This window comes from Leptolyngbya sp. BL0902 (assembly GCF_016403105.1).
In the GTDB taxonomy this organism is placed as follows: domain Bacteria; phylum Cyanobacteriota; class Cyanobacteriia; order Phormidesmidales; family Phormidesmidaceae; genus Nodosilinea.
Map to the genome: position 1 here is coordinate 456164 of NZ_CP046155.1, position 55454 is coordinate 511617.

58 protein-coding genes, 1 tRNA gene and 1 pseudogene (1 of these 60 cut by a window edge) are annotated in these 55454 nt (G+C 57.2%); 34 read left to right on the forward strand and 26 right to left on the reverse strand.

Going from position 1 to position 55454, the window contains the following annotated elements:
- The 11 genes and pseudogenes from GFS31_RS02070 to GFS31_RS02120 all read left to right on the forward strand — a co-directional run.
- Positions 1 to 40, forward strand: partial view of a hypothetical protein gene (locus tag GFS31_RS02070; protein ID WP_198806651.1) — the final stretch only. Its footprint begins 167 nt before the window's first position; only the last 40 of its 207 coding nucleotides appear in the window; its start codon lies beyond the left edge, outside the window; the stop codon is at positions 38 to 40.
- A 93-nt stretch (positions 41 to 133) separates the two neighbouring features.
- Positions 134 to 361 (forward strand): hypothetical protein, encoded by a 228-nt coding sequence (locus tag GFS31_RS02075; RefSeq protein WP_198806652.1) that lies wholly within the window; start codon positions 134 to 136, stop codon positions 359 to 361.
- Positions 351 to 740, forward strand: a complete 390-nt coding sequence (locus tag GFS31_RS02080; RefSeq protein WP_198806653.1) for a type II toxin-antitoxin system VapC family toxin — start codon at positions 351 to 353, stop codon at positions 738 to 740. Before GFS31_RS02075 ends, GFS31_RS02080 begins: the two co-directional genes overlap by 11 nt.
- A gap of 186 nt (positions 741 to 926) precedes the next feature.
- Positions 927 to 1166, forward strand: a complete 240-nt coding sequence (locus GFS31_RS02085) for an AbrB/MazE/SpoVT family DNA-binding domain-containing protein (RefSeq protein WP_198806654.1) — start codon at positions 927 to 929, stop codon at positions 1164 to 1166.
- A 9-nt stretch (positions 1167 to 1175) separates the two neighbouring features.
- Complete coding sequence (locus GFS31_RS02090) at positions 1176 to 1577, forward strand: type II toxin-antitoxin system VapC family toxin (protein ID WP_198806655.1); 402 nt, start codon at positions 1176 to 1178, stop codon at positions 1575 to 1577.
- Positions 1578 to 1691: 114 nt separating this feature from the next.
- Positions 1692 to 2111, forward strand: coding sequence for a XisH family protein (locus GFS31_RS02095; protein ID WP_198806656.1), 420 nt, complete (start codon positions 1692 to 1694; stop codon positions 2109 to 2111).
- Entirely contained in the window at positions 2096 to 2407 is a 312-nt protein-coding gene (locus tag GFS31_RS02100) for an element excision factor XisI family protein (protein ID WP_198806657.1), read from the forward strand. The genes GFS31_RS02095 and GFS31_RS02100 overlap by 16 nt, the downstream gene beginning before the upstream one ends.
- Positions 2408 to 2570: 163 nt before the next feature.
- The gene (locus tag GFS31_RS02105) at positions 2571 to 2870 is read left to right on the forward strand and encodes a DUF2281 domain-containing protein (protein WP_198806658.1); all 300 of its coding nucleotides are present in this window, start codon (positions 2571 to 2573) and stop codon (positions 2868 to 2870) included.
- Positions 2857 to 3216 (forward strand): type II toxin-antitoxin system PemK/MazF family toxin, encoded by a 360-nt coding sequence (locus GFS31_RS02110; protein WP_198806659.1) that lies wholly within the window; start codon positions 2857 to 2859, stop codon positions 3214 to 3216. The genes GFS31_RS02105 and GFS31_RS02110 overlap by 14 nt, the downstream gene beginning before the upstream one ends.
- A 162-nt stretch (positions 3217 to 3378) precedes the next feature.
- Positions 3379 to 3591 (forward strand): Uma2 family endonuclease, encoded by a 213-nt coding sequence (locus tag GFS31_RS02115; RefSeq protein ID WP_198806660.1) that lies wholly within the window; start codon positions 3379 to 3381, stop codon positions 3589 to 3591.
- Positions 3590 to 3802, forward strand: a pseudogene (locus tag GFS31_RS02120) (IS1 family transposase); the annotation flags it as partial. The gene GFS31_RS02115 and the pseudogene GFS31_RS02120, both read left to right, overlap by 2 nt.
- Positions 3803 to 3904: 102 nt before the next feature.
- On the opposite strand, the gene GFS31_RS02125 reads toward GFS31_RS02120, so the two are convergent.
- Positions 3905 to 4813 carry a phosphodiester glycosidase family protein gene (locus GFS31_RS02125; RefSeq protein WP_225907534.1) on the reverse strand — a complete coding sequence of 303 codons (909 nt, stop codon included), beginning with the start codon at positions 4811 to 4813 and terminating at the stop codon, positions 3905 to 3907.
- A gap of 205 nt (positions 4814 to 5018) precedes the next feature.
- Here GFS31_RS02125 and GFS31_RS02130 point away from each other — a divergent pair, with 205 nt between their 5' ends.
- Positions 5019 to 5435, forward strand: a complete 417-nt coding sequence (locus tag GFS31_RS02130) for a hypothetical protein (RefSeq protein ID WP_198806661.1) — start codon at positions 5019 to 5021, stop codon at positions 5433 to 5435.
- A 120-nt stretch (positions 5436 to 5555) separates the two neighbouring features.
- Here the strand turns inward: GFS31_RS02130 and GFS31_RS02135 are convergent, their stop codons facing one another.
- Complete coding sequence (locus GFS31_RS02135; protein WP_198806662.1) at positions 5556 to 8054, reverse strand: ATP-dependent Clp protease ATP-binding subunit; 2499 nt, start codon at positions 8052 to 8054, stop codon at positions 5556 to 5558.
- A 646-nt stretch (positions 8055 to 8700) separates the two neighbouring features.
- Here GFS31_RS02135 and GFS31_RS02140 point away from each other — a divergent pair.
- Positions 8701 to 8988, forward strand: coding sequence for a Nif11-like leader peptide family natural product precursor (locus GFS31_RS02140; RefSeq protein ID WP_198806663.1), 288 nt, complete (start codon positions 8701 to 8703; stop codon positions 8986 to 8988).
- Positions 8989 to 9165: 177 nt separating this feature from the next.
- Here GFS31_RS02140 and GFS31_RS02145 read toward each other — a convergent pair whose 3' ends face one another.
- Positions 9166 to 9444 (reverse strand): DUF4090 family protein, encoded by a 279-nt coding sequence (locus GFS31_RS02145; protein WP_198806664.1) that lies wholly within the window; start codon positions 9442 to 9444, stop codon positions 9166 to 9168.
- A 238-nt stretch (positions 9445 to 9682) separates the two neighbouring features.
- Here GFS31_RS02145 and GFS31_RS02150 point away from each other — a divergent pair, with 238 nt between their 5' ends.
- The gene (locus GFS31_RS02150) at positions 9683 to 10555 is read left to right on the forward strand and encodes an inositol monophosphatase family protein (protein WP_198806665.1); all 873 of its coding nucleotides are present in this window, start codon (positions 9683 to 9685) and stop codon (positions 10553 to 10555) included.
- Here the strand turns inward: GFS31_RS02150 and GFS31_RS02155 are convergent.
- The 8 genes from GFS31_RS02155 to psbZ all read right to left on the reverse strand — a co-directional run bounded on the left by GFS31_RS02155 (position 10545) and on the right by psbZ (position 15204).
- Positions 10545 to 11294: a DUF4033 domain-containing protein gene (locus GFS31_RS02155; RefSeq protein ID WP_263974882.1), complete on the reverse strand. Its 750-nt coding sequence runs from the start codon at positions 11292 to 11294 to the stop codon at positions 10545 to 10547. The two genes, GFS31_RS02150 and GFS31_RS02155, sit on opposite strands and share 11 nt — an antisense overlap.
- Before the next feature lie 278 nt (positions 11295 to 11572).
- Entirely contained in the window at positions 11573 to 12364 is a 792-nt protein-coding gene (locus GFS31_RS02160) for a TPM domain-containing protein (RefSeq protein WP_317135063.1), read from the reverse strand.
- Positions 12365 to 12542: 178 nt separating this feature from the next.
- Complete coding sequence (locus GFS31_RS02165; RefSeq protein WP_198806666.1) at positions 12543 to 13049, reverse strand: DUF948 domain-containing protein; 507 nt, start codon at positions 13047 to 13049, stop codon at positions 12543 to 12545.
- Positions 13050 to 13202: 153 nt separating this feature from the next.
- Positions 13203 to 13565: a YtxH domain-containing protein gene (locus tag GFS31_RS02170; RefSeq protein WP_198806667.1), complete on the reverse strand. Its 363-nt coding sequence runs from the start codon at positions 13563 to 13565 to the stop codon at positions 13203 to 13205.
- A gap of 62 nt (positions 13566 to 13627) precedes the next feature.
- The gene (locus GFS31_RS02175) at positions 13628 to 13954 is read right to left on the reverse strand and encodes a hypothetical protein (protein ID WP_198806668.1); all 327 of its coding nucleotides are present in this window, start codon (positions 13952 to 13954) and stop codon (positions 13628 to 13630) included.
- Positions 13955 to 14162: 208 nt separating this feature from the next.
- Positions 14163 to 14234: transfer RNA gene (locus GFS31_RS02180), tRNA-Gly, on the reverse strand.
- Positions 14235 to 14382: 148 nt separating this feature from the next.
- On the reverse strand, positions 14383 to 14955 hold the full coding sequence (ribH, locus tag GFS31_RS02185; RefSeq protein WP_225907535.1) for a 6,7-dimethyl-8-ribityllumazine synthase: 573 nt from the start codon (positions 14953 to 14955) through the stop codon (positions 14383 to 14385).
- A gap of 60 nt (positions 14956 to 15015) precedes the next feature.
- Positions 15016 to 15204 (reverse strand): photosystem II reaction center protein PsbZ, encoded by a 189-nt coding sequence (gene psbZ / locus GFS31_RS02190; RefSeq protein ID WP_198806669.1) that lies wholly within the window; start codon positions 15202 to 15204, stop codon positions 15016 to 15018.
- A 299-nt stretch (positions 15205 to 15503) separates the two neighbouring features.
- On the opposite strand from psbZ, the gene GFS31_RS02195 reads away from it, so the two are divergent.
- From GFS31_RS02195 to GFS31_RS02215, 5 genes are all read left to right on the forward strand, one after another.
- Entirely contained in the window at positions 15504 to 18419 is a 2916-nt protein-coding gene (locus GFS31_RS02195; protein WP_198806670.1) for a CBS domain-containing protein, read from the forward strand.
- A gap of 42 nt (positions 18420 to 18461) precedes the next feature.
- A complete protein-coding gene (locus GFS31_RS02200; protein ID WP_198806671.1) occupies positions 18462 to 20048 on the forward strand; it encodes a hypothetical protein in 1587 nt (528 codons plus the stop codon).
- 100 nt (positions 20049 to 20148) lie between these two features.
- Complete coding sequence (locus GFS31_RS02205; RefSeq protein ID WP_317135064.1) at positions 20149 to 20469, forward strand: DUF6825 family protein; 321 nt, start codon at positions 20149 to 20151, stop codon at positions 20467 to 20469.
- Between the two features lie 70 nt (positions 20470 to 20539).
- Positions 20540 to 22435 (forward strand): ABC1 kinase family protein, encoded by a 1896-nt coding sequence (locus GFS31_RS02210; RefSeq protein ID WP_263974883.1) that lies wholly within the window; start codon positions 20540 to 20542, stop codon positions 22433 to 22435.
- A 20-nt stretch (positions 22436 to 22455) separates the two neighbouring features.
- Positions 22456 to 23205: a PP2C family protein-serine/threonine phosphatase gene (locus tag GFS31_RS02215; protein ID WP_225907536.1), complete on the forward strand. Its 750-nt coding sequence runs from the start codon at positions 22456 to 22458 to the stop codon at positions 23203 to 23205.
- A gap of 41 nt (positions 23206 to 23246) precedes the next feature.
- Here GFS31_RS02215 and pgeF read toward each other — a convergent pair whose 3' ends face one another.
- Positions 23247 to 24035 carry a peptidoglycan editing factor PgeF gene (gene pgeF, locus GFS31_RS02220; RefSeq protein WP_198806673.1) on the reverse strand — a complete coding sequence of 263 codons (789 nt, stop codon included), beginning with the start codon at positions 24033 to 24035 and terminating at the stop codon, positions 23247 to 23249.
- 38 nt (positions 24036 to 24073) lie between these two features.
- Positions 24074 to 25066, reverse strand: coding sequence for a DnaJ C-terminal domain-containing protein (locus GFS31_RS02225; RefSeq protein ID WP_198806674.1), 993 nt, complete (start codon positions 25064 to 25066; stop codon positions 24074 to 24076).
- Between the two features lie 373 nt (positions 25067 to 25439).
- On the opposite strand from GFS31_RS02225, the gene GFS31_RS02230 reads away from it, so the two are divergent.
- Positions 25440 to 26624 carry an AI-2E family transporter gene (locus GFS31_RS02230; RefSeq protein ID WP_198806675.1) on the forward strand — a complete coding sequence of 395 codons (1185 nt, stop codon included), beginning with the start codon at positions 25440 to 25442 and terminating at the stop codon, positions 26622 to 26624.
- Between the two features lie 140 nt (positions 26625 to 26764).
- Here GFS31_RS02230 and GFS31_RS02235 read toward each other — a convergent pair whose 3' ends face one another.
- Positions 26765 to 27229, reverse strand: a complete 465-nt coding sequence (locus GFS31_RS02235; protein WP_198806676.1) for a hypothetical protein — start codon at positions 27227 to 27229, stop codon at positions 26765 to 26767.
- A 511-nt stretch (positions 27230 to 27740) separates the two neighbouring features.
- Between GFS31_RS02235 and rpsU the strand changes: the two genes are divergently transcribed.
- On the forward strand, positions 27741 to 27917 hold the full coding sequence (gene rpsU / locus GFS31_RS02240) for a 30S ribosomal protein S21 (RefSeq protein ID WP_035985692.1): 177 nt from the start codon (positions 27741 to 27743) through the stop codon (positions 27915 to 27917).
- Positions 27918 to 28086: 169 nt separating this feature from the next.
- On the opposite strand, the gene murI is transcribed toward rpsU, so the two are convergent.
- The 4 genes from murI to GFS31_RS02260 form a co-directional block, all read right to left on the reverse strand.
- Positions 28087 to 28953 (reverse strand): glutamate racemase, encoded by an 867-nt coding sequence (gene murI, locus GFS31_RS02245; RefSeq protein ID WP_198806677.1) that lies wholly within the window; start codon positions 28951 to 28953, stop codon positions 28087 to 28089.
- 152 nt (positions 28954 to 29105) lie between these two features.
- On the reverse strand, positions 29106 to 30500 hold the full coding sequence (locus tag GFS31_RS02250) for a cation:proton antiporter (RefSeq protein WP_198807993.1): 1395 nt from the start codon (positions 30498 to 30500) through the stop codon (positions 29106 to 29108).
- 360 nt (positions 30501 to 30860) lie between these two features.
- Complete coding sequence (locus GFS31_RS02255) at positions 30861 to 31673, reverse strand: carbon-nitrogen hydrolase family protein (RefSeq protein ID WP_198806678.1); 813 nt, start codon at positions 31671 to 31673, stop codon at positions 30861 to 30863.
- 127 nt (positions 31674 to 31800) lie between these two features.
- Positions 31801 to 32910, reverse strand: coding sequence for a YheT family hydrolase (locus GFS31_RS02260; RefSeq protein ID WP_198806679.1), 1110 nt, complete (start codon positions 32908 to 32910; stop codon positions 31801 to 31803).
- Between the two features lie 120 nt (positions 32911 to 33030).
- Between GFS31_RS02260 and GFS31_RS02265 the strand changes: the two genes are divergently transcribed.
- Entirely contained in the window at positions 33031 to 34203 is a 1173-nt protein-coding gene (locus tag GFS31_RS02265) for a 5-(carboxyamino)imidazole ribonucleotide synthase (RefSeq protein WP_198806680.1), read from the forward strand.
- Between the two features lie 60 nt (positions 34204 to 34263).
- On the opposite strand, the gene GFS31_RS02270 is transcribed toward GFS31_RS02265, so the two are convergent.
- Positions 34264 to 34794 (reverse strand): DUF937 domain-containing protein, encoded by a 531-nt coding sequence (locus GFS31_RS02270; protein WP_198806681.1) that lies wholly within the window; start codon positions 34792 to 34794, stop codon positions 34264 to 34266.
- 162 nt (positions 34795 to 34956) lie between these two features.
- Positions 34957 to 36294 (reverse strand): DUF4912 domain-containing protein, encoded by a 1338-nt coding sequence (locus GFS31_RS02275; protein WP_198806682.1) that lies wholly within the window; start codon positions 36292 to 36294, stop codon positions 34957 to 34959.
- 585 nt (positions 36295 to 36879) lie between these two features.
- Here GFS31_RS02275 and aqpZ point away from each other — a divergent pair.
- A complete protein-coding gene (gene aqpZ / locus GFS31_RS02280) occupies positions 36880 to 37623 on the forward strand; it encodes an aquaporin Z (protein ID WP_198806683.1) in 744 nt (247 codons plus the stop codon).
- A gap of 147 nt (positions 37624 to 37770) precedes the next feature.
- Here the strand turns inward: aqpZ and GFS31_RS02285 are convergent, their stop codons facing one another.
- Positions 37771 to 38496, reverse strand: a complete 726-nt coding sequence (locus GFS31_RS02285) for a succinate dehydrogenase cytochrome b subunit (RefSeq protein ID WP_198806684.1) — start codon at positions 38494 to 38496, stop codon at positions 37771 to 37773.
- A 244-nt stretch (positions 38497 to 38740) separates the two neighbouring features.
- Positions 38741 to 39244, reverse strand: coding sequence for an HNH endonuclease (locus GFS31_RS02290; RefSeq protein WP_198806685.1), 504 nt, complete (start codon positions 39242 to 39244; stop codon positions 38741 to 38743).
- A 636-nt stretch (positions 39245 to 39880) separates the two neighbouring features.
- On the opposite strand from GFS31_RS02290, the gene GFS31_RS02295 reads away from it, so the two are divergent.
- The 6 genes from GFS31_RS02295 (at position 39881) to GFS31_RS02320 (ending at position 46777) form a co-directional block, all read left to right on the forward strand.
- A complete protein-coding gene (locus tag GFS31_RS02295) occupies positions 39881 to 40768 on the forward strand; it encodes a hypothetical protein (protein WP_198806686.1) in 888 nt (295 codons plus the stop codon).
- A 280-nt stretch (positions 40769 to 41048) separates the two neighbouring features.
- Entirely contained in the window at positions 41049 to 44048 is a 3000-nt protein-coding gene (gene pruA / locus GFS31_RS02300; protein ID WP_198806687.1) for an L-glutamate gamma-semialdehyde dehydrogenase, read from the forward strand.
- Positions 44049 to 44353: 305 nt separating this feature from the next.
- The gene (locus tag GFS31_RS02305) at positions 44354 to 45103 is read left to right on the forward strand and encodes a helix-turn-helix domain-containing protein (protein WP_198806688.1); all 750 of its coding nucleotides are present in this window, start codon (positions 44354 to 44356) and stop codon (positions 45101 to 45103) included.
- Between the two features lie 306 nt (positions 45104 to 45409).
- The gene (locus GFS31_RS02310; protein WP_198806689.1) at positions 45410 to 45550 is read left to right on the forward strand and encodes a hypothetical protein; all 141 of its coding nucleotides are present in this window, start codon (positions 45410 to 45412) and stop codon (positions 45548 to 45550) included.
- A 175-nt stretch (positions 45551 to 45725) separates the two neighbouring features.
- The gene (locus GFS31_RS02315) at positions 45726 to 46004 is read left to right on the forward strand and encodes an aldehyde dehydrogenase family protein (RefSeq protein WP_198806690.1); all 279 of its coding nucleotides are present in this window, start codon (positions 45726 to 45728) and stop codon (positions 46002 to 46004) included.
- A gap of 137 nt (positions 46005 to 46141) precedes the next feature.
- Positions 46142 to 46777: a peroxiredoxin gene (locus tag GFS31_RS02320; protein WP_198806691.1), complete on the forward strand. Its 636-nt coding sequence runs from the start codon at positions 46142 to 46144 to the stop codon at positions 46775 to 46777.
- Between the two features lie 233 nt (positions 46778 to 47010).
- Here the strand turns inward: GFS31_RS02320 and GFS31_RS02325 are convergent, their stop codons facing one another.
- The 4 genes from GFS31_RS02325 to GFS31_RS02340 all read right to left on the reverse strand — a co-directional run bounded on the left by GFS31_RS02325 (position 47011) and on the right by GFS31_RS02340 (position 50635).
- Positions 47011 to 47196: a hypothetical protein gene (locus GFS31_RS02325; protein ID WP_198806692.1), complete on the reverse strand. Its 186-nt coding sequence runs from the start codon at positions 47194 to 47196 to the stop codon at positions 47011 to 47013.
- Positions 47197 to 47563: 367 nt separating this feature from the next.
- The gene (gene codB, locus GFS31_RS02330) at positions 47564 to 48862 is read right to left on the reverse strand and encodes a cytosine permease (RefSeq protein ID WP_198806693.1); all 1299 of its coding nucleotides are present in this window, start codon (positions 48860 to 48862) and stop codon (positions 47564 to 47566) included.
- Positions 48863 to 48959: 97 nt separating this feature from the next.
- On the reverse strand, positions 48960 to 50057 hold the full coding sequence (locus tag GFS31_RS02335) for a thiamine phosphate synthase (protein ID WP_263974884.1): 1098 nt from the start codon (positions 50055 to 50057) through the stop codon (positions 48960 to 48962).
- A 110-nt stretch (positions 50058 to 50167) separates the two neighbouring features.
- Positions 50168 to 50635 (reverse strand): DUF3124 domain-containing protein, encoded by a 468-nt coding sequence (locus GFS31_RS02340; RefSeq protein ID WP_225907537.1) that lies wholly within the window; start codon positions 50633 to 50635, stop codon positions 50168 to 50170.
- A gap of 310 nt (positions 50636 to 50945) precedes the next feature.
- On the opposite strand from GFS31_RS02340, the gene GFS31_RS02345 reads away from it, so the two are divergent.
- The 5 genes from GFS31_RS02345 to GFS31_RS02365 all read left to right on the forward strand — a co-directional run bounded on the left by GFS31_RS02345 (position 50946) and on the right by GFS31_RS02365 (position 55285).
- Positions 50946 to 51719 (forward strand): MBL fold metallo-hydrolase, encoded by a 774-nt coding sequence (locus GFS31_RS02345; protein WP_198806695.1) that lies wholly within the window; start codon positions 50946 to 50948, stop codon positions 51717 to 51719.
- 302 nt (positions 51720 to 52021) lie between these two features.
- Positions 52022 to 53329: an aminopeptidase P N-terminal domain-containing protein gene (locus GFS31_RS02350; protein ID WP_198806696.1), complete on the forward strand. Its 1308-nt coding sequence runs from the start codon at positions 52022 to 52024 to the stop codon at positions 53327 to 53329.
- Between the two features lie 35 nt (positions 53330 to 53364).
- A complete protein-coding gene (locus tag GFS31_RS02355; RefSeq protein ID WP_225907538.1) occupies positions 53365 to 53835 on the forward strand; it encodes an ATP-binding protein in 471 nt (156 codons plus the stop codon).
- 12 nt (positions 53836 to 53847) lie between these two features.
- Positions 53848 to 54633 carry a TIGR00297 family protein gene (locus tag GFS31_RS02360; protein ID WP_198806697.1) on the forward strand — a complete coding sequence of 262 codons (786 nt, stop codon included), beginning with the start codon at positions 53848 to 53850 and terminating at the stop codon, positions 54631 to 54633.
- 454 nt (positions 54634 to 55087) lie between these two features.
- The gene (locus GFS31_RS02365; RefSeq protein ID WP_198806698.1) at positions 55088 to 55285 is read left to right on the forward strand and encodes a hypothetical protein; all 198 of its coding nucleotides are present in this window, start codon (positions 55088 to 55090) and stop codon (positions 55283 to 55285) included.
- The last annotated feature ends 169 nt before the right edge of the window (positions 55286 to 55454 follow it).

Genomic DNA, 55454 nt, shown 5'->3' on the forward strand with positions numbered 1-55454 from the left:
TGTGGAAAAAATCCGCCAAGAAAAGCGAAGTAATATCTAGGCGAGACGATTTACATTTTACCCTACACCGCACCCTGGAAAAAGATGGGTGGATAATTACAAGTGATTTAGGATGGTAACTAAGGAGATTAGTATGAGCATTCCTCTCATTGACGAAGTGGTTGAGCAGTTGAAAATCATGCCTCAACCGCTACAAAGACAAGTCCTTGAATTTGTACGATCCCTCGCAAAAGTAGAAATTCGAGGTACACCAGGCCACCAATTATTGCGTTTCGCTGGGGCAATACCTCCTGACGATCTCCAGTTAATGCATGAAGCCATTGAACAAGATTGTGGACAGGTCGATATCGATGAATGGTAAATTTTTGCTCGATACCAATATCGTCATTGCCCTTTTTGCTAACGAGGCAACCATCAAAAGCAATCTTACTCAAGCCAGCGAAGTCTTTATTCCAAGTATTGTCATTGGCGAATTGTATTACGGAGCCAGGAAATCAGGTCGAATTGAAGCAAATTTAGCTAGAATCGACGATTTCGTTGATGGCAGCACGATATTAGCGTGTGATACTGAAACAGCTCGACAATACGGCGAAGTCAAAAATAACTTGAGACTCAAAGGCCGACCATTGCCTGAAAATGACATCTGGATTGCAGCCCTTTCACTACAGCATAATCTAATTTTAGTAACACGAGATGCCCATTTCAAAGAAGTAGAGAATCTACGAAACATAGCATGGTGAACTAAGCAAATACGCCCAACCAGATCGTGATGCATCAAAGGCTAAAACACTATAAATTACCTATAAAATAGGTGTAAAATAGGTGCCATCAAAGAAAGCAAAGTAATGTCTAGACGAGACAATTTACATTTTTCCCTACGCCGCACCCTAGAAAAAGATAGGTGAATCTAAATTGGAGGTTTTCTGATGTCAAACCCAAATCATGCTTTTCTTGTAGCCAGCGGGCAAAATCAAGTACTAACTATTCCCAGCGAATTTACTCTGCCCAGCAGCGAAGTCCTGTTACGCAAAGAAGGAAACCGACTCATCATTGAACCTATCCAACCTGGCTCTTTACTTGCGCTGTTGTCAACATTAGAAGACATAGCCGATCCCTTCCCTGATACAGACGCAGAAACACTATCCCTAGATGATATTATGCTTTAGCCTTGCCAGATGACCTATCAATATCTGCTCGACACTAACATTCTGTCAGACCTAGTAAGACACCCCCAAGGACAGGTCTTTCAGCAAATCACCAAGGTCGGTGAAGAAAGCGTTTGCACCAGCATCGTTGTAGCCTGTGAACTCCGGTTCGGCGCAGTTAAAAGTAGTTCCTCCCGCTTAATTCAGCAAGTAGAACGCATCCTTGATGTTTTACCTATTTTGCCGCTAACCACTCCAATAGATCACCACTATGCTGAAATTCGTCACCATTTAGAGCAACTTGGAATCCCAATCGGGCCAAACGATCTTCTGATTGCAGCCCATACCCTTTCCCTGGAACTTACACTCATCACCGCAAATACTCGCGAATTTGAACGTATACCTAACTTGCAGATCGATAATTGGCTATAAATCAAATCTTGAGCTACACAGTTAGCAAGATGGGTGAGCTTTAGTCACAATACATCACAGACCTAAACACTATAAATTGCCTATGTAATAGGTACAATAAAGGAGAGCGCAGTGATGTCTAGACGAGATGATTTACATTTTGCCCTACGTCGCACCCTAGAAAAAGATGGGTGGATAATCACAGACGACCCATTAATTTTAGTCTTAGAGAAAACCCTGTTAAAAGCCGACCTAGGAGCCGAGAAGTTCTTCACTGCTGAAAAAGCAGGCCGTAAAATAGCCGTTGAAGTCAAAGATTTCGATTCAGCTTCCGTAATTAGCGAACTAGAAAAAACAATGGGCCAGCTTCAGCTCTATCAGTGGGCCTTAGAAGAACAAGAGCCAGAACGAAGATTGTTCCTAGCCGTAAGTCAAGATATCTATATCCGGCATTTTCAGAAGCCGATTTTCCAGCTAGCCGTACAGCGTAATAAAATTAATTTATTAGTTTACGACCCTAACCAGGAGGCCATCCTACAATGGATCAGTCATTAAATTACACAGACATCCTTAAAAAAACCTTGCAAGAGGCCGTAGTAAACCAGCCCCGCCTACAGGCCATCAAACTCTATCCCGTTTGCGATACTGAATCCGGCCACTTCTTAGTACTAGCCACAGGCTGGGACAAACAAACCTGGATGGACACCATCCTATTCCATGCACGATTGGTCGGCCAACAAGTCATCATCGAAGAAGACAACTTTGAGGAAAGCTTAACTCAAACCCTAATCACTAATGGTATTAAGCAGGAAGATATCGTCACCCATTTAGAACCCACATTTGCCGCCTAATAATTTGCTCAGCAGGATATGTTAGTCTGAGCCGCAACGCATACAGAAGTCTAAACACTATTCATTTGGCAAATCCCCTATCCAAGGCAACCTCTCCGGCAACGATATCCCCGCCCAAGGCAAACTGTTTTAAGCTAGACCTATCTCTGCCGAGGTTCCTATCATGCTCAGCGCCGCCCACCTCGAACAAGCCCTCCTCGACCACCTACGCCAACTCCCCACCGAAAAGCAGCAAGAAGTCCTCGACTTTGCCGAATTTCTGAGACAAAAAGTTTCGTCACCTCCGGCACTCCCCGCTAAACCATCCCTGCAACAGTTGGCCCGTCTGCCCCTATCCCAGCGGCACCAGGCGCTAGAACCGTTCGTCACCGAAACCGCTAAAGACTTCAGAGATGATCCCGAACTCACCGAGTTTGCCGCCCTAGATAGCGAAGACTGGGAGTTTCCCGATGATGAACCCTAACTGTGGCGAAATCTGGTTGGTAGACCTCGACCCCACTCGTGGCCAAGAAATTCAGAAAACTCGACCTGTAGTCGTCATCAGCACCGATCTATTTGCCCCGCTTCCCCTTCGCATTATCATCCCTATCACCAGTTGGCAAGATAGATTTGATCACCGCCCCTTCATGGTCAAGTTAATCGCTACTAAAACCAACGGACTCGCTAGAGACTCCGCCGCCAACGTCTTACAAATTCGTAGCTTATCTACCCAGCGCTTCGTCAAATGTCTAGGACAAATAGAGCCAGAGTCCATGACTGAAATCCTCGCCGGATTAGTGATCTGTGTTGATTACGAAGGAAATCCTTAACAGCCGCCATTAGCAGTAGCCCTGCTACCCAAAGTATTTTTTAATTTGTTGATTATTCGATGAATTAGTAGTGATAATTAGGCGGAGCTGTAATGGATTAAAGGATTAAGTGCCTACCCATAAAATAGGCATAATAGAGGAAAGAGAGACCTTAAAAAGAATATGATACAAACACTTGAGCAATGCACCTATACCCATGAAGAATACCTAGAATTTGAACTGGCTTCAGAAGAACGCCATGAGTATGTAAACGGAGAAATTTACCTCATTACTGGAGGTACACCTAACCATAATGAAATAGCCATCAACCTAGCCGCCTTACTGAAATCTGCTTTGCGAGGCAAGCCCTACCGAATTTTCGGAGCCGATCAGTAGTGCCTACCGTCGCCGACAAAACCTCTATGCCAAGACCACCGAGGGCTTGCAGCGAAGTTTGGACGTTCAGCGGTTGATCCATAATTGGGTACGCCCCCACTGGGGACTTCAGGGGAAGACCACTCCTGCGATGGCTATGGGCTTCACACCCCGCCCCATCTCGATGGCTGAGCTTTTGAATTCCAGGGGCTTTGAAACCCTCCTACTTTAACGAACCAGTGCCCGAAAGTAGGCCCAGGAAACGGTAGACGGATTGATTTCAACTTTGGCCATAGCTAAGGCCAAGGGTAGGCAGTGCCTTAGAGCGAATACCCTAGGGCATCACGGCAGGCTGGGAGCTCACCCACAGGATGGATTTCACGGGACGCTGCACCCATTCCCCCGCTGAGTTGAGGCGTCCGTAGTGAGTTATGCCATCAACTCTCAGGGTAGACGAACTACCGCCATCGAGGTTTAGGGCTTGTACAACGCCCCGTTCAGCCATTAGGGTGGCCAAGTCGGGTAAACTCAGCCCCGACGGCGATACTCCTGGCACTTGAGCCACCATCACCAACACGATGGCTCCATCGGCAGTTAACCCTAGGGCGGATCGGGCGTTGGTAGCTTGGCTACCGATGGCATCGCGGCCTGTGGCGGGGTCGAGGAAGCCTTCTGCGATGGCAGTGCTGTGGGGCAGAAGTTGAGGGCCAGCGCCTACAGATTCCGCTAGGAGACAGCCCACTGGTGCAGGATCTTGGTGGAAGCTAATGGCATAGCGAGGCCAGCCATCGCAGGTATAGCGGCGGAATTCTGAGCGGTTGAGGATTTGATCGAGATAGCTGGCTAGGTCTGGGTTGTCCATCAGACGAGGGTTTTGGCGCGGATTGGCCTCTAGCTCGCCGTTGATGACTACGGCGGATGTAGTGAGGCCATTGTTAGGGTCAAAGAAGCCCGCATTGAGGGCCACCGCACAGCCTTCGGTGCCACAGACGCCGTCGGCCATGGCTTCTACAGGGGTGAGGGTGTCGGCCACGGCTACCCTCACCGGATAGCGCACCGGGTCGGGAATTGTGACCCAATGCACGGTGGCCGAGGGTAGGGCTAGGGTTTCGTAGATTGGAGGCTGGGGGAGGGATGGCGGCGCAGGCAAAGATGCGTCCGTTGACCCCGCTGTGGGGATCGGGCTACAGGCGACGCATCCCCAGGCAGCAAGGCCAAAGCTCCATGGTTGGATTCTCATCATCGCTGTTCCTCAATCGTCGCATCTACTGTCCCACGCTAGCCTCAGTTGTTGATAGATTCAATAGCCCGTGCCCTGTGCAGCCCCAGTCCTAGATTGTGCTGAATCTAAAAAAACAACGGGAAGACGGTGAGCTTCTGCGGCTATCTTGGGAACACTGAGGGAAATGCCTTCGGGGCATTATCTTCAATCCATCATGTGGCAACCGTTGAGAAACTTTGTTAGCAGCATCACCACCTATGGGCTGCTCAGTCCAGATCAGGCGATGCGGGAGCAAGTCAACCAATGGCTCTCCTCGCGCCCCTGCCTGACCTGTGAAGACTGGTTCTGCCGTCACTGGGCTAGCCCATCTCTCGGTACGCCAAAAGCGTTGGTCGAATTCATCTATGATCGTTTGTCTGCCTACAGCGGCCTCTGCGTGGGCCGGATTCATCCCACGGATCGCCTGTTGGAAGATCTCCACTTCCCGGCGGTCTGCTGGTTTGATTGGGGCCTCACCCTCTGCGACGATTTCTATCACGCCTTTGACGTTGACATCCTCGACTACTTCGACGAAACCCAGCTAGTAACCTGTGGGGATCTGGTCGCCTTCCTCCAGGGCTACCTTACCCCCCACCCCACCTAACCTGCGGCACCATCGCTCCGTCCCCGCCCACCACGGGGTGAGAACAGACAACACTAAAAATGAGGACACAGGGGAGATCACCCACCCGTGCCCTCATTCAATTTGCGGTTCGGGCGCTGTCTAGTGATTGGAGCCCACTAGAGCGGCCTGTTGGGCAGGCGTGACCACGGGGTTGCCCTCGCTGTCCACATCCAGCAGTACCTTGTCGCCTTCCTCCAGGGTTCCAGCCAGGATCGCTTCGGCCAGGGTGTCTTCCACTAGGCGGGCGATGGCGCGGCGCATGGGACGAGCCCCGTAGCGCTGGTCGTAACCCGACTGGGCCAGTTTTTCCCGGAAAGCATCGGACAGTGTCACCTGCATTTGGCGGTCGGCGAGGCGCTTGTTCACCTGATCCAGCATCAGATCGGCGATTTGGTTCACCTCGTCGCGGCTGAGCTGGCGGAAGACGATGATCTCGTCGAGGCGGTTCAGCAGTTCCGGGCGGAAGTACTGCTTCATTTCCTCATTCACCAGGTTGCGGATGTTGTTGTACTGGCTGTTGGCGGCGTCGGTGGCCATATCGAAACCGAGGCTGCTGCCGCCCTTTTCGATCACCTGGGAGCCGATGTTGGAGGTGAGGATGATCAGGGTGTTTTTGAAGCTGACGGTGCGGCCCTTGGCGTCGGACAGAATGCCGTCATCGAGCACCTGCAACAACAGGTTGAACACGTCGGGGTGCGCTTTCTCGATTTCGTCCATCAGGATGACGGTGTAGGGCTTGCGGCGCACGGCTTCGGTGAGTTGGCCCCCTTCGTCGTAGCCCACAAAGCCCGGAGGAGAGCCGATCAGCTTGGAGACCGTGTGGCTTTCCATGTATTCCGACATATCCAGGCGGATCATCGCCTCTTCGGAGCCAAACAGGGCCACGGCGAGGGCTTTGGAGAGTTCGGTTTTGCCGACCCCGGTTGGCCCCGCAAACACCAGGCTGGCGATGGGACGGTCGGCACTGGACAGCCCAGACCGCGCCCGACGGATGGCCTTGGCGGCGGCAACCACCGCTTCGTGCTGGCCCACCACCCGCTCGTGGAGGATGTCTTCCATGTGGATCAGGCGCACCGCTTCGGTTTCGGTCATGCGGTTGACGGGGATGCCCGTCCAGGCGGCGACCACGTTGGCGATGCTTTCCTCATCCACCACGGGCAGGGCCGCAGGCATAGTCTGGGACACGGCGGCGGCGGCTTCGGCGTATTCGGGCACCTCGGCCTGGATTTGGGTCAAAAGCTCCTGGCGCTCGGTTTGCAGCGCCTTGGCTTTGCCAAAGTCCTGTAGCTCGATGGCTTCATCTAGGTCTTTGTTCACCTGGCGGAGTTGCTGCTTCAGTTCCTTGGAGGGGTATTTGGGGGCCAGCCGCAGCTTCACCTGGGAGCCCGCTTCATCGATCAGGTCGATGGCCTTGTCGGGCAGGTGACGGTCAGAAATATAGCGGTCGGACAGCTTGGCAGCCGCTTCAATGGCCTCGTCGGTGATGGTGACTTGGTGGAACTGCTCGTAGCGGCTGCGGATGCCCTGGAGGATTTCGATGGTTTCGGGCACCGAGGGCGGGCTGATGGTGACGGGCTGGAAGCGACGCTCTAGGGCCGCATCCCGCTCGATGTATTTGCGGAACTCGTCCAGGGTGGTGGCCCCGATGCACTGCATTTCCCCACGGGCAAGGGCGGGCTTGAGGAGGTTGGCGGCGTCCATGCCCCCTTCTAGGGAACCCGCCCCAATCAGGGTGTGAATTTCGTCGATCACCAGCACCACGTCGGGATCCTGGCGCACTTCTTCCACCAGTTGGGTGAGGCGTTCTTCAAAGTCTCCCCGGAAGCGAGTTCCGGCCACCATGGAGCCCATATCGAGGCTAATGACGCGCTTGGTCAGCAGGGCTTCGGGCACGTCTTGGTTCACGATGCGCTGGGCCAATCCTTCGGCGATGGCGGTTTTGCCCACCCCCGGTTCACCCACCAGGATGGGGTTATTTTTGGTGCGCCGACCGAGGATTTGCACCACCCGCTCAATTTCCTTGGCCCGACCCACCACGGGGTCAATTTTGCCCTGGGCGGCGAGGGCCGTGAGGTCGTTGCCAAATTCCGAGAGAATTTTGCCTTTCTTGCGGTTGTCCTCCCGGTCGCGATCCCGGCCACCCCGGCCCGCAGGCATGGAGGCCACTTCGCCCAGTTCTTGGATCACCCGTGTCCGCACCTTGCCCGGATCCACCCCCAGGTTGCTGATCACCCGATAGGCGACGCTTTCGGTGTTTTGGGTGAGGCTGAGCAGCAGGTGTTCCGGTTCGATGTAGGCGGCATCCATCTTGCGGGCCTCCTGAAAGGCTTGCTCAAAGACCTGCTTGACCTTGGGGGTGAAGGGAATTTCTGGCGGTACGCTGCCGCTGCCCCGACCAATGATGGCTTCGACTTCGGTGCGGGCATCGTCGAGGGTGATGCCAAAGTCGTTCAGCACACGGGCCGAAATCGTGTTCTCTTCCTTAATGAGCCCCAACAAAAGCTGCTCGGTGCCTACAAAGTTGTGGCGCAGGCGACGGGCCTCCTCCTGAGCCTTCATGATGACCGCAATGGCAGTGTTCGTAAAATGTTCAAACATGGCAACCTAGGGATTCAGGGCGGTGAGGAACGGGGAAGGCTGGAGCAGGCAAGGCCACCGAGGGATGGCATCAGCGCCAGCATGGACGACAGCAAGGCAACGGTGAAGCGGGATCAACCCAATGCCTTAGTAATACTTTACGTAACCATACCCTCCAGTGAAGGTGAGGAGAACCGTCGCTCTAGGTGGGTAATTTTCGATACTTACCATAGACCTAGCGTTGGAATGACGCCGAGTAAGGGCGAACTATGGCCATCTACGCAGCGGATCGATCCGGGAAGCCCAAGGCGGATGTTTCGCTCGTTAGCTACGACCGTCGGAGGCTGGGCTTCGGCCACGATGCAAATATTTTTCCTTAGAAATTTATTTACATTGCTTAATACAAGTTTAGCGGGTCATAGACCGTTGTGCAAATCCGCAGAACCCGCTTGAATCAAGGCTAAATTAGGGAAAAAACAGCAAGAATAGAGCGGTATTGGGAGCCTAGCCCGCAAAACAGGGGCAGAGCTAATCCCAGGGTCAATGAACCCGTTTCAAGAAATGCAAGGTTCTGTTGAGGAAGGTGGTTAGATTTGTCAGGGCAGCGTAACACTAGGGGTATAGCGCTCTGCGCTCCACACTCGTTAGGTCATGGAAGTGAAACGGTATGTCCAAAGAAAATGCGCTCTCGTTTCTCCAGCAAGCCGCTGCGGATCCTGAACTCAAAAGCCAGGTGCAAGGGGCCGAACAGGCCAGTGATTTAATCAACCTGGGGGAAACCCAGGGCTATGCGTTTTCGCCGGATCATGTGCGTGAAGCCATCCCCGAACTAAAGGCTCAGCGGAGCTTCTTTGGGGATTTGGTCGAGGCCATTCTGGAGCTGTTCAGCCCCAACCACGATAACTATCCCGCCACCGGAGTACAACCCTTCAGTGGCGATGCCCCACACCGCTAGGGCCAGCGCTGAGGATTAGGCCGTTTGCCCTGCTTGCGGGGGTATAGGGCCGCGATTCAGTCAGCCTTGCTGGCCCAGGAGATTGCCGCCCTTGGCCTAGCCTCAACCATCCCTCCACCGGGCCGTCATCGTGATGGTTCGGTGGAGGATGATCGGGAAGTTTGGGCAGGCAAAGCTCTAGCTACCGTAGAAATAGGCGATTTCCTTGGGCTTGAGGGGCGCAAATTCGGCCTCTTCCAGCATTTGGTTGAGGTCGTCTTGGCTGTAGTGCTTGGCCCCAATCCGCACGATCCGCGACCGCATGGAGTTGATGACGCCGCTGCGTTGGCGCTGGGCTTCCTTGGCCATCACGGTGTTGTAGAGATCCAGTTTGGCGGCGGGGATGGGGCTACCATCGAGATCGATGCCCTGGGCAATGGCGGCATCAACGGCATCAGCTCCGGTGGTTTGAGACATAGCGATAGCGCTCCTTAGGATAATAAAACGACGACACCAAGGCTGGAAAACCTCCGCTGCCCCGGCACCGTCTAGGCTGTCCCTAGATCCTATCAAATCGTGGAACCTCTACAGATTGATGGATTTCTATGGATGGCAACCCACCAGGGCGCAGACGAATGGACTCTAGGCCCAACGAAATGGGGGGCGGCGGCTCAGGCTACACTAGGGGACGCACCGATGATCAGGTTTTGCGGCTATGTCCAGCCATCCCACGCCCCGACAGATCCTAGCCACGCTGTTGCCCTACCTCAAAACGGCGGGGGCCTATGCCCAGCAAATTCAGGCCAAAATTCAAGCCCAGCCGGACAAAGCCGACAAGGGAGACAACTTCTTCGCCTCGGCCCTCAGCGATGCGGATTTGTCGATCCAAACCATGATGGAGGTGGTGCTGTTGGGGCTGTTTCCCCAGGTGCGCTTCTTTGGCGAGGAATACGAGCAAACCTACAACACCAAGTATTTTCGGGCCATTGACCTAGGGGAACCGGGGGACTATCTGATCACCCTTGACCCCATCGACGGCACCCAGTTTTATCTGGATGGCCACTCCAACTATCAGGTCATCCTGGGGATTCTTAACGCGGACGAGTACGAAGCCGCCATTGCCATTACCCCCGGACGGGACTGCTACTACTACGCCCTGCGCGGGGAAGGCACCTTTAAGGGTCGCCTAGCCGACAGCCTAGAGGACTGCCAGCGCATCACCGTGAACAACCCCACCCCAGCGATTTGCCTGGGCTGGCAAATGGGCGATTTGGTGCCCCACCTCAGCGACCGCTACCGCGTCTTTCATACCAAGGCTGATTACTCGAAAACCCAGCCCATCCCCAACTTCAACGGCCTGCTCAGCGGCGATTTAGCTGGAGCGGTGCTGGCCAGGGGGCAATTCATCGACGGTGCCGCCCTCGCCTTTATGGCCCAGGAAATGGGGCACATCGTCACCACCTTTACGGGCGATCCGCCGCCGCCCCTCCATGCCTGCGACCCCTACCAGCGCCCCGGCATGATCGTGGCCGCCAATGCCGCCATTCATGCTGACCTACTGGCGGCGTTGGCCCAACTTAAACCCTAACTTTGGGGCAGGGGCGCGGCTCTGGCGGGGCCAGTTCGCAGCGCTGCACTAGGCAGGGTTGTTGATAGGCGTCCTCGGTTTCTAGGGGTGGGGGCGCTTGGCCAAACACCATCTCGCAGCTAAAGTCTTCAAAATTGGGCGTCATGGTCAGGGGAATGCCGAAATCCTCGGTAAAGAACCGCTGGGTGGGTTGTTTACACAGATTGACGCACAACCCCACGCACTGGCTTTCCTCCAGATAGCGGCATTTTTTGATGTGGACGCCGCTGCGCTGCTGTCGCCGGGTGCCATCCTCTGCCGTAACCTCCACCTCCGTGACCTCGCAGGGGCCAACCAGCCATTCAAACAACTGGGTGGCAAACCAGGCGTTGAGCTCACACACCAGTCGGGTGGGGGAAAACAGCGTGCGAATCAGCCACAGCACCGGAGCTGGCACCAAGGAACGCAGCACCACCGCCACCAAAGCCTGCTGTTCGGCGGCATTGCGCCCCTGCACAATTTGCTTAGAAAGCGACACAAACCCGGCATAGCCCTGGCCCACATCCCGCTGCCCCAGAGCGTTGGCCATCTTGCGCCGAAACAGCCAGATAAACAGGCGATCTAGGCGGCTATCGTGGTAAACCGTCTTCTCGGTGAGGACAGCGTCCGTGGGGCCAAGGCGAGGGGTGGAGGGCGATGGCATAGCAAACCATTGGGCGACTTCATCTAGGGTAATCGCTGATGCCTCGGTAATGGCCAATGTCGCCTAGATTTTCCCTCACCGCCAAACGTTAGGGCTAGGTGGCCTTGACCTGCACAGACTCAGTAGACTACCAACGTTCTCTTTTGATGCGATCCAGCCCTTACCCTAAATCCCTCTCCCAACTTGGGAGCGGGACTTTGAGCCGCTCTAGCTAAAACAAAGCGGTGAATGCCGCACAAGCACTCACCGCTAAGAAGGTTTTAGGAAGGATTAGTGTAGCCAAGCTATTGCGGCTATCGCGGCAGGCCAGGTACCTACTCTACGCAGCCAGAAGCCTAGGTTTCCGAAGTGCTGGAGGGGCTGTTGAAGGAGGGCGTGAGGTAGGCCACCAGGGCACCGATGAAGAAGCCGATGATGTTGCGGCTGAGGGGGAGCCAGTCGCTGGTGCGGGTAACGACGGGGCCAATGCCAAAGGCGAGGAACAAAATGCCCCACAGCGGCGAGAAAATCAGCACCCACTGCCAAGCCAAAATTTGACCGGGCTTGCGGGGATGGGCGGCAAAGCCACAGACCACGCCACCGACGATGGACGTCACCAGGGTCAACACCCATTGCTCTTGGGGCAGACCGGGCACTACATTACAGCCGCCCTGACGCAGGCAGGTTTCGATGGATTCCAGGGCGCTCATGATCGAGTTGTCTTCGCCGTTTTCGCGCACAAAGAACTGGTTGCCGTAGCGGGTTTGCAGTTCAATCCAGAAGGTGCGGGGCAGCAGATCATAGACCGCATCGCCCACGCTGAAGTTCAGCAGGTTGCCGCCGCGAGGATCCGCCACCAGCATCACGCTGCGGTCATCCAAGCCCCAAAAATCTTTTACGGCACGGCCAGGGGTGCGGTCGTACTGGGTGAGCACCCGCAGTTTCCAGCCTGTTTCCGTTTCAAAGTCTGAGATACGAGTGTTCAGGTCTTCCTCTTGGCGGGGGGTCAGCGACTTGGCGAGGTCAATAATCGCGGTCTCTTCCTCCGGCAGTAGCTCTGGGTTGTCGTAGGCATGGGCGGGGGCCATGGGCAACCAAACGCAGAGGCTAACAACGCAAACCAAAAGAACGTTTAAAGCTTGTCTCATAGGAATTCACTCAGGAAGGCTGGAACAAGAGGGACGCTATGGAGTGCCCTTGCCCCGTCCCCATGGCGCACCGAGAGGTGGAACAGGATCACTCGACGATAGGTGCCTGGATCTTAATCTAGACTATAACTTTGTTTACAGTTATTTACACGCCGCTCATCTTTTACTCAGATTTTGGTCAGATTTTGGGGCGATTTTCTGAAGACATGGGATCCCTCGCCCCTTCCCTGGGCCGATTGCCCTGGGCGCTTGAGGGACGCCCCTCGGCCAACGTAGATCGTCGGTGGCCCAGTTTCTTGGGCTTGGGGCGGCGTTGGGAACGGGGATCGGCCCACACCTGCCAAGCGGCTTGCACCCCCACCCACAGGCTGCGGGAGCCACGGTGGAGGGTTGTCACCTGCTGGCGGGTGGAGGCTAAGCCTTCGTCCACCTGTCCAATGATCCGTCCGGCACTCTGCACCCCCTGGTTCAGTTCATCGGTCAATTCCGCCACCTCGTCTCCGGTGCGGCGCAGGGCGTCCAGGGTGGGGGGGAGTTCTCGGTCGAGGGTATCCAGCAGCTTTTCGGCCCGATTGGCGGCGCGGCTCAGTTCCCGCATGGCAGGCACCGCCATCAGCACCACCGCCGTAAAGCTCACGGCGACACAGAACAGCGATAGGGCCAGCCAAAACAGCGGATTAGCCAACAAGGTAAGGCTCCTGGGCAATCAGTCGGAGGGAATCATTCGGGGAGAAAAGAGCGTCGGGTAGGCACCGCCCACCGCCAGAGCGCAAACGAGGCCAGAACACAGCTTAAGGCATTTCCCAACCTAAGCGTTGCCCGTCCTTTATTAGAGGTATTAGAGGTCTTCCAGTGGCGAATCCGCCTCGGCCTCAGCGGTAGCCTTCGTGGCCGTCTTCGCCGAGTGGGTCAACTGTTCATACTCCTTGAGGCTAGCGGCCTGTCCAGCAGCAATGGCGGCCTTCAGCCGGGTCAGCGTGTGCTCCCAGTTCACCAGGGCCGTTTCCGACAGCCGATCCGCCTGAAGATGCACCGACGTAGACAGGTCTTCCACCAATTCCGGTAGCGCGTCGGCGGACTTTTTCAGAATTTTGCGGGTTTCGCGCCCCGTCCGAGGAGCCAACAACAGCCCCGTCACCGCACCAACCGCCGTTCCCAGCAGCAAACCACCCCAAAAACCGCCCGATTGTTTGTCAGCCATGGGCCTACCTCTACCCAACTATCGCCCCAACAATAGCGCAGGGGAGCATTCTTGCCTAGCCGTTAGGTACGGCCCCGCCGCCGGAGTCGCTGGCGTCTCTGAGTTCCCACGCCCGCCAGCAGCTTGAGTCCCTGGCGCAGGTAGGGTAAATAGCCGAGCCACCGTTGAAGGAGGATGTACTGTTGGCGCAAACGCAAAAGTTGCTGACGGGATAGATCGAGATGATCCGCCAGGGCGAGGGTGTCTCGGAGGTCACGCTCCCAGATGGTAAGGTTATCGGCGAGCAGGGATAGCGTCTGCTTCAGCCACCACAGCCGCCACGCCAGATATAGGCCACCTAGGGCCAGCCCCAGATTAATCGCAACAATAACCCCTACAAGACGGTTCACAATCGCGCCCTGACCGTATGGTGTATGGCCCGATCATAGCGGCACTTAGCCCAACGGTTGTGGCATAGCCCAGGAAGACCAAGGCCCTCAAAAAGCACGACTTCCTCGACTTTTATCAGATGATTGACGGTCAAGTTTGCTAGGCCGCTGGGGCAATCCCAACAGACATCAAACGATTGAAAAATACCTTGATTAAAGGTTTTCAGAAAGCGGGTAACGCGATTCGAACGCGCGACATTCACCTTGGCAAGGTGACGCTCTACCACTGAGCTATACCCGCATGTAAAACCGAGGAAAGCCTTAAGAATGTCTTAAGTGTTCGGTTTTGACCTTACCTAGAATCTCAAAAAGGAGATGAAATGTCAACACCTTTTGAGATTTTTTTTGAGATTTTCCCAGACGGCTTGGAGAATCCCCGATTCCGCGACCTACACCGCGTCGGAAATCATGGTGGAACTGGCTTCGACGACGGTGCCCCCATGACTAGGCAGCATGGCTCCAGCCGATCCCGGTGCGCCAGAAACCCGACGAATTTGCTTCATCAGGCTGGCCATTTCTAGGGCGCTCATGGCGTAATCCCAACCGTGGTTGGCCTTGATTCCGGCCCGCTCTAGGGCTTGCTGGAGGGTGTCGGTGGTGAGGACACCAAAGACGATGGGCACCCCGGTTTGGAAGCCCGCCGCCGCAATGCCCTTCGACACCTCGGCAGAAACGTAGTCAAAGTGGGGGGTTTGGCCCCGAATGACGGCCCCTAGGCAGATGATGGCGTCGTAGCGTCCGCTTAAGGCAAGCTGACGGGCGACGAGGGGAATTTCAAAGCTGCCGGGAACCCAGGCATAATCGACCTGGGAGCCTTCGGGGCTGGGATCGACGCCGTGGCGCTTGAGGCAGTCTTGGCACCCCGCTAGCAGTTTGCCCGTTACCAGATCGTTAAATCGCCCAATCACAATGGCGAACCGAAACGAGTCTGCCGCTGCAAAGGTGCCTTCAAATACCGCCATGGAAATCCTTGAACGTGTTTGCTTGAGAGGGTTTAGAACCCGCGAGGCTTAGACCAGGGCTTAGACCACAAAGTAGTTGAGGCCACCGACCAAAACCACCAGGATGCCCCAGAGGATCGAGCCGAACAGAATGAGTTTTTTAGACTGATCCCAGTTTTGAGGGGAGGCGTAGGCCACGGGGACGTACACCACCAGCACGAAGGACATCAGAACCAGGGCGAATAGGGCAAGCTGAAACAGGATGACCATCTAAAATCTCTCTCTTAAACACAGCAGGGGATTTAAGACACCACGCCCTCAAGCCAGCGCCCCTATTTTCCCAGCCAAGCTGGTTTACCCTGGGAAGCGCCTTTAGGGAGGGGTTGAGCGCCATAACGTCCGATGTAGCCTCCAATTTAGCCGTTCGCCCTCGACCAAGCTAAGCGGCGACAGCGAAATCGGAGCAAAGGGATGGGCTGAAACCCTCTAACCTTGAGTAGGGCAAGGCAAATTGCCACAGTGATCTCAATTAGTAAGCTATCAGAAAGCGTGTCCCTTGGGAAACCGATATGGACTTAGTGCTGTGCCACACAACGGCGGATTTTGACACCCTGGGGGCGGCGGTGGGGTTGGCGCGGCTGCAACCGGGGGCGCGGGTGGTGCTGACGGGGGGCTGTCATCCCACGGTTCAGCGGTTTGTGGCCCTGCATCGGGACGAGTATCCGCTGATTGAACGGCGGGCGGTGAACCCCAGCCAAATTCGGTCGATTACGCTGGTAGATGCCCAGCAGGCCCATCGGTTTGGCCCAGCGACGGAGTGGATTGACTTGGCCCTGGCGCGACACATTCCCCTGACGATTTACGACCACCATCCCGCCACGGAGACAGCGGTGCGGGCGGAAAAAACGGTGATTGAAGCGGTGGGATCGACCTGTGCGCTGGTGGCGGAGGCGATGCAGCGGCAGGGCATGGTGCCGACGGTGGCGGAGGCGACGGTGATGGCCCTGGGGGTGCATGTGGATACGGGGTCGCTGCTGTTTGAAACGGCCACGGTGCGGGATGCGGAGGCGTTGGCTTGGCTGATGGCCCAGGGGGCGAGTGTGCCCGTGATTGCGGAGTTTGTGGAACCGGGGCTGACTCCGAATTTGCAGGATTTGCTGGCGGCGGCGATGGAGCAGATGGTCGTTGTCAACATTGAGGGTGATACCTTGGCCTCGGTGCTGCTGGCGGTGGATCGCTATATTCCGGGGCTGTCGGGGGTGGCGGAACGGCTGATTTCCCTGGCGGATGTGGATGCCCTGCTGTTTGGGACGCACTATCCCGGTAAGGAGCTTGGCCCGGATGGGGAAACGCCGCTCCGCAAACTCCTATTAATCGGTCGCGCCCAGGGACGGGTGAGCCTGAAGCGTGAGCAGGGCCATGACCAGGGGCCAGGTATCGGTCAGGAGTCCGGGCAGTCCCTGAGTCAGGATTTGGGACAGGGGTTAGGGCCAGACCTCGGCCAGGGCATTGATTGGGGCGCGTTGCTGGCGACGGTGGGCGGGGGCGGACATCCCACGGCGGCTTCAGCCACGCTGACGACGGATGCGCCGGAACAGGTGATGGCGACGGTGCTGAAGCAGGCCCGCTTGCAGTTCCCTAAACCGCCCACCGCCCGCGATTTGATGTCTTCCCCGGTGCGGACGATTCGGCCCGAAACCACCATTGGCGAGGCCCAGCGCATTTTGCTGCGCTACGGCCATTCGGGGCTGTCGGTGGTGGATGCGGCGGATGCCCTGGTGGGGGTGATTTCGCGGCGGGATTTAGACATTGCCCTGCACCACGGTTTCAGCCATGCCCCGGTGAAGGGTTACATGGCCACCAACCTGAAAACCATTACGCCAGAGACCTCCCTCAGCGACATTGAGGAATTGATGGTGACGTATGATATTGGCCGTTTGCCCGTGTTGCAGGATCAGGCGCTGGTGGGCATCGTCACCCGTACCGATCTATTGCGCCACCTGCATCAAGTCCAACGGATGACGGGATCACCCCGGCCCACCCTTGGTCAACCACAATTGCCCCCGGTGCCGCCCCTTACCGACGTGTTGGCACAACGCCTCACCCCCAATCTGTGGACGATCCTCACCCAAATTGCCACAGCGGCCCAGGATCGGGGCTGGCATCTCTATTTAGTGGGCGGTGCGGTGCGGGATGTGTTGATTCAGCGGGACGATCCGCAAGTTACATCCGGGGTCAGTCTGCCCGATTTAGATTTGGTGGTGGATGGCTTTTTTCAAACCGCCCAGGTGGGGGCTGGCATGGTGCTGGCGGAACACATCAAGGCCCAATTCCCGGAGGTGGATATTCAGGTGCATGGTCGGTTTCAGACGGCCTCCCTAGTGTGGCGTCGGGAGTTGGATCATCCCCTGGCAGGACTGATGATCGACATTGCCACCGCCCGCACCGAGTTCTACCCCTATCCCGCCGCCAACCCCGAAGTGGAGGCCAGTTCCATTCAGCAGGATCTCTATCGCCGCGATTTCACCATCAACGCCATGGCCCTGCGGCTGACGAACCCCGGCCAAGGGCAACTGCTGGATTATTTTGGTGGACTGATTGACCTGCACAATCGCCAGGTGCGGGTGCTGCATCCCAATAGTTTTATCGAAGACCCCACCCGCATTTACCGAGCGGTGCGTTTTGCCGTGCGTCTGGGGTTCAGCCTGGATAGCCAAACCGAGGGGTTTATCCACCACGCCATCGACAGCGGCGTCTATGCCCAGATGCAACGCCAGGTGAAACGGGTGCCCGCCCTGCAAGTGCGCCTGAAAAATGAGTTGAAATACATCCTAGAGGCCCACTACTGGCCAGGAGCCTTGGAACTGCTGGATCACCTACGGGCATTGCGCTGCATCCATAGCGATTTGGCCATGACGCCGACCCTGTGGCACCAGTTGCGCCGAGTCAGTCGTTGGCTAGATCGGTTTGATTGGACGGAACGCTGTAGCCCCTGGCAACTTCGGTTAGAAGTTCTACTAGCGACCCTCCCCCCCGCCCAACGCCGAGACATTGCCGCCGCCCTGCAACTGACGGAAACCAGTATTCGGCGGTTGGCTCACCTCGATGAGGTGGAAACAAGATGGTTGGCCACGGTGATTCCGCCCCTACGCCCCAGCCAGCGATACACCACCTTTGCCCCCGTTGACCTGGCTACTCTGTTACTAGTCAGCGCCCGCCATCCCCGCACCCTTGGCCCGGTGATTTGGCGCTACCTCACCCAAGAACGCACGGTGGAGCCTTTGGTCAACGGCGATACGTTGAAGGCGCTGGGCTATAAACCCGGTCGGCAGTTTCGGCCCATGCTGGATGCCCTGCTGGCGGCTCAGTTGGACGGGGAAATCGCCACGATGGAAGACGCCCAGCAATTCCTCGGCCAACATTATCCACTGTCCCCCACCCCACCCCAGAAGGGCATCGGACAAGCTAAAGTAGCAAAGACTTGACCCGAACTCCGTTCCTTGGGGATATTTCCTCGACCCAACCCTATGACCCTAGCCCTTGGTACATCCCTCCAGCACGGCACCTACGTCATCGATGCCCTCAGTGGCGAGGACAGTATTGGGCCACTTTACCTGGCCACCCATGTACCTAGTGGTCAGTGGGTGTTGGTGCGGGTGTTGGGCAGTCGCCATCCCGAATCGCTGCCGGACGCCTCCCAACGTCGTGCGTTCTATCAGTACCTAGAATCGCTGACGGCTCTAGGTACGGCCTTTGTGCCCAAAAAACTGGCTGGGTTTGAGGAAGACAAAGTCTGCTACCAAGTGTTTGCTGCGCCACCCGGATCGCCCCTGAGCGAAGGTGTGGCACAAACGCCTCGGCCCCTAGCCCCTAGTCTGGCCCTGGTTCGCCAAGTAGCTCAGCACCTTGAAACCCTGCGTTCCGTCGGGTGGGCGGGGCTACGGATTGCCCCCGATCAGGTGTGGCAAGGGCCAGGGGGATCCCTCACCCTGACAGGGTTTGACTTTCCGGCCTCTGGCCAAGCGTCCGGCTCCAGCGAGGCCAATCTGGTGTGGGGGCTGACGGAACTGCTGTACTTTTTGCTGACGGGCCAGCGGGCCTCCCAGGCTCCCCTAGGGGTGGATCTGCGCCATCGTCGCCCAGAATTGCCCACGGGATTGGATGCGGTATTTCAGTGGGCCAACCCCTCCCTCGCCCAAGCCCAGCCCCCCAGCTTGGCGGAATGGCTTGCCCTATTGCCCCATCCCGCCTCCGCCGACCTCAGTTCAGTGGCCCCTAGCCACCCTCAGGCTTCGGAACGGGCCAAGGGCAATTCTTCCATTCCAGCGGCACCCCAAGCCCAACGGACGACGGTTGCTACTGTCTTGGCGGCTCCGGTGGCTCCTCCTCCTACCCACATTGCCCCTGCAATGACAGCCCCCCTTGCCGCTGTCCCCGCCCCCAAACGTGTGCCTTGGAAGGCTTTGGCCTTGCTGACTACGGGGTTTGTCTTTGGCATTGGTGGAGTAGCCTTTGGGCTGCAAGCCCGCCTTCAGCCCTCCAGCCCCGCCGCCCAGACCCGCTTTAACCCCAACCAAGCCTTTCCGCCCCTGCCCAACTGGGATGGCAACGGGCCAGAGTTTGGCAGCCCGACGGTGGAAAACCGCCGTTCTCGCTCCAGTGAACGCCCCGGCAGTCTCAACGAACGCCCCAACGAACGCCCCAGCAACCGCCCCACGCCTGCATCGGAACCCGCCACTCGTTCGGCTCCCTTGGCCCAGCCCAGCGATGACCTGAACCGTGATCCCAGCCCAGCGGGCCAAACCGCTTCTCCCCCTCGGCGCACGACCCCCTCGACGCCTCGGCCTGCGCCCCCCGTGGAGAATGAAGCGCCCACGTTTTCAGGGGATGACAGTACGCCCAGTTTCCCCTCCAGCCCGGATCCGGCCCCGCCCATCCGCGAAGTTGCCCCCGCCCCCGTAGCGCCTCCGGTGGAAATGGCTCCGGCCCCCGTGGCCCCACCGCCTACGGCCCCCGCGCCCGTGGCACCGCCGCCCCCTGTTCCGGCCCCGGTCGCGCCCCCGCCGCCCTTGGTTCCGGCTCCCGAATCCCCGGCCCCCCTGACCTCCAGTTAAGCCGTCCCTCGCGCTAAGGTTTGGGCCTGCGCTGGGGGATAAGAGCGTTATAATTCTAAACAGTTGGGTTTGGTACGAGGTTTTATCGATGAGTAACCCGGTGCTTCACGCATTTTTTCTAGGCCGAGCCGTTGCGGAGGTGATTAACGACCGCACCGAGCGCTTACTCACTGACTCCCTGAGTTGGCTGGGCCAGTTTGACGCCGAACAGCGGGAAGCCCTGCGGCAGTTCACCGAAGAAGTGATGGCCCGCGCCCAACAGGCCGAAGCCACCTACGGTTCAGGAACCTCCAGTTCTTCCGCAAACGGTGCCGCCTCAGCGGATTCCTCGGAAGACCTCCAGGCCACCATCGACAACCTACGGGCCGAAATTGCCCAGGTGAGGGTGGCGCTTCAGCAGTATCGCAGCACCACCGCCTAAGTCGGTTGCCCCGTCCCCTGCTCTGTCACTGCCGTAATGCCTCATTTGGTCTAACCCGATAGGAGCCTGAGTGTCCGCAGTTTTCGATCCATCGGCCCAATCCCCATCGTCTTTGCCCCTTCCTGGCCAAGGCGAGTCAGTGCTATCCTCGGTACCCCAACCGTCAACTTCGGAGCCTGGGGCAAACGATAGTCACCGTTCGGCCCCCTTGGCGATAGCAGGGGAAGTGCCCATCGCCCTCTCCACGCTTCCGGGCAGTCCGGATCCAGAACCAGAGAAAACCTACCGCTTTCAGCAAAAAGCCTACCGCTGGAACCGGGGCCGCTATTCCCGCAATCGGCGATTTGTGGACATTTGGGGCTTTGTGCTGCGGCTGTTGGGGGCACGTTGGCTCTACGGCAAAGCCTGGAGCTACGGCGGCACCATCACCCCCGAAAAACAGGCCGAGCGGCGGCGCAAACTGGCGGTGTGGATCCGCGAAACCCTGCTGGATCTTGGCCCCACCTTTATTAAAGTCGGCCAGCTTTTCTCCACCCGTGCCGACATTTTCCCGATTGAGTTTGTGGAAGAACTGTCGAAACTCCAGGATCGGGTGCCCGCCTTCAGCTACGAGCAAACCCGCGCCATCCTGGAGGACGACCTTGGCAAGCCGATCCAAGAGCTGTACCGCACCTTCGACCCCATCCCCCTAGCGGCGGCCAGTCTGGGCCAAGTCCATCGCGCCCAACTGCATAGCGGCGAAGAAGTGGTGGTGAAGGTGCAGCGACCGGGGCTCAAGTCCCTGTTCACCATCGATCTATCGATTCTGAAGGGCATTGCCCGGTATTTTCAGAACCATCGCACCTGGGGCCGAGGCCGCGACTGGATGGGCATCTACGAAGAATGTTGCCGCATCCTCTGGGAAGAAATCGACTACCTCAACGAAGGCCGCAACGCCGACACCTTCCGCCGCAACTTCCGGGCCATGGACTGGGTGAAGGTGCCCCGCGTTTTCTGGCGCTACACCTCGCCGCGCATCCTCACCCTGGAATATATGCCGGGGATTAAAATCAGCCACTACGAAGCCCTAGAGGCAGCGGGGCTAGATCGCAAGCGGCTGGCCCAGTTGGGTGCCCAAGCCTACCTACACCAGCTCCTCGACGACGGCTTTTTCCACGCCGACCCCCACCCCGGCAACATTGCCGTTAGCCTCAACGGGTCGCTGATTTTCTACGACTTTGGCATGATGGGCCAGGTGCAGCCCCTGACCCGCCAACGCTTGATGGGCACCTTCATGGGCGTGGCCCAGCGCGATGCGAACCAGGTGATGAACTCCCTGGTGGAGCTCGGAGCCCTGGCCCAAGTGGAGGACATGAGCCCCGTGCGGCGCTCGATCCAGTACATCCTCGACAACTTTATGGACAAACCCTTCGAGGAGCAGTCCATCGAGGCGATCAGCGATGACCTCTATGCGGTAGCCTACGATCAGCCCTTTCGGTTTCCGGCCACCTTTACCTTCGTGATGCGGGCCTTTTCTACCCTGGAGGGCGTGGGCAAGGGTCTGGATCCAGACTTTAACTTTATGGAAGCGGCCAAGCCGTTTGCAGCACAGCTTATGACCAGCGGAAATCCTGGCGATGGAGCCAACAGTCTACTCGGAGAACTGAGCCGTCAAGCCGCCCAGGTGAGTACCACCGCCTTCGGGCTCCCCCGACGGATTGAAGACACCCTTGACAAGCTCGAACGGGGTGATATTCGGGTGCGGGTGCGTTCCGTAGAAACCGACCGAGCCCTGCGGCGCATCGGCACCGTCAGCATGGCCAACAACTATGCTATTTTGGTGGGCGCGTTTACCTTGTCCGCTACGGGTCTTCTGATGACGCCTTGGCCGCTGATTGCCATTGCCCCAGGGGTGTTGGCGACGGGCTCTGGGATAGCTTTTCTACGAGCCGTGATCAAGGTAAATCGTGCCGATCGGTTGCCCTAGAAAGTAGCAATGAGCAGGTTATGGTGGAGCACCAATTTTCAGGGCTAACGGATCCGGGTCTTCTGAGGAGTAGTAATCAGGATGACTACTACATGGATCCAGACGGTCGCTTCTTCATTGTGGCGGACGGTATGGGGGGCCACGCTGGAGGCCAAGAGGCCAGTCGTTTAGCCACGGCTACCATCAAAACGTTTTTGAATCAGCATTGGCAGGATACCCAGCCCACCGCCGACCTGCTGCGTCAAGCCCTCGCCCAGGCCAACAACGCCATCCTGCACGACCAATTCCACCATCCCGAACGCTCGGATATGGGAACCACGGTGGTAGTGCTTGCCTTTCGGCAGCAGGATGATCAGCCCTGGTGTGCCCATGTGGGGGATTCGCGCCTCTATCGCCTGCGGGGGCACCAGCTTGATCAAATCACCGAGGATCACACCTGGATTGCCCGCGCCATCCGCGAGGGAGAACTGACCCCCGCCCAGGCCCGCAGCCACCCTTGGCGTCACGTCTTGGCCCAATGTTTGGGGCGAGAAGACCTCACCCAAATCGACGTTCAGCCGATAGAAGTACACCCCGGCGACCGTCTGCTGATGTGCAGCGATGGCCTGACTGAAGAACTGTCCGACCACCTGATTGCCTCTCACCTGAAGTCGATTCGGGCCTGTGAAGCCGTGGCCACTGCCCTCGTCAACTCGGCCAAGCAGCGCGGCGGACGCGACAATATCACGGTCGTTGTGGTGAACCCGCTGCCGACCATGACCACGGCCTAGCCACCGCATAAACCTATCAACCTAAAGGCTCTGGAGTCAGCCTAGGCGGCGGTGCGGCTCACAATCCCCGACCACTGCACCTGCTTTTCTCCGGTGCGGCGATAGGAAAAGAACCGCTCTGGTTCCTGAAAGGTGCAGTGGGGAGCCACCGAAATCTGAGCGAGGCTCAAGCCCAGTTGGGTAAGCTGCCACACGTTCACCTGACGAACGTCTAGCCGCGCCTTACCCGATTCGTCATCGGGCAAAATGGGGGAGTGGGCTAGGGATTGTAAGGCTTCTACTAGGGCTTCGTCGGAGTTGTGATCGCCGGGGGCAATGGTGCGACCGACCTCAGCGGCAACGGTGGTGGCCACCTGGTACACTTCCCCCGCAATGGCTGGGCCAATGGCCACCCGCAAATCCGCCAGCCGACTACCCTGGGCCTGCATTTTAGCCACCGCCTGGGGCACAATTTTCAGCGCCGTTCCCCGCCATCCGGCATGGATCGCCGCCGCCTGTCCGGTGACGCAGTCTCCGATCAGCACCGGGTTGCAGTCCGCCGAGCACACCCACAGCGCTTGGTTGGGGCCATCGCTCATCAGAGCATCGGCCTCCGGGTGGGTGGATTCGGCATCCATCTGGGCCATCTCCGTGGGGGTCAGCACCCGACTGCCGTGAACTTGCTTCACCCGCTGCACCGCCGCCTGGGGGTGGAGGGCTGGAGTCAAGTCCTCCGGCACCTGGGGCCAAAAGTTGCGGGTAAAAAAACCGTGGGGCCAGGAGTTGAGCAGTTTGCAGGTGAGAAAGGCGTGACCCTGGTGGTCGGCCCATTGCCAAGAAGAGGAATGCATAGCGTGGGGGGTGAGATGGGGAATGAGTTGGGTATTGGCTACAGGCGCGTATTCGTGAGGGCTTGGCGGGGGCTGTCTGAACGCAGCGCCCGGATTTTTTCGTAGAGTTGGCGCAGGTCGTCGCTGAGATTGGTCGGGGGAGTGATCACCACCGTCACCAACAGGTCGCCCCGGTTGCCCTTGGGACTGGGCCAGCCCTTGCCGCGCAGCCGCAGGGTTTGGCCAGACTTGATCCCCGCTGGCAGGTTCATGGTTACAGGGCCGTCGGGGGTTGGCACATCAATTTTGCCGCCGAGGACGGCCTCATCGGGGGTGATGGGCAAGTCGCACACCAGGTTGTCACCCTCCAGCTTGAACAGGGCGTGGGCCGCTAGCTGCACCACTAAATACACATCGCCCCGCTGCTTGCTGTAGGGGTTCATCTGTCCCTTGCCCTTGAGTCGCACCTTGCTGCCCTGCTTGGCACCGGGGGGAATGCGTACCTCCACCTCGTTGTTGCCGATGCGGAGGCGCTTTTGGGTGCCGTGGAAAGCTTCGCTAAAGCTGAGGTTGATGTTGGCCTCTTGGTCAAAGGATTGGGAGGCCGTGGTGGGGTCGAACCCAGCCCCAGGCCCGCCAAAGCCGCTGGGGGCACCGTAGGGATAGGTCGTTCGGGCACGGGGGCCACCCGCCGCACCGCCGCCAAATCGACCTAGCAGCTCGTTGATAAATTCGTCGAAACTGCCGTAGTTGCTGAAGTCAAAACCACCGAAGTCGCCCGGAGTGCCATAGCCCGCCCCGGCCCCGGCCCGTTCGGCCTGCTGCCAGTATTGGCCAAACTGGTCGTACTTTTTGCGCTTGTCGGGGTCAGACAGCACCTCGTAGGCTTCGCTGACCTCCTTGAATCGGGCCTCCGCATTTTTGTCGCCCGGATTGACGTCGGGGTGATATTTGCGGGCCAGCTTCCGAAAGGACTGCTTAATCTCATCCACCCCAGCGGTTCTACTGACCCCCAGCACAGCGTAGTAATCTTTGAAGCCAGTAGCCGCCATAGTTGTCCTCCTAACTACCGAATAAACTGCCTACCCCAGGATGCCATTGCCCTGCCCAGGGTGATTCCCCCACAGAATCCCAGAGCCGTGGTTCAACGTCTCTGGATTGATCAACGCGCCCATCCCCCTGGGCCAGACCGGGCCTGCATCAGGGGTGTCATCCCATGCCTTGGGGCCATGCCGAAAAACTGTTGGGCTCAGGGTAGCCCATTACATTAGCTCAAGCCTAACAAACCTGGTGCTTAGGGCAGGTTCGGTTTCCCAGACGACGGCGGTAGGGATTCGTGATGTCCTTGACTAATTATCCTTGGCTTTCCTGGATTCTAAGCGTAGGATAGGTCTGCAATCCTTTGAACGCTTCCCCGTTGCCCCCATGATTCAGACGGATTCCCCCACGGCCACGGCCCAGTCCCCTGAAACCCGGAGTTGGTTAACTCGCTGGTGGAGTCAGCTTAATCCCGTGGCCCAGTCGGCGGCGGTGATGCTGGCTACACCGTTGCTGGTGCTGAATATCTGGGCTATTTCCATCATTTTTGGCTATTTTCGCTCCATTGCGGTGACGGTGCTGATTGCGTCGCTGCTGGCCTTTTTGCTCAGCTATCCCATGGCCAGCCTAGAGCGGGCGGGCCTCAAGCGAGGGCTATCCGCAATTTTGGTGCTGGCCTTTGCCCTGGTGGGGTTTGCCGCCCTCGCGCTGACGGTCGTGCCCTTCGTGATTGATCAAGGTCAGCAGTTGATTGGTCGCTTGCCAGAATGGTTTGATTCGGGCAAGGTGCAGCTCATGGTGCTAGACAGCAAGTTTGCCGAGTGGGGCTGGCCTGTGAACCTAGACGGCATCATTACCCAAACCACGGATCGGCTGCGGCGCGAGATTCAGTCCATCGCCGGAGAAGCCCTCAACCTGACGCTGAACGTCGCCTTCTTCACCGCCAATAAGCTGCTGGATGTGGTGTTGACGGTGGTGCTTACCTTCTACCTGTTGCAGCATGGCGAAGAAGTGTGGGGAAGCCTGGTGGGTCTGTTGCCCACCCCGGTGCAGCGGCCCTTTTCCACCACCCTGCGCTCCAGCTTTCGCAACTACTTTCTGGGTCAGTTAATCGTCGCCAGTTGCCTCGGTGCCGCCCTGACGGTGATCTATAGCCTGCTAAATGTGCCCTTTGGGTCGCTGTTTGGGCTAACTGTGGGCCTGCTAGCGCTGATTCCCTTCGGCGGCACCGTGGGCGTCGTGCTTACCACGCTGCTGGTAGCGCTGCGAGACATTAAGATCGCCATCCCCATGCTAATTGGCTCGGTGATTGTGCAGCAGGTGGTAGAAAACGGCCTCGCCCCCAGGGTGCTGGGCAGCGTCACGGGGCTGAATCCCTTTTGGGTCTTCATCGCTATTTTGTCGGGGGCTAGGGTTGGGGGGCTGCTGGGGGTGATTGTGGCCGTTCCCGCCGCTGTGGTCTTCAAAGAAGCCCTCGATGCCCTACGCAGCAGCCGTATCCAAGCTGAGGCCGAGCGCGTACTGGTCACGGCAGAGGTTGCCCCAGCAGCGGCCAATGACCCAACGGATTAGCCCTACACAACTTAGCCTGACACAACCACGGCGATTACCTTAATGCATCGCCCTAGGCCCATTGTCTCCAGGGTGACGATACCCTCTCCCACTGGGGGCTAATCCAACCGAAGACGCAGGGGGCCGACAGCCCGAATCGGCTAGAGCACCTCATGGGTGTATTTGTGCTGCTTCACATTGTCAGCCTTCGATACCTTATTTTTGGGATTGAGGATGCGCTTGTGAGCTGTGGAATAGTTCAGGTCTTGGCGATGGGTGCCAATGGGAAGATCCGTCGTAGCCTGCGGGCGACTTTGATAGGTGCGGGCCGCAGCAACCAGGCGCTGCTCAAAGTCGGCACAGCGCTGGACGGCGGGGCCTTCGGTGGGTGTCAAGGTCGTTGGATCGCAAGCCAGGGCCGCCTCTAGGTGGGTGCCCCAAATATGACGATAGGCCGTCGGCGTTCCCTGAAGCAGGGTTTCGAGATAGGCCGAAGGAATCGGCTCCATCACTTCTAGTGCCAGGGTTTCGCCCTCCTGACGTAGATAGCAGGTGGCAACCCCCATCACCACGTAGCTATCGGGGGCAAGGTCGGTGGGGATCACCTGGGGCGTCACTAAACTCATGGGGCATCACCGCAATAGGAAGGGTTAAATTCTAGCCCCCTAGCCCCGGCTCCATGGCCCTAGGGGGATGAACTGTCACAAAACACAACCCGTTTTCTGGCCTAGCCTTGTCTTCACCAGGGCCGTGGCTCTCTCAATCTCACACCCAGAATGCTGGAGGGGAAAAGTTCTGTGATAGTCTGGTTAAGGTACAGCTTAGGGACGTCGTGCCCTAGTTTTGCTGTCGGCACAGATCGCCTAGGACTGCGGGAGGTGGCACAGACCGTCCTGAGGCTTATCTAAAAATTTTGCGCTAGCCAAGGCTCCCCTTGGCTACAATTCCTAGGCCGGAGAAAATACTAAAGCGGTCTTTTGATGATGCTTTAGCATGGCTTCACCCCAGGCTCCGCAGAGGCACTGCCAAGGTTAGTTCTTCAGGGCGGCCTGTGGTCTATGGAGCCATCCCAGTCATTTCCGGCGTAGGATCATTTCTGACGTAAGTTCTCATTACAGGAGAAACGGACAAGTTCGTATGACTCAAGTTGTTGTTGGTGAAAACGAAGGGATTGAATCAGCCCTACGTCGTTTTAAGCGACAGGTGTCTAAGGCGGGTATTTTCTCAGAAGTGAAGCGTCGTCGCCACTTTGAAACCCCCCAAGAGAAGCGTAAGCGCAAGGCCGTGGCGCGCCGCAAGAAGCGTTACCGCTAAAGCCAGTCTCCAATAGGGGTTGAGCGATTAGCCCCATAACCAAAGAAGCGAGGTGTCGGATATCCGATGCCTCGCTTTTTGGTTAGCCTTTGATGGGCCTTTGGTGACGAGCCTTATAGTTGACCTTGTGGTGATAAGCCTTTGGTAGTGAATCTCTGATAGCGGCTAGCTACGAATGCACATCCACCGAGGGCACGGGCTGAGGAGCGAGGTCAGGCAAGCGAATTTGCTGAACTTGGGGCTGATGGCCCAGCCATTGCACCGCCAAGCGCCGAAACTCCCTGGCGGAACCGCTGACATAGAACTCTGTGGCCCAGGCGGCAGCGTTGCTGCGAAGGCCGAGGGCATCGAGCTCCTTGGCTGCCGCCGCCACCATCGAAATGGCCGGATCGACATACTGGGTGCTGGGGGGCAGAATGGTCTTCAGCAGCGGGGCCAGGTGGGGGTAGTGGGTGCAGCCATAGATCAGGGTATCGATCTGGGCATCCATCAGGGGGCGCAGATAGTCTTCGGCGGTTTGGCGGGCGTGGGGTTGCTGAATTTGGTTGCCCTCCACAATGGTGACAAACTGAGGACAGGCCACCTGCCACACGGGGGTTTGGGGGGATAGTTCCTGGATAGCGCTGGGGTAGGCGCTGCTGTTGACGGTGGCCTGGGTAGCAATGATGCCAATGCGTTGCCCCACCTGGGCAGCGGCCTGAGCACCGGGACGAATCAAGCCCAAAATGGGGAAGTCGTACTCCGGTTGCACAATATCTAGGGCCAGGGCTGAACTGGTGTTACAGGCCATCATCACCATTTTGACGTTTTGACTGGCCATCCAGTCCAGAATTTGGCGCACAAAGTAGATGATTTCCTCAGGGGAACGGGAACCGTAGGGCAGACGGGCCGTATCACCAAAGTACAGCACCGATTCGTGGGGCAGTTGGCGATAGATTTCCCGCAGCACCGTGAGGCCACCCACGCCGCTATCAAAAATGCCGATGCGGGCAGGGCCAGGGGAGGCGAGATGACGGCGTTGGAACCCGTTGTTCATAAGTACTTATGCCTAGTTAGACATCGGAGGATTCCATAGAGTGTAGCGGGTCTAGGCGGTGGAATCAAACGGGATGAAAAACTCTACCCTGGGTTGGTAGACAAAACGCCCTCCTCCTGGCAGGAGGCGAGCGTTCGGCGGCGGCGGAAAGCCTAGTCCTGTCCAGGGGCTGGGGTGGCCGTGGCGAGGGCTTCGTCTTCCTGGAGGGGCGGTTCGTCGGAGTCTTTTTCCTCAAATACCAGGCGCAGCAGCGGCGGGGCCATGAAGGTGGTCAGAATCACCATCACAATGATGGCGGCATCCAGGGATTCGGACAGCACCCCGCTGGCGGCCCCTACCCCAGCAAAGACGAGGCCCACTTCGCCCCTGGGCACCATGCCAATGCCCACGGCAAGGCGGTTGATGCCCGGTTGGCCAAACACGGCAAAGCCTGTTACGACCTTGCCCACAAAGGCCACTACTACTAGGAAGGAGGCAATAATCAGGCCTGGTCGGTTGTTGGGGTCGAGGGGGTTTAGCACGCTGATGTCGGTTCTGGCCCCCACGGTGATGAAGAAAATCGGCACCAGCATATCGGCGATGGGGCTAATCTGTTCTTCTAGCTCCTTGTGCTTGCTGGTTTCGGCCAAAATTAATCCGGCGGCAAAGGCTCCCAAAATCGCCTCTAGCTGAATGGCTGAGGCAATGTAGGCCAGTACAAAGGCGAAAATCAGGGAGCTAATCAACACCTGGCCACGGGTGCGAAGTTTGTCTACTAGGGCAACAAAATAGGGGCTGAGCAAGCGCCCTAAAAAGATAGACCCCACCAGGAATACAGCGGCCCCAATCACCAGATAGACCACGTTGAGGATTTCGATTTCCCCGGTTTTGGCCAGGCTGGCCACCACGGCTAGAACGATGATCCCTAGCACGTCATCTAGGACGGCGGCTCCGATGATAATTTGGCCTTCTGTGGAACTCAGCTTTTGCAGTTCTGCCAATACCTTGGCTGTAATCCCGATGCTGGTGGCGGTGAGTGCAGCCCCGGCAAACACCGCCGGGATAGTATCTACCCCAAACAGGCCAATCAGCCCCGCTGTGCCTGCGGCGAAGGGCACAACGACCCCAATCACCGCCACCACCGCCGCCTGGGGGCCAACCCGAATCAGCTCCTTGAGGTCAGACTCTAGGCCAATCTCAAACAGGAGGATAATCACCCCTAACTCCGCCAGCACTGAGAGGGCTTCACTTTCGCCTGCAAAGACTCGTGAAAGACCATCTTCAGGGGCGATGCCTGTCACCCACCCAACAAAGTTCATGAGCATGGAGTCAGGATTCGCGCCTGCTTCGGGGAAGACAATCAGGTGCAGGGCCGACACCCCCACAACGACTCCCCCCAACAGTTCGCCCAGTACGGGGGGCAGGTTGACGCGGGCGCACAGTTCACCGCCAATCTTAGCCGCGAGATACACCACAATCAGGCTCAGCAGCACGCTGGCCAACACCAGAGGCTCAATCTCGGCTTCGGCAATCTCCGCCAACCACGGCACCGAGGGCAGCGTAGCCATAGCACCGTGGGGAACCAATTCTTGGGAAGCAAACAGGGGGGCGGTGCCAATTAGGCCGCTGATCCAATCCACCATTCAGGCCGCCAAAACTCAACCTATCCAATGTACATGAGTTTTCTGGTTGCAAAGAGTTCGTCATAAGCGGCAAAAAAGGCCACAATCCGTCGCTGCCCTTGCCCTAAGCCCCTCTGCCCCAGGGAGAAGACCTTTGATTGAAGCCAGTTTCCGACGTCCCTTTCCTCCGAGGAGACGTGGTGGAGGGCAACTTGCTTCCCGCTGCCTGGGCTGGCTTGGGCTACAAGGGCCGATTGGCCATCGGCTGGGCCTAGTCGCCGCCCTAGGACAGCAACAGGAAGCAACCTACACAAACATGCGGTGGGAGAGGGAGGGCATTTGGCGGCGCACCTGGGCAATGCGGTTGGGGTTGATTTCGGCGATGGCCACCCCGGTGGCGGTGCCTGCATCGGCCAAGACCATGCCCCAGGGGTCGATAATCATGGCGTGGCCGTGGGATTGGCGACGGCTGTTGTGGAACCCGGTTTGGGCGGGGGCAATGACGTAGCAGGTATTTTCGATGGCGCGGGCCTGCAAGAGCACCTGCCAGTGGTCTTTTCCGGTGAATTCGGTGAAGGCGGCGGGCACCACCAAAAGCTCAGCTCCCTGCTGGGAGAGGTGGCGGTAGAGTTCGGGGAAGCGCACGTCGTAGCACACCGACAGGCCAATGATGCCGAAGTCCTTAGACGGGAAGACATCGGGCAGCAGGTGGCCAGAAATCACAATGTTGGATTCGCGGTAGGTGTTGCCGTCGGGCAGGTTCACGTCGAACAGGTGAACTTTTTCGTAGCGCAGCAGCTCTTGGCCTTCGGGGGAGACCAGCAGGGCCGTGTTAAACACCTTGCCTTCCTTAGCTGGAACGGGATAACCGCCGCCAATCAGCGTTACCTGGTAGCGCTGGGCCATGGTTTTGAGGAAGGTTTCGCTGGCCTGACAAATCTGCTCGGCCTGGGCAATTTTGGCGTCCTCATCCCCCAAAAAGGAGAAATTCTCCGGCAGTGTGACCAGTTCTGCCCCCTGGCGCACCGCTAAGTCAATTAACTCCTCGGCCTGGGCCAGATTTTTGTCGAGGTCTGGCACACTGGTCATCTGTACGGCGGCTGCCCGGTAGGCTCTCATAGAATCGGCGATTGGGTGTAAGGTTGAACCTCAATTTTATGCGCTAGGGGTACCCTTAACGGGTGGGAATTGATTCTGAGAGAAAAATCCTTGCCGTCCAAAGCGCTAACCTATCCAAGGCACGAGCCTAACTGTCTTGGCGTGAGGCCATCGCCCCAACCCTAGCCCCAACGGACACAGGCGGCTGACTTTCTACCCAATCCAATACCCGATTCCAGGCCCACCAAGGATCGGGATCCTGGGCGAGGCGTTGCCCGGTGGGGCCGCTGTAGTAGCCAACATGGCCGCCGTACTCCGTCGCCACCACGTCTAGGTAGGGATTCTGCTGTCCCATCGCCACCAGTTCGGGCACCAAGTCGGGATGAAACAGCGGATCATCCGCGGCGTAGAGGATTAGGGTGGGCACCGTGAGATCTGCCAAAAAGGGTAGGGGGCAACTGGCCGCGTAGTAGTCTTCCACCGTGGCAAAGCCCAGGCGGGGAATCACCAGTTCATGGTCAAAGCCCCAAATACTGTCGGCCCGGTTGATGGCCTCTAGGTCAAAATCCTGGGGGTGGTATTGATGAAGCTGAAGGGCCAAACGGTTGAGTTCCTTAGCAATGGCTCGTTCCAGATACTTGCCCAAGGGCGCGGCCATTAGGTAGGGCAGGGATCGGTTAGCATCCAAATTGGGGCACACCACCGCCACGCCGCCGATGTCCTCCGGCTGCAGGGGGGAGTCTGCGGGCAAATTCATCGCCACTTTGCCTGCCCACAGGGCCAGTTGCCCACTGAGGGAATAGCCCACAAACCAGTAGGGCGGCGGACAGCCCAACGCTTTGGCCTGGGCCGCGAGGGCGAGGTAATCATCCCCTTCGTAAATGCCGTCGGAGGTGAGGGTGGGTGAGAGTTCCGCCGTTTTGCCGTGGGCGCGCCAGTCAAACAGCAGCACCCCATAGCCCCGGTCGTAGGCTTTGCGGCCTAGGATTTCTAGAAACCACTGATTTTCCAAACTACCCGTGATGCCGTAGGTGGCGATGAACGTGCCTTGGGCCTGGGGCGGTGCGGCCCATTGCCCAAAGATCGGCACCTGCCCCTGACCCGTAAAAACGTGGTCTTGGTAGGGCACAGGGGGAAGCTGAATAGTGCGCTGCCAGGTGTGTTTGGCCAGCAGGGCGATGTAGAGGGTCATCAGCAACCCAGATCGCAGATACCACGGCGGCAAAAAGGGCACATTTTGGCAGGAGGAAACAGGCATCGGCGCACCGTAAACGTTTAATAATGAACGAGCATCCTGTCCTTAGCCTGCCATGGTTTTTCCCCGTTGGCAGACTTGCCGCCCGTTTCCCTGCTGCATTCCCTTGAGTCTAACCTTGCTATGGCCCTGTCTAACCCCGCTGCCCAGCCCTCGATCCGTCGCATTGGTGTCATTGGCGGGGGGCAACTGGCCTGGATGATGGGGCCAGCGGCACAGCGGTTGGGCTTGGATCTCGTGGTGCAAACCCCTAACGAGGCGGATCCGGCGGTAGCCATTGCTCAGGCGGCGGTATTGGCTCCGGTGGATGATGTGGCTGGCACCACCCGCCTCGCTGACCAGTGTGATGTGATCACCTTTGAAAACGAGTTTATTGACTGTGCGGGGCTGCAACCCTTGGCCGACCGGGGCGTGATCTTTCGGCCTGGGCTAGAGGTGCTGGATCTGGTGCTGGATAAGCGCCACCAGCGCGAGTTTTTTGCCCGCATTGGCCTGCCTAATCCCCGCTACGCTGTACTAGAAGGGACCGAATCTGAAGTAGAGCTGCATCAAAAGGCGGCTGAGCTGGGCTTTCCTGTGGTGATGAAAACTCGCCGCCTGGGCTACGACGGCTACGGCACGGTGGTGGTGCGTACCCCAGAGGATCTGGTGGGAACCTGGAATGGCTTTGAGCGCAATCCGGTGCTGCTGGAGGAATTTGTGCCCTTCACCAAGGAGCTGGCGATCATGGTGGCCCGCTCCGCCACGGGGGAAGTCGCCCTGTATCCCACTGTGGAGACGGTGCAGGTGAACCAGGTTTGTCGGCGGGTGGTGGCTCCGGCAGTGGTCAACCCATGGGTGGCGGAAACGATGGCCCAACTTGGCCGCACCCTAGCGGAACAGTTGGACTTGGTGGGCATTGTGGGCATGGAATGCTTTCTCACCGAGGATGACCAGGTGTTGGTGAATGAAATCGCCCCCCGTACCCACAACTCTGGCCACTACAGCCTTGATGCCTGCGCCACCTCCCAATTTGAGCAACAGTTACGAGCGGTGAGCGATCTACCCCTCGGTTCACCGCAATTGACCTGTGCCCAGGCGGTGATGGTGAACCTGCTGGGCTTAGCAGAATCTGAGGCGAGCCACCAGCAAAAGATCGCCCAGCTTCAGCAGCGCCCCAACGCCACCCTATATTGGTACAACAAGGGCATTCGTCCTGGGCGCAAGTTGGGCCATGTCACGCTCTGTCTTGGGGTGGAGGACGATCCCGTCGCCGTGGCCGAGGAAGTTGAAGCGCGATGGTATGGCGAGGCTTAACTAGCTGAGGACAGGGTTTGTCACCCGTTGCCGGACGAGGTTAGCACCCCGGAAGCCTTCTCAGGCTTGGGCTGGAGGGTTGAGAAATCGAGTCGCAAAGTTGATCACCGTGCCTAGATCGGTACTTTGGCCCGGTTCAGACTTCAAAAACGCCTCCAGCAGGACGTTTTGTCCACTGGTACCCGGTTTGGCTGCCCCCATCCCCAACAGCCCCATGATGGCGGGAATGAGCTGGGGCAGCATCGCCTGAATTTGATCGGCCTGGATGCCCGTTTGCTGGGCTACGGCTTGAATAATTTCCTGCTGAAGCGGGCGCGGAATGGCCACCTGCAACAGCCCTAGACTGCCAGCCCCCGACAACTTTCCTAGCAGCCCCTCCAGGGCTCCAACACCAATGGCGCTGGCCTGATCCTGGAGAATGGGTTGCAGTTCCTGGCCCAAGCTATCCAATAGGGCGATCATCTGCGCCATCTCAAGCCCTTGGCGGCTGGCCAACTGTTGCAGCGCCTCCACCACCGATCCGAGTTGATCCACACTGCCCTGCTGATGAGGGTTGTTGATGGCTGTCAACACATCAAAAAATAACGACATAGGCACTTTCTCCTTCGGCATCTCCCACGGGTACCATGCTACGGCTTCCAGCACCGCACCGCCTCAATAATTTGTAGGGGAATCAACGGTAGGGGAATCAACGGTAGGGCAATCGGCGATGCCATCTGCCCAAAACGGCATGGATCAGACCCTAGCCAACTCCTAACAGGCAGGCACTCGCACGGGGCTAGACTTGGCCAACACCTGCCACTGACCGCTCCCGGTTAGGTAGCCCACTTCGATCAGGTAATCTCGGTCGTCGATGGCGATGGGCAGGGTCAGGCTAGCTTGGGGAACCAGGTCTACTTCAAACTCTTGCACGCTATTGGGGCCAAGGGAGAATCCTCCAGGTAGCTCGGTTACATCATAGAGCCGTACGGTGAGTCGGCGTTTGCCTGTCCGCAGGTCGTTGACTTGGTCGGCAGACAGTTCCCAATCGGCCTCGGCACTGCGGCAGGTGGCCGCCGTGAGGGAAGCGCGGGCCGGGGCGCTACTGGTGCGGGGAATCGCGGCTGGCGCAACGCTGATGCTCACCTCCGTCAGGCCGGGGATGTGGCTAGCGTTGGGGGGCTGCGTGGGGTCTGGTGTGCTCACCTCCAGCAATGACCCGCCGGACAACCGTTCCTCGGGCGGTATATCTGAGGTCGAATCGGCCATTGCAGAGCCAGTCGCCCCATCGGCAGCGGTTAGGGAGGATGACTCCACATCAGCCTGGGCCGGAACCCGCACCGGAGCCGACTGCACCAGGGTGTGCCACGTATCAGCCTCGTCCTCATAGCCTAGTTCTACCCGGTAATGGCGATGGGCGCGGGCAATGGGCAGATGTTGATCGCCCATTGCCACCGTAGCGCAGGCCCAGATTTGGGCGGCGGCGGGTAGGTTTACCGGAGTCTCATCATCCGCGTCGTGCAGCTTGAGAAAGGTGGAGTATCGGCGATCCGCCAGGATGCTCACCTCTGAGGGGGGCAACTCCCAATAGACATAGGCGGCTGTGCTAGTTCGAGGTGTGAGAATGATACGGCGCTGGGCCATTGCCGTTACGTCGGTGCCTAGCGTGACCGTTGCTAAAGGGATAGGCACGCTGAGATCCCTCTCCTCCTCGGCGATCCTAGGGGCTGTGGGCGCATCGATGCTTGGAGGCGCTTCTTCCACTCCCCTCACGGTGGCTAGGCCTTTAGCCCGATCACCCTCAACCGGATTTCCTAGCCCAAGACCGCGATCTGACTTAGGTGTAGCTACAGTCTTCGCTGAAGGAGGAGCCGCCTCGCGCAGTCGCCACCACAGCAACGCACCCAACCCAGGAAGCGCTAAAATCCACGGCCACCAGGGTACATCGCGGCCAGCGCCCTCTGGGGATATCACCTCCTGGGAAGGCCCATCCACCGAGGCCAACAACCGCTGATCGGAGGCGAGAACGGCGGAGCCAGAAAACACAATAGCCACCGTGAATCCGAGCAATGCAGCGGATAACGGCGGAGAAACACGGTGGCGGTGGGTCATCGCTAGGGTACAGGGCACAAGGGCCAGAAAAAGGCGAATTGCCCTTGGGGGGCTCACATACTGTAACGGTAACAGTTCCCAGGCTCAACCCCATCTACCCTAGCCTGCCGAGGGCTAGGCTGACCGATTCTCCCCAGCCCCACCAAGGGCAATGGAAGGCCAAAGGACAAAACTCTGGAACGGTGTTAACCCCATGGAGCGAAGCAGCGAGATTCGCTCTAGGCATAGGGGGGCTAGTCATGGGGATTAGTCATGGGAGCCTATTCATACAAAAACCAGCCCCCTGAAAGGGAGGCTGGGAAAGGTTGGTCGTTCCATCTATGGTCGTTGTACCAAGTGTACGAAGAAAAGATAAGGAACCCGTAAGAAGTGGCACCCAAATAACGTCCAGAAAATACCCCTTGGCCATCAGCGTTGTTCCATCTCCCTTGCTCGTTAAGATTCTTTACTTATTAGTCTCTTATGATCTCCCCCTAGCATCTCTTGCTAGACAGATGTGCGGTATAAACATGAAGTAGCGTTTCGTCTGATACGAATGCTACCAAGTTCGGAAAAGTCTTAAAAGATTCTTGAGGAGTGGGGTAAATGCCTCTAACAAAACGTTGTGCCGCTGAATTTTTCGGCACGTTATGGCTGGTATTGGGTGGCTGCGGTAGTGCGGTCTTTGCCGCCAAGTTTTTGGTGGATGAGACACAGTTGGGCCTGGGCTTCTTGGGCGTCTCCCTCGCCTTCGGTCTAACCGTGCTTACCATGGCCTACGCGATTGGCCACATCTCTGGCTGCCATCTCAACCCGGCGGTGTCCTTTGGTCTGTGGGCCGGGGGCCGCTTCCCCAGCAGCGAACTGCTGCCCTATATCGCCTCCCAAGTGGTGGGGGCCATTGTGGGTGCTGGGATTATCTACCTGATCGCTAGTGGTCAGCCTGACTTCGTGATTGACAACACCAGCGGCAACCCCTTGGCTACCAACGGCTTTGGGGTGCATTCTCCCGGTGGCTATAGCCTGTTTGCTGCCCTGATCACCGAAGTGGTGATGACCTTCTTCTTCCTGATGATCATCCTCGGTGCCACAGATTTCCGGGCTCCGGCGGGTCTGGCCCCCATCGCTATTGGTATGGCCCTCACCCTCATTCACCTGATCAGCATTCCTGTCACCAATACCTCGGTGAACCCGGCCCGCAGCACTGGCCCTGCCCTGTTTGTCGGTGGCCCGCTGCTGGCTCAGCTCTGGCTGTTCTGGGTGGCTCCCATCGTGGGTGCTCTGCTGGCAGGTTGGGTCTATTCCAACTTCTTTGAGGCCGAAAGCCCCAAGGATATTGCAGCTGAGTAGACCGCTTTGTGGCGAGAGGCTGATGGTTTAGTCAAAAAATAGCCTGTTTGCCGTTTAGCTTAACCCTAGCCCGGTGCGAAGACGGGCTGATAAGAACCCTAAAGTGCGCTGGAATCTTTCTTCGGCGCACTTTTTTATGCGCTTAGATTAAACAATCAGACCACCATAGATGGCCCAGGGTAAGGCCACAAATCCTAGGGCAATGGCTCCGGCTAGCAGCGCACTCACCCCATAGGCGAGGGGCCGAATTCCTGCATGGAGTGCCCCCAAAGACTGCACCGCACTCCAAACCCCATGACGTAGGTGAAACCCCAGCCCCAGCAACACTGCCGAGTAGCCCAGAACATAGGGCAATTTATGGAAGACTTCCACGACCAGTCGCGCCAAATCCCTCGCCGCGTGGCCGTCCAACTCCGTGGAGTAATAGGGGCCAAACTTGAACGTCCACAGGTGTAGACCCAGAAACACCGCTAGGATCGATCCTGTGATGATCATGGTGCGAGAACTGAGCGATTGATAGCTGTTTTCGCCCACGGATTGATACTCGGCGTAGCCCTCTGGCCGTGCCCGTAGCCGTCCTACAAATACGCTCATGCCTACTCCAATATGGAGCAGCGCAATACCCACAAGCAGCCCCTCTACTGCATAAAGCAGCACACCCCAACGGGCTAAATGCTCGGCATAGGCATTGTAGGCATCATGGCCCAAAAATAACAGCAGATTGCCCGCCATGTGCACCAGCACAAAGCCTGCCAGGGCCAGACCCGTTGCGCCAGAAATCAGCTTTTTGCCAATGGGCGACCGATAAAACCGCACCAGCGGCGACTGAGGCTTAACTGCGTGGGAGGCTGGGGTTTTAAGAACGTTAGTCATTTAAGAACGTTAGTCATAGGATGTCGGGCAGAGCAAAGAGTCGTTAGATACAGTTCCTAGGAACCCAGGGGCGAAGTGGGATAACTGGCAGGGGCAAACCTAGGGCTTTGATGTGTGTGAGGGCAGTCGTCAACGCTAGATTGCTAGGGTGGGGCTAGGCGATAGCGATCCTGCACAGGGGGCAATTTTAACCTCGATGGGATGGCTAGAACCCCTCGGAGGGTTGAGAGTGAATCTATCGCATTTAAGATAGCCCAATCACGTATTTTCTCCATTCTTGGTGAACACCGCTGTGGATGTGGCGAGTGACTTCAAAATAGAGGCTGCTGTGAGGTTTGCGTGGCTGGGTTAGCAAGGGCATTTCCGCTTCTCTGGGGGTGCGGTTGCCCTTTTTCACATTGCAGCGCACGCAGGCTGCCACCATGTTTTCCCAGGTTTCGCCGCCGCCGCGAGAACGAGGCACAACGTGATCTAACGTCAGCCCCTCACCGCCGTTGTAGCCACAGTATTGGCAAGTGTGATGATCCCGCTGAAGCAGGTTGCGACGGGTGAGGGGAATATCTTTGTAGGGCACGCGCACATAGTGGCGCAGGCGAATCACTGTTGGCAGCGGAAACCCGGCATAAATGTACTTGCCGTTGTGCTCTAGCTGTTCGGCTTTGTCTTTAATCAGCAGTACCGCAGCGCGCCGCCAACTCGTGATGTTGAGTGGCTCATAGGAGGCGTTGAGTACCAGAACCTTACTCATCCGCGTCGATTGGGGTAGGGGGAAGATTAGCCCGATGGTAGCACAGATACCCAGAGCCGGGGTTGGCCTACGCAACTGGTGCCACCAGGCTGTATCTTGCGCCTTGAGCACCACCCATGCCTGGATGCAGTAGATATGTTTCAATTTACATGTTTTATACCGCGATTTTGAATGATGCAAAACCCAGAGAAATCTCTAGAAAGCTTACTATAGCTGCATCTTGGCTCTAAAGCATGACTACGCCAGTTCAAAGAGCTTGATAGAGAAAAGTATAAAAGATACATCTAAAATACTTAGATGACTAAAGTTTAAAACGCAGATTCCTGACTCAGCTTGTTTTTTTGATCTGTGCATCCTACTAAAATCATACATTTTTGATTGAAATGTAGAATTTCAGTAAATCCTGGATGTTGTGGGATTGCACTCCTGGATGGCATGAACTACTGTAATGATAGGCATAGAGAAAAATCGATTTGTCTCTCAGTCGATTTTTCTGAACCAGCCAACTTTTTGACAAATAGCATTGACTATCCATTGACAAAATGGCAGTGGATAATCAATGCTGCTGTAAACTGAACCTCTTTCTTTTAGCGATTTCCCCTGCCCTGACTGATTTAAAGCACGGAGAAGACAGAAATGTCAGCATTAGAAGTATCAGAACCCGATCTTGATGTTCACTTATTACAAGATGGATTTGCTATAGAGAGAGGTGTATTGAGCGCAGAAGAAATCCAAAGACTGCGAATTTCCTTGAAGGCTTACTTTCGATTAGAGGGCAAGCAAAATTTCTATGGAGTTACTCAGTCAAATGCAGCTATCAAGATCCCTGACATTAGCTGGATTTGCTACCATGATAAAATCCTCGATGGTGTTCGTAGATCGCTAGGCACTGCGGATATTATGTTCACGAGCCACTGTGATGCCCACGTCAGAACCTTAGCACAATGGCATAAAGACGATGGGGAAAGCTCCAATCCAGGAGGGTATTTTGGCCAAACTACCTACGATATCCCCGATTGCAGAGTATATAAGGTTGCCGTTTATTTACAGGATCATCGCCATAATCGGAGTGGGCTAACGGTACGACGAGGCTCGCATCGACGGGCTTCCCTCGTTGAGGGAGAATCTGTCTGCCTAGATACTGCCGCAGGAGATATTGTCATTTTTGACGTGCGCTTAACCCACCGAGGCCAAACCGCATCTCTACCCATAAGAATGGCTAAGCGATCCCTGAACTCCCTTCAATCAGCATTTAGCAAACTAGAGTCATACTTCCCCTTTTATTCTCAAGCCAAGCTGCCTAATCTATCTTTTCATCAAGCAGGCGAGCGCATGGCTATTTTTTTCACCTTTGGGTTGCCCAACACATTTACTCAAAACTTTGCCATTGCCAATATGGCTCGTCAATGTCGAGAGTCGGGCTGTGAAAATTTTTTGCTTCCGCCCGATGTACGCCAAGCGTTTCTTCAAAAAGGCGTTCTCCTTGCTGAAGATGTATTTACCGCCTCACAGATGGGTTTCTAGATCGTGAAAAGTCGCTAAGTTCGGCGTTATAAGCGCCAATAATGCAAAGGCTGAATCTGATGAGTGATGTATTCATTGATAATGGAGTGAGAAGTAATAGCTAGCATGGGGTTCAGACTCAGTTCACACTTAGAAGAACTCAGCGCCCCTGCTTTCGGTAGTGCTAGATACGGAAGCGAAAATTAAAGACAGGGAATCTAGATAAAATATCTGGCCTAGTGCTGCCGTTAGGGCGGGTTTTCCCGGAAGATGGAGGGAGGGAACCTCAGGAGAAACTACCGTGATCGCCCCAGCCCATAACCCCCAAACCAATGCGATTCAGTATGAAGCGAAGACCCTGGCTATTGCCAACGCGCTATTATTAGCCAGCCGCGAGAAAAAGAATATTTTTGCCCAAATGCGCGACCAAATGCGCTGGGACGACAAAATTATGGACTTTGCCATGGGGAATCCTGGCTTGAAAGTCCAACTCTTTCGCTTTATTGACGCTCTACCCGCCCTGCGCAGCAAGCCAGAAATTGCCCGTCACCTGCAAGAGTACCTATCCGCCGAAGAGGTGGAGCTACCCGCTGCCCTGAAGGGACTGTTGAACTTCACGAACCCCGATTCCGTTCCTGGTCAACTGGCGGCGACCACGGTGGCCCCGGCGGTGGAAACCCTGGCCTACCGCTACATTTCCGGCGACACCATCGAGAAATCCATCAAGGCCATCGAGCGAATGCGGAAGGACAAGCTCACCTTCACCATGGATTTGCTGGGCGAAGCGGTGATCACCGAAACCGAAGCCCAGGCCTATTTGCGACGCTACCTGGATTTGATGGAGCAGTTGTCCGCTGCGGCGAAAAGTTGGAAGCCCGTAGATATCATCGATACCGCTGACGGCAAGGAAATTCCCAAAGTCCAGGTTTCCGTCAAGCTCACGGCCTTCTATTCCCAGTTCGACCCGCTGGATGCGGCGGGCAGTCGGGCCAAGGTAAGCGAGCACATCCGTACCCTGCTGCGACGGGCTAAGGAACTGGGTGTGGCGGTGCATTTCGACATGGAGCAGTACCGCTACAAGGCGCTGACCCTGGCGATTTTGAAGGACATTTTGATGGAGGCGGAGTTCCGCCAACGGGACGACATTGGCGTGACCCTGCAAGCCTACCTGCGCGACAGCTACCACGACCTGAAAGACCTGGTGCTGTGGGCCAAAAATCGCGCCACCCCCGTCACCGTGCGCCTGGTGAAAGGAGCCTACTGGGATCAGGAGACCATCACGGCGCGGCAAAACGGCTGGCCCAGCCCGGTCTACAGCGAAAAGATCTCCACCGATGCCAACTACGAGCGCATGACCCGCCTGCTGCTGGAGAACCACGGCACCCTCTACGCCGCCATCGGTAGCCACAATGTGCGCTCCCAGGCCCACGCCATGGCCATCGCGGAGGAACTCAACATTCCCCGTCGCCACATCGAGCTACAGGTGCTCTACGGCATGGCCGACAAACTGGCCAAAACCCTGGCCGACAAGGGCTTTCGGGTGCGGGTCTATGCCCCCTTTGGGGAACTGATTCCGGGGATGTCCTACCTGATTCGGCGACTGTTGGAGAATACGGCCAACAGCTCCTTCCTGAAGCAAAGCCAGGAAGACGTGCCCGTCGAAAACCTGCTGGCGGCTCCAGAATTTGTGGGCGAAGACATCGAAGGAGCCGAGCGGCAACCCGTGGCGGTGCCCTTCCCCAATGCGGCGGATATTGATTTTGCCGTAGCTACCCAGCGCACCCTGTCCGCCGAAGCCCTGAAAACCGTCCACGCCCAACTGGGCCAGCGCTACAACCCGATCATCAACGGCGAATCCCTGGACACCGAGTTGGTAGTGGACTCCGTTAACCCCGCCAAACCTGCGGAAATTGTCGGCAAACTGGGCCTCGCCAGCCAAGAACAGGCCGACCAAGCCATCGCCGCCGCCAAAGCTGCCTTCCCCGCCTGGGCCGCCACTCCGGCGAAGGAACGAGCCGCCATTCTGCGCCGCGCCGCCGACATTATGGAAGCCCGCCGCCACGAACTGAATGCCTGGATGGTCTATGAGGTGGGCAAACCCCTAGGGCAGGCCGACCCAGAGGTGTCCGAGGCCATCGACTTCTGCCGCTACTACGCCGACGAAATGGAGCGCCTAGACGCGGGCTACGCCTACGACTATCCCGGCGAAACCAACCGCTATCGGTACTTCCCCCGTGGGCTGGCGGTGGTAATTTCTCCCTGGAACTTCCCGCTGGCCATCGCCACGGGCATGACCGTCGCCGCCCTCGTCACCGGGAACTGCACCATCCTCAAACCCGCCGAAAACTCTGCGGTCATCGCCGCCAAGCTGGCCGAAATCCTGATCGAAGCTGGGATGCCACCTGGGGTGTTTCAATACCTGCCCGCCAAGGGTTCCACCGTGGGGGCGCACCTGGTCAACCACCCCGATGTCCACATGATCGCCTTCACGGGTTCCCGCGAAGTGGGCTGTCGCATCTACGCCGAAGCGGCCCAGTGGCGACCGGGGCAGCGCCACCTCAAGCGCGTGATCGCCGAAATGGGCGGCAAAAACGCCATCATCATCGACGAAAGCGCCGACCTCGACCAAGCCGTGCAGGGGGTGGTCTACTCCGCCTTTGGCTTCAGTGGCCAAAAGTGTTCCGCCTGCTCCCGCGCCATCGTGGTGGCCTCGGTCTACGACACCTTCGTCCATCGCCTCGTGGAAGCCACCCGCTCCCTCAATGTGGGCGATCCGGCCCAGCCCAGCACCAAGGTTGGCCCCGTCATCGATGCCAAGGCCCAGGCCAACATTCAGCAGTACATCGAAAAAGGCAAGGCCGAAGCCACCCTCGCCCTGGAAATGCCCGCCCCCGCCACGGGCTACTTCGTTGGCCCCACGGTGTTCACCGACGTACAACCCGATGCGGTCATCGCCCAAGAGGAAATCTTCGGCCCCGTCCTCGCGGTGATCAAAGCCCAGGACTTTGATGACGCCCTCCGCATCGCCAACGACACCGACTACGGCCTGACGGGTGGCCTCTATTCCCGCACGCCCTCCCACATCGAGCGGGTGCAAACCGAGCTGGCCGTGGGCAACATCTACATCAACCGGGGCATCACGGGGGCGATTGTCTCCCGCCACCCCTTTGGCGGCGGCAAAATGTCCGGCGTCGGCTCCAAGGCGGGCGGGCCAGACTATCTGCTGCAATTCCTAGAACCCCGCCACGTCAGCGAAAACGTGCAACGCCAAGGCTTCGCGCCGATTGAGGGGGTAGATTAAGCTATTTCAGATGCCAGGGTTCTTTTGCGGACGGTCGATTTTCGTCGTCGCCCAACACAGAATCCTGGGATTTAACCCGTTAGCGTCTCACCAGATCCCAGGATTCTCTTGCAGGCAGACTATGCGTTCTGTCTAGGCAACGTAGAATCTTGGGATTTATAATAAAGGGTTAGCCTTAAAGCCTTAGTCTCCGTGCGGCTTCAGGCTATAAACCAACAGTTATTGACAACCTTTGGTTTATAGTCCATAATTGGAACCAATGAAGCCAAGTAAAACTCGATGTAACAACTCGACTTAGGTGCTTCATGAGAGTTAGGAAAGTTCAAGAAGTCATTTGTGACGATCTGCCAGAAAAACTCGAAGGTGTTAGGCGCAATGCAGGCATAAGTCTGCTGAAAATTTGCAAGCGTTTAGATATTTCTCCAACTTATTGGTATCGACTAGAGCGTGGTGAAACAGACACGATCAATTACGAGTTGATCCAAAAAATTGAGCAAGAACTTTCCTGTGATTTTGGCATTAATTTTCCAGATTCACCAAAACGTAATTCCAAAAAAGGAAGGCAAGGCATGGATTTGTCTAGATTGCAATGGATTAAAGTCGTTACTCCCCCTGCGGATTACCACTCTCATTGGGCCTATACTCCTCAAGAGATTGAGAAGATGAAGAATTCTGGTTCTCAGGTCATCAATCATGGCGAGACTACTATTTTTCCTCTGGGCTTTAGGGGTAAGCAGAATGTGCCTCTAGAGGTAGGTGATCTGATTGCTCTAAAACAGCACGCCAAAATAACTCACATTGTTGAAGTGTTAGATGAGCAGTTCTTCGGAACAGATGAATGGTCTAATCGCTATGTGAAGATTATTTGGTGGAAGCCGGACACTGATTGGGCCTCTCTGCCTCACGCCAAGGAGGTGCTTGGAGTTGATTTAACCCCAATGAAGGGAACTCCATATCTCTTTGATTCCTTCAAAGACTTTAGTAGCACGTGGAAAGGCCCAGATTCCCTAAAGGAATTCCAGGCTTTTGTTCTCAACCAACTGTCAAAGATCTAGTCCGTTAAATCTGAAGTAAGGAGTAGGTGAAGAAATGACAATGCCACCTGAGACTGTTGATGTCATCTGTCCCAAATGTGGACATCAATATCAAGACTGGTATCGACCCTCTGTTAATCTCGATCTAGATGATTTTGATGATGAGTATCTTGACGAATGCTCAAGTGCCGTCTGTCCTCAGTGTGAACACAAAGTTTATTTCAGCACGTTGACTGTGAAAGATAATGTGTTCTACCGTTGGTAACGGCAAGCTGGATTAGGGGACTCGGAGCTATAGGATTGAGCAAAACTCACGGAATTACCATAATGTCACCAGCCATTTCCGAATTGCTGCCTGCGATTGCCGCACTTTCCTCCGCTGACAAGTTTCGGCTAGTCCAGTGTGTTTTGGCCCAACTAGCCCAGGAAGCTGACATTGAAACTGTGGAAGCGCTAGAAGAAATGTAATCTATGGCTAGAAAAAAGAGTTTGCGCGGTGGCTTAAGGCAGTACGCTAATCCTGCATTAATAGAGTAGGAACAAGATGTTTGGCAAACCGTCGCAAGTGAGAAATATGAGCATTATTTGACAAAAAGATCAATAAGCTGATTCAAAAAGCAGACTAAGAGCGCCTGCTGTAGTTGTGGCCAACGAAGATCCTATCTTCGCCCCCGTCATCGTGGCCATCACAGCCCAAGACTTTGACGATATCCTCTGCATCTCCGACGACACCGACGATGGCCTCGCCGGAGAACTCTATTTCCGCCCGCCCTTCCCCATCGAGCGGGGGCAAACTGATCTAGCCGTGGTCAACCTCTACACCAACCGAAGCTCACGGAGGCACAATACTGGCCGTCACACCCCGGTAAACCCTGACTGTGATGGGGCCACCCCGGGAACTAGACGCCAATCGTTAAGATAATCCTCTAAACTCCGACCGGAATACCGGGGTTTATGCAAGAATAGGGAAACGATGGTGCCCATAGCGCACGAGTCGTTTGTCTGGAGGCGCGTGGTGATTGGCTACGCCCCGTTATTGAGATTCCTAGGAGATTTGCGATGACCCTACAACTTGGTGATCAGGTTCCCAACTTTACCCAGCAAAGCAGCGAGGGTGAAATCAACTTCTACGACTGGGCTGGCGAGAGCTGGGTAGTGCTGTTCTCTCACCCCGCCGACTACACCCCCGTGTGCACCACCGAGTTGGGCAGCGTGGCCAAGCTCAAGGGTGAGTTTGACAAGCGCGGTGTGAAAGTGATCGCCCTCAGCGTCGATAGCGCTGAATCCCACAACGGCTGGATTGGCGACATCAACGAAACCCAAGGCGTGGCCGTGAACTATCCCATCCTGGCCGACGAGGACAAGAAAGTGTCCGACCTCTATGGCATGATTCACCCCAACGCCAACGCCAAACTCACCGTGCGGAGCGTGTTTGTGATTGACCCCGCCAAGAAATTGCGCCTCACCATCACCTATCCCCCCAGCACCGGACGCAACTTTGCCGAAATCCTGCGGGTGATTGACTCTCTGCAACTCACCGATAACTACAGTGTGGCCACCCCCGTAGACTGGAAAGATGGCGATGATGTGGTGGTTTCCCCGGCCATTCCCACGGAAGAGGCTCGTCAGCGGTTCCCCAAAGGCGTGACGGAAATCAAGCCCTACCTGCGGATGACCCCTCAGCCCAACAAGTAAGTTTCATCCACACACTTCGGTCTGGCCCTAGGGGGCTAGATCGGGATGATCCAGGCGCATTCTACCGAGTGCGCCTTTTTAGATGGGCTATTTTCATGGAGCTTGCCTAGAATCTGATCCTCCATCCCGGTTGGTGAGAGTGATACTAGAGTGGGCCTTAGCTGCGAATGCGCCCTATGCCCCTTTGAGCATTCGGGGGCTTTGATGCGACTTTAGCTATCCGGCAGCATCTCCTAGGGCAAAAAGCCGGATTGCATGAGTTCTTGACTCCCAGTTAGGTTGGCACGATCCGATATCTGCTGCCCAAACCGAATCATATCGCTGAGGGAAAAGTCCATCCGCCATAGGCACAGGGCGAAGAGCATCCAGACCGCCGAACTAAAGACGATGTGGGATGCTTTGAGACCTTGGAAATGCATAGCCGACTCCAGACACAATCAGAGCGATAGGGAACAGGGATTTGAGGAGAGATATCTTTAGGTCTTCTACGTAAATGCCGAAGATATATTCCTTGGGTTCTATGTAATCCCCTATACCTAAACCCCAGAGGTTATCCGGAGGGAAATCCAGGCGTGAATATGAACTTCTGTAACGGTCGATCTGATCTGGGTGGGATAGGTTAGTAAAGTCTGAAAGCTTTTGTGACTATAAGGTTTGGGTCTTGTTTGAATGGCCGATGTCTGGCCCTCAAGCAAAACCCCTGAGCCCGGATGTCTCGGTGCCCAGGGGTCGTACTCTCCTGGTAAATACGGAGTTTGATTTGCTACAAGTCAGGTGCTTTCCCCATCAGTCTTGGGAATATTCGGTGCTGGGCCAGCTTTTGCTGAGCAAAACGTAGAGTACGGCGGCAGAGACGATGCCGTTGACCGGAGCAATGCCCCAGCCCCACTGATTGGACCCGTAGGCGATGGCTGAAGCCAGGATGTAGGCCAAAATTCCGGGCCAGCGGAAGGCGGGTTGGGGGCTTTCTAGGGCGGGGAATTGGCCCCGGCGATAAATCCAGTAGTCGGCCATGATGATGCCGCCGATGGGAGGAATAAAGGTGCCCAGCAGAATCAGGTAGTTGACCAGCATGGCGTAGATGCCGCCCCAGGCCATAAACAGCGCTAGGGTAGCTCCGCCCAGCACAAACAGGGTGCGCTTGCTGGTGCGGAACATATTGGCCCCGGCAATGGAAAAGGCGTAGATGGTGTTGTCCTGGGTCGTCCACATATTCAGGAAGAAGAGGATGAGGCCCCCCACCAGCAAGCCCTGCTGAACCATCACCTGCACGATGTCTGGCTCGCCGTAGACCTTGGCGCAGAAGGCCCCGGAGAAAATCAAAAAGCCGTTGCCCAGAAAAAAGGCAATCAGGGTGGCAATAAAGCCCACTTTGCCATTGCGGGCGAAGCGACTCCAGTTGGTGGCTTGGGTGCCCCCAGAGACAAAGGTGCCGACGATGATGGTGATAGCGGCACTCAGGGGCAGAGGATCTTCAATGGCGAGGGCTTGCAGCCCAGCAAAGCCGCCCACATCTCCTGCCGCGATAGACAGGCTGAGGCCCATCAACACCACCATGGCCGGAACCGCCAAACGGCTGAGCCAGTCCATGGCGGTATAGCCAAAGTAGGCTGTGGAGCAAAAGGCGTAGGTGAAGAAGAGGATAATCAGCCCATTCCAAGATTCGGGCACCCCGGCCAAACGGTTGAGCAACTGGGCCATTAGGGCTGAACCCCAGGCATACCAACCAATTTGGGTAAATCCCAGGATGAAATCCACCCAGCGAGATCCCACATTGCCAAAGCTGAAGCGGGCCATCAGCACCGTGGTGAGTCCGGTGTTCCCGGCGATGTAGCCCAGCAGCGCTGCATAGAGGCCCAAAATCAGGTTGCCAATCAAAATCAGGCCGATTAGATTAGGCCAAAACTGGAAGGAGGGGCCGATCAATCCTCCGGCAAATAGAGTGCCAGAGTAGAGGGTGAATCCGGCCAGGATGGGGGCTAGGGAAATAAAGGGGCGTCGGGCCGATGCTGGAACAGGGCCTAGGGGGTAGTCCTCATTGCCCGGGCGAGGTGGGGCAACAGGTGGATCGGTAAGGGTGGTCATGGCAATGGGTCGCAAAGGGTAATAGGCGAAATTGTAGAGAGCCTATTAGGTAAGAAAAGTGTTCTCTACAACCTTTATTGCCGTGGCTAGGGGCAAGCTAGGCCGAGCGTTTAGCCCCGTGAATCTGGGCTAGGATGGCTTGGGCCGCTTGGGTGGGGTCTGCGGCCTCCATCACGGCGCGGACGATGGCAACCTGCTGGGCTCCGGCTTGCAAAACCTCGCTTAGGTTGTGGGTATCAATGCCGCCAATGGCGAACCAGGGTACCGGGGCCTGGGCCGCTGCATAGCGTACATAGTCTAATCCGGCGGCGGCTTTGCCCGGTTTGGTGGGGGTGCTGTGGACGGGGCCAACGCCGATGTAGTCCGCGCCTTCGCGGAGGGCACGGTTCATTTCATCGGGGTTGGTGGTGGAGCGGCCAACAATGGCTTGGGGGCCAAGGATCTGACGGGCCACAGCCACGGGTAAGTCCGTTTGGCCGAGGTGGACGCCATCGGCCCCGACGGCCAGGGCTAAATCTACCCGGTCATTCACCAAAAACAAGGCTCGGTAGCGATGGCACAGTGCCTGCAACTGCTGAGCCCGCTGAAACCGCACCTCGTCCTCGGTGTTTTTGTCGCGATACTGCACTAGGGTGATGCCCCCCTTCAGGGCCGCTTCCACGGTGGCCACCAGATTGTCCTGGGGCGAGGTGACGAGGTAGATCGGAGATTGCCGCAGCCGTTGCAGCCGTTGTGCCCGTTGCCCGTCCATCAGGTCGCTTTCGAGGGTATAGACCTGATAGCGCATGGCTTTGCAGGCGGCGGCGAAATCGGCCCGATAGAGCTTGCCGTATTCCTCTAGCACCCGCAGCGCCTCCTGTACCCGGCAGAGGTTGGCCTGGAGCACGGCCTGGATGTCCTCCCGCTCGGTTTCTTGGGCGTGGGTGAGGGCCGTCCCCGGATCGCCAGGGGTATCGCGGGCTTGGCGGAGGTCGCGGGTGTGCCACTGGGCGAGGGTTTGGCGCAGGTGCTTGATCTGCTCAGTGTGGGCGGTATCGTTCAACCCAAACCGATACCATTCTTCAATAATCCGCAGCCCTTCCCTGGCCCGATCTAAATTGGCGTCTAGGATGCGATACACCGCTGTTTCGGAGGGGGTGGGCAGCGGTGAAAGGGTAGACTCGGCGGCGGACGGATAGGAGCTTTGGGCCTGCATGGACTCAGAATACGGTGAAGATACTGGGGGGCAACAAGGGGGACGTTTCCCCATCCTATCAGGTGCCTTCCTTGGATCTGCGCCTGCTCTAGCGGCTAGCCTTCCCTCGGCTAACGTTCCTCAATCACCCGGCCCAGACTGAGAAAGGAGACCCCCTGCTGGGAGGCGGTACTAATCATCACCGCCTCAATCACCGGATCGCTAACCGAGGTTGCCGCCCGCCAGGTGACGAGGAAATTGGCCCCGGAGCCACCGAAGGTATTGCCGCTTTCCACCACTACGGCGGTGGAAGCCAGCGGGCCAAGCTTTAGGGGTTGGCTGAGATAGGCCGTAACCAGGGTACCGCTGGAGTCATAGTAATCCACCGCTTCCACAAAAATGGGGTGGACGGGGTCGGTATTGCGCAGGCTTAGGGTGGCGGTGAGCTGAAAGGGGCGACTGGGGCCAAAGTCGTAGATTTCGGAATACACCGGAACGTAGACCACTTGCCCCTGGGCCACGGGCGGCAGTTGATCGGGGGCGATTTCCGTCACATTGGGGTTGACCGCCAACCCTAGGGGCACCCCCGTCGTGGGCATGGGGTTTGGGGCCGTTGAACGAGGGGGGCTCGGCGCACAGGCCGCCATCAACCCTACGGCGATCAGCCCACCAAGGCGCATCCCGACGCCCCTAGATCTGCCTCTAGCCGTGATTGCTGGAACCGTAAGCCAAAACCTGCTGTATCCCATCGCGTTGTCCTAACGTCCTAATCTTGCCCTCGCTCAGAATTATCGGGCTCTTGTCCAGTGCTGAAAACTGGCCTGGGAACCGCTTTACCGTGGGTAGGGTCAGTCTAGACTAAACTATCTAGGGCGACCTAATAATGCAGTGTGGGAGAGGAAAACGGCCATGAAACGGCGCAAACTATTGGGTTATGCAGGATCTGGGTTAGGGGCCACCGTGGGCCTAGGGCTGATGAATCGTCAGGCCGTCCAGGCGCAGCAGGCGGATCGGCTCACCCTCCGCAGTTTGGGCCACACCGCTTTTCTGTTTACCGGAGGCGGTCAGCGAATTTTGTCCAACCCCTTCCGCCGCCTAGGTTGCACCGAGGGCTTCCCTTCCCCAGCCCAGCCCGCCGACATTGTGATGATTAGCAGCCGCCTGCTAGACGAGGGCTACCTCAACGACCTCCCCGGCAATCCCCAGGTGTTGGCCGAGCCCGGAGTCTACGACATCGGCAGTCTGCGGATTCAGGGCGTGAGCGCCCCCCACGACCGCGAGGGCGGACGCCGCTTTGGCACCAACACCATCTGGCGATGGACGCAGGCTGGCGTCACGATTATCCACATGGGTGGCGCAGCCGCTCCCCTGCGGGTGGAGGATCAGATTTTGCTAGGACGGCCCGATGTGCTGCTGGTGCCCGTGGGCGGTGGCCCCAAAGCCTATACGGCGGAAGAAGCGGTGCAGGCCATCCAGGTGTTGCGGCCCAAGGTAGTCATCCCCACCCACTACCTCACGACCGCCGCCAACGACACCTGTGACCTTAGCCCCCTAGACGACTTCCTAGCACTGATGCAGGGCACCCCCGTCACCCGCGCTCCCCAGGGCACCCTTTCCATTCGGCCCAGCGATCTGCCCAACGAGGGGATGCGGATTCAGGTCTACCAATACCCCCGCGCCTAGGGCCTCAGCCGTCTGTGGGCGCAGTCCCCAGTGTGAGGGCGGCGGTATATGGCGCGGCTTTGGCGGCGGGATTACGTTATATATAAGTGCATAGATGACGGTGCAGGCTAGACCCAAACCCGTGGCAGAGGGCCGATCCCTGCCCTGGTCTTGGCAGGTTTTGACCTAGGCCAAAGGTGGCCAAGCGGGCCGCTCTCACCCCGTTGGGAGCGGCTGAAGCTGAGGGGGAGCCACACCCAACGCCTGGATCTCAAGTCTGCACCTACGTCGTACCGCTGTTCTTGTCGAGTTTCTGCATTCCTATGGTTAATGTCTATGCCCAGCGCCGCCAGCGCGTGATGGAGTTGATTGGGGGCGGTACCGCTATTTTTGCCAGCGCCCCTACGGCGGTGATGCACAACGATGTGGAGTATCCCTTCCGCCAAGACAGCAATTTCTACTACCTCACCGGGTTCAACGAACCGGAAGCGGTGGCGGTGTTGGCCCCCCACCACCGCCACCGCTTTGTGCTGTTTGTGCGGCCCAAGGATTTGGAAAAAGAAATCTGGTCGGGCTATCGGGTGGGCATCGAGCAGGCTAAGGAACGCTACGGAGCCGATGAGGTCTACCCCATTGCCGAGTTGGGAGAACATCTGCCGAAGTATCTGGCCCAGGCGGATCGGCTCTACTACCACTTTGGTCACGACCAAGCCCTCAACACCACGATCTTAAAGCAGTGGCAGCGGCTGTTGGCCACCTATCCCAAGCGCGGCACTGGCCCGGTGGCCATTGAAGATGCCGGATTGCTGATGCAAACCCTGCGGCGGGTGAAGGACAGCGACGAACTGGAACGGCTGCGGCGGGCCATCGCCATTGCCGCCAAGGCCCACAACCATGCGCGGGAGATTACCGCCCCCGGTCGCTACGAGTACGAAATTCAGGCGGAAATGGAGCACATTTTCCGGCTCGAAGGGGCGATGGGGCCAGCCTATCCCTCCATCGTGGCCTCCGGCGATAATGCCTGCATCCTCCACTACATCGAAAACACCCGCCAAATGCAAGCGGGCGACCTGCTGCTCATCGACGCCGGATGTGCCTACGACTACTACAATGCCGACATTACCCGCACCTTCCCGGTGGGAGGGCAATTCAGCCCAGAGCAGCGGATTTTGTACGAACTGGTGCTAGAAGCCCAACTCAAGGCCATTGACGCCGTGCAGCCCGGTGCGCCGTTTAATGCCTTCCACGATGCCGCCACCCGCACCCTCACCGAGGGCATGGTGGAGTTGGGCTTGCTGTCCGGATCGGTGGAGGATCTGATTGAAGAGAAAAAGCACAAGGCGTTTTTCATGCACGGCACCGGGCATTTTCTGGGGCTAGATGTCCATGATGCGGGCATTCTTCGCAACCCCGACAAAACCTGGAAACCCTTTGAGGCGGGCAACGTGGTGACGGTGGAGCCAGGGATTTATATTTCTCCCTATTACGAACCCGCCGAAGGCCAGCCCCCCATTGAAGATCGCTGGCGCGGCATCGGCATCCGCATTGAAGACGATGTGCTGGTGACGGAGATAGGGCATGAGGTGCTGACAACTGCCGTTCCCAAGTCTTTGGACGCGATGGAGCACTGAGCGATTACACTCTCTTAAGGGGCGGCGACTGCTCCATGAACGTTGGGCCTACCATGCAAGACAATGTAGCGGCACCAAAAACCAACTTGAGCTACCAACAAACCAGTCAAATTCAAGTTCCCACCGATCCCACAGCCCTGCAATCGGTGCTGACTTGGTTTGACCAGTTTCAAACAGCTCCCGTTCCCCGTCCTCTGTGGTTGCAGTGTCAACTAGCGCTTATTGAGGGCTTTACCAACGCCATCCGCCATGCCCATGGGGGCCTGCCCAGCACCACCCCCGTCACCATCGAAGTCAGCATTTCCAACCGCACCATCGACATCCGAATTTGGGATCAAGGGCCAGGATTTGACCTCAACACGGTGCTAAAAACCAAACTTCGCACCCACAGCCTCCATGACGAAGGCGGTCGCGGCCTAAAAATCATGTACCTCGTGGCCGATCACCTCAGCTATTGCCCCACCGACCAAGGCAACTGCCTCCACTTGCACAAGACCTATGCCTAATAAGAACACACCATGGCACTATCGACTGGGTTAACGGCCCTCTTCCCTTGGGTGGTGGGCGCAGGATTAAATACGCTGCTGCTGGGTCTTGCCTGGGGGCTGCCCAAAAAACTGCTCACCCCCGCCGGATACCTACATGCCTGGATATTGGGGGTGCTGGTGTGGGGTGCCCTAGGCTGGCAGGGCTATGCCGTGGTGATGGTCTACTTCCTGCTGGGCTCGGCGGTAACGCGGGTGGGCATGGCGCGGAAGCTAGCCGCAGGCATTGCCGAAGGTCGGTCAGGAGTGCGGGGGCCAGAAAATGTCTGGGGTTCTGCCCTGGTGGGTGCCCTCTGTGCCTTAGCCATCGTTGGGCTTTCCGTGGGGTTTGCAGCGGGAGAGCCCGCGCCCTGGCCTCAGTTGTTGGCTCTGGCCTACGTCAGCAGCTTCAGCACCAAACTGGCCGATACCACCGCCAGCGAAGTGGGCAAAGCCTACGGCAAGCGCACTTTTCTCATCACCACCCTTCAGCCTGCCCCTCCCGGCACTGAGGGCGCGGTCAGCCTAGAGGGCACCCTGGCCGGGTTGGGGGGATCTTTAGCCATTGCCCTGGTTGGCTGGGGCGTTGGGCTTATTCCTGTCTGGGGGATTGCCCTGTGCCTAGTGGCCGCCTTCATCGCCACCAACCTCGAAAGCGTGATTGGGGCAACCCTGCAAACCCAAACCCCCTGGCTTACAAACGAGTTGGTCAACATCATCAATACCGCCATCGGTGCTGTCCTAGCCCTTGGCCTGGGCTACGGGTGGCTGCAAAGATGACCGCTGACACAATCCTTTCACGCCCTTTTTGTTAGGAATTGTTAACCTGGGCCAAGAATTAACCGATGTTTTAGCCAAAAACGACATTTCCATCGGTTTATTGCTCTCCCAAGAGAACGGGGTGAGGGTAGCGCTCTAGGGAGAAATTGCGTATACCTACTTAGGCTTTTTTCTTGCTGACAGAGGCGGCGCAGCTTCGCTGACCGTTATTATCGGCTGATGATGGGCTTACTGAGAAACTTTACTGAAGAAATATGAATTCTTTCAGAATTATCTATAAAGGCTAGTGAATATTCTTAGGCTTTGTCTCAGTGTCTCCCCCGTCGCGGGTACGCTCCTCATCAGCGTTAATAGAACTATCAGGTTTTTAACACTGTTCTTTAGGGAGCGTCTACCCTCAGAATTCTTCCCTCTGCGGGCAAAAAGTATTCTGGGGCCGTAACGATATACCGCTATGAAGCAACTGACTTTGCAGTCCTCTTGTCCTCACCGCCTTGTGCTTACCATTGGCACCCTCTCTCTAGGAGTCATGCTGCTGTTTCAAGCCTTTGGTACGGCCTCGGTAGCCAGCGCCAACAGTCGCGATGAGTTCCCTGGACGGCGGCAGGGTGGCGGCACCCATTGGGTGATGCCCTCCGATAGTGCCCCCTAGTGGGTTGTCTTCCTATTGCCAAGTTGCCAGACTAATCCTTGTTGTCAGATTAAGTTGTCAGATTAATCTTTCGCGAGATAGCTTCACCTATACTAAATCCGAATCAAAGACCCCCTAAATCAATCGAGGTTTTCCTCGTTGAGGAGGCTGCACCAACGGCAAGCTCAGC

What these genes read in the sequence shown, in the direction of transcription:
- GFS31_RS02075 (WP_198806652.1), top strand. Translation starts at nt 134, where the DNA reads ATGAGCATTCCTCTCATTGACGAAGTGGTTGAGCAGTTGAAAATCATG.
- GFS31_RS02080 (WP_198806653.1), top strand. Translation starts at nt 351, where the DNA reads ATGAATGGTAAATTTTTGCTCGATACCAATATCGTCATTGCCCTTTTT.
- GFS31_RS02085 (WP_198806654.1), top strand. Translation starts at nt 927, where the DNA reads ATGTCAAACCCAAATCATGCTTTTCTTGTAGCCAGCGGGCAAAATCAA.
- GFS31_RS02090 (WP_198806655.1), top strand. Translation starts at nt 1,176, where the DNA reads ATGACCTATCAATATCTGCTCGACACTAACATTCTGTCAGACCTAGTA.
- GFS31_RS02095 (WP_198806656.1), top strand. Translation starts at nt 1,692, where the DNA reads ATGTCTAGACGAGATGATTTACATTTTGCCCTACGTCGCACCCTAGAA.
- GFS31_RS02100 (WP_198806657.1), top strand. Translation starts at nt 2,096, where the DNA reads ATGGATCAGTCATTAAATTACACAGACATCCTTAAAAAAACCTTGCAA.
- GFS31_RS02105 (WP_198806658.1), top strand. Translation starts at nt 2,571, where the DNA reads ATGCTCAGCGCCGCCCACCTCGAACAAGCCCTCCTCGACCACCTACGC.
- GFS31_RS02110 (WP_198806659.1), top strand. Translation starts at nt 2,857, where the DNA reads ATGATGAACCCTAACTGTGGCGAAATCTGGTTGGTAGACCTCGACCCC.
- GFS31_RS02115 (WP_198806660.1), top strand. Translation starts at nt 3,379, where the DNA reads ATGATACAAACACTTGAGCAATGCACCTATACCCATGAAGAATACCTA.
- GFS31_RS02125 (WP_225907534.1), bottom strand. Translation starts at nt 4,813, where the DNA reads ATGATGAGAATCCAACCATGGAGCTTTGGCCTTGCTGCCTGGGGATGC.
- GFS31_RS02135 (WP_198806662.1), bottom strand. Translation starts at nt 8,054, where the DNA reads ATGTTTGAACATTTTACGAACACTGCCATTGCGGTCATCATGAAGGCT.
- GFS31_RS02140 (WP_198806663.1), top strand. Translation starts at nt 8,701, where the DNA reads ATGTCCAAAGAAAATGCGCTCTCGTTTCTCCAGCAAGCCGCTGCGGAT.
- GFS31_RS02145 (WP_198806664.1), bottom strand. Translation starts at nt 9,444, where the DNA reads ATGTCTCAAACCACCGGAGCTGATGCCGTTGATGCCGCCATTGCCCAG.
- GFS31_RS02150 (WP_198806665.1), top strand. Translation starts at nt 9,683, where the DNA reads ATGTCCAGCCATCCCACGCCCCGACAGATCCTAGCCACGCTGTTGCCC.
- GFS31_RS02160 (WP_317135063.1), bottom strand. Translation starts at nt 12,364, where the DNA reads ATGAGACAAGCTTTAAACGTTCTTTTGGTTTGCGTTGTTAGCCTCTGC.
- GFS31_RS02170 (WP_198806667.1), bottom strand. Translation starts at nt 13,565, where the DNA reads ATGGCTGACAAACAATCGGGCGGTTTTTGGGGTGGTTTGCTGCTGGGA.
- ribH (WP_225907535.1), bottom strand. Translation starts at nt 14,955, where the DNA reads ATGGCGGTATTTGAAGGCACCTTTGCAGCGGCAGACTCGTTTCGGTTC.
- psbZ (WP_198806669.1), bottom strand. Translation starts at nt 15,204, where the DNA reads ATGGTCATCCTGTTTCAGCTTGCCCTATTCGCCCTGGTTCTGATGTCC.
- GFS31_RS02195 (WP_198806670.1), top strand. Translation starts at nt 15,504, where the DNA reads ATGGACTTAGTGCTGTGCCACACAACGGCGGATTTTGACACCCTGGGG.
- GFS31_RS02200 (WP_198806671.1), top strand. Translation starts at nt 18,462, where the DNA reads ATGACCCTAGCCCTTGGTACATCCCTCCAGCACGGCACCTACGTCATC.
- GFS31_RS02215 (WP_225907536.1), top strand. Translation starts at nt 22,456, where the DNA reads ATGGTGGAGCACCAATTTTCAGGGCTAACGGATCCGGGTCTTCTGAGG.
- pgeF (WP_198806673.1), bottom strand. Translation starts at nt 24,035, where the DNA reads ATGCATTCCTCTTCTTGGCAATGGGCCGACCACCAGGGTCACGCCTTT.
- GFS31_RS02225 (WP_198806674.1), bottom strand. Translation starts at nt 25,066, where the DNA reads ATGGCGGCTACTGGCTTCAAAGATTACTACGCTGTGCTGGGGGTCAGT.
- GFS31_RS02230 (WP_198806675.1), top strand. Translation starts at nt 25,440, where the DNA reads ATGATTCAGACGGATTCCCCCACGGCCACGGCCCAGTCCCCTGAAACC.
- GFS31_RS02235 (WP_198806676.1), bottom strand. Translation starts at nt 27,229, where the DNA reads ATGAGTTTAGTGACGCCCCAGGTGATCCCCACCGACCTTGCCCCCGAT.
- rpsU (WP_035985692.1), top strand. Translation starts at nt 27,741, where the DNA reads ATGACTCAAGTTGTTGTTGGTGAAAACGAAGGGATTGAATCAGCCCTA.
- murI (WP_198806677.1), bottom strand. Translation starts at nt 28,953, where the DNA reads ATGAACAACGGGTTCCAACGCCGTCATCTCGCCTCCCCTGGCCCTGCC.
- GFS31_RS02250 (WP_198807993.1), bottom strand. Translation starts at nt 30,500, where the DNA reads ATGGCTACGCTGCCCTCGGTGCCGTGGTTGGCGGAGATTGCCGAAGCC.
- GFS31_RS02255 (WP_198806678.1), bottom strand. Translation starts at nt 31,673, where the DNA reads ATGAGAGCCTACCGGGCAGCCGCCGTACAGATGACCAGTGTGCCAGAC.
- GFS31_RS02260 (WP_198806679.1), bottom strand. Translation starts at nt 32,910, where the DNA reads ATGCCTGTTTCCTCCTGCCAAAATGTGCCCTTTTTGCCGCCGTGGTAT.
- GFS31_RS02265 (WP_198806680.1), top strand. Translation starts at nt 33,031, where the DNA reads ATGGCCCTGTCTAACCCCGCTGCCCAGCCCTCGATCCGTCGCATTGGT.
- GFS31_RS02270 (WP_198806681.1), bottom strand. Translation starts at nt 34,794, where the DNA reads ATGTCGTTATTTTTTGATGTGTTGACAGCCATCAACAACCCTCATCAG.
- GFS31_RS02275 (WP_198806682.1), bottom strand. Translation starts at nt 36,294, where the DNA reads ATGACCCACCGCCACCGTGTTTCTCCGCCGTTATCCGCTGCATTGCTC.
- aqpZ (WP_198806683.1), top strand. Translation starts at nt 36,880, where the DNA reads ATGCCTCTAACAAAACGTTGTGCCGCTGAATTTTTCGGCACGTTATGG.
- GFS31_RS02285 (WP_198806684.1), bottom strand. Translation starts at nt 38,496, where the DNA reads ATGACTAACGTTCTTAAAACCCCAGCCTCCCACGCAGTTAAGCCTCAG.
- GFS31_RS02290 (WP_198806685.1), bottom strand. Translation starts at nt 39,244, where the DNA reads ATGAGTAAGGTTCTGGTACTCAACGCCTCCTATGAGCCACTCAACATC.
- GFS31_RS02295 (WP_198806686.1), top strand. Translation starts at nt 39,881, where the DNA reads ATGTCAGCATTAGAAGTATCAGAACCCGATCTTGATGTTCACTTATTA.
- GFS31_RS02305 (WP_198806688.1), top strand. Translation starts at nt 44,354, where the DNA reads ATGAGAGTTAGGAAAGTTCAAGAAGTCATTTGTGACGATCTGCCAGAA.
- GFS31_RS02310 (WP_198806689.1), top strand. Translation starts at nt 45,410, where the DNA reads ATGTCACCAGCCATTTCCGAATTGCTGCCTGCGATTGCCGCACTTTCC.
- GFS31_RS02320 (WP_198806691.1), top strand. Translation starts at nt 46,142, where the DNA reads ATGACCCTACAACTTGGTGATCAGGTTCCCAACTTTACCCAGCAAAGC.
- GFS31_RS02325 (WP_198806692.1), bottom strand. Translation starts at nt 47,196, where the DNA reads ATGCATTTCCAAGGTCTCAAAGCATCCCACATCGTCTTTAGTTCGGCG.
- codB (WP_198806693.1), bottom strand. Translation starts at nt 48,862, where the DNA reads ATGACCACCCTTACCGATCCACCTGTTGCCCCACCTCGCCCGGGCAAT.
- GFS31_RS02335 (WP_263974884.1), bottom strand. Translation starts at nt 50,057, where the DNA reads ATGCAGGCCCAAAGCTCCTATCCGTCCGCCGCCGAGTCTACCCTTTCA.
- GFS31_RS02340 (WP_225907537.1), bottom strand. Translation starts at nt 50,635, where the DNA reads ATGCCCACGACGGGGGTGCCCCTAGGGTTGGCGGTCAACCCCAATGTG.
- GFS31_RS02345 (WP_198806695.1), top strand. Translation starts at nt 50,946, where the DNA reads ATGAAACGGCGCAAACTATTGGGTTATGCAGGATCTGGGTTAGGGGCC.
- GFS31_RS02350 (WP_198806696.1), top strand. Translation starts at nt 52,022, where the DNA reads ATGGTTAATGTCTATGCCCAGCGCCGCCAGCGCGTGATGGAGTTGATT.
- GFS31_RS02355 (WP_225907538.1), top strand. Translation starts at nt 53,365, where the DNA reads ATGAACGTTGGGCCTACCATGCAAGACAATGTAGCGGCACCAAAAACC.
- GFS31_RS02360 (WP_198806697.1), top strand. Translation starts at nt 53,848, where the DNA reads ATGGCACTATCGACTGGGTTAACGGCCCTCTTCCCTTGGGTGGTGGGC.
- GFS31_RS02365 (WP_198806698.1), top strand. Translation starts at nt 55,088, where the DNA reads ATGAAGCAACTGACTTTGCAGTCCTCTTGTCCTCACCGCCTTGTGCTT.